The 52775-nt window shown below is 64.9% G+C and carries 47 protein-coding genes and 1 tRNA gene (1 of these 48 running past the window's edge); 26 read left to right on the top strand and 22 right to left on the bottom strand.

Features of this window, described 5'->3' with window-relative positions:
* Window positions 1-303: 303 nt before the first annotated feature.
* Window positions 304-4176 carry a hydantoinase B/oxoprolinase family protein gene (locus PCJ21_RS20530; protein ID WP_269933298.1) on the bottom strand — a complete coding sequence of 1291 codons (3873 nt, stop codon included), beginning with the start codon at window positions 4174-4176 and terminating at the stop codon, window positions 304-306.
* Window positions 4177-4326: 150 nt separating this feature from the next.
* Between PCJ21_RS20530 and PCJ21_RS20525 the strand changes: the two genes are divergently transcribed.
* The gene (locus PCJ21_RS20525) at window positions 4327-5883 is read left to right on the top strand and encodes a VOC family protein (RefSeq protein ID WP_269933297.1); all 1557 of its coding nucleotides are present in this window, start codon (window positions 4327-4329) and stop codon (window positions 5881-5883) included.
* 63 nt (window positions 5884-5946) lie between these two features.
* Here PCJ21_RS20525 and PCJ21_RS20520 read toward each other — a convergent pair whose 3' ends face one another.
* The 3 genes from PCJ21_RS20520 to PCJ21_RS20510 form a co-directional block, all read right to left on the bottom strand.
* Window positions 5947-6900: a ring-cleaving dioxygenase gene (locus PCJ21_RS20520; RefSeq protein WP_269933296.1), complete on the bottom strand. Its 954-nt coding sequence runs from the start codon at window positions 6898-6900 to the stop codon at window positions 5947-5949.
* 60 nt (window positions 6901-6960) lie between these two features.
* Window positions 6961-7281, bottom strand: coding sequence for a 2Fe-2S iron-sulfur cluster-binding protein (locus PCJ21_RS20515; protein WP_269933295.1), 321 nt, complete (start codon window positions 7279-7281; stop codon window positions 6961-6963).
* A 67-nt stretch (window positions 7282-7348) separates the two neighbouring features.
* Window positions 7349-8605 carry a cytochrome P450 gene (locus PCJ21_RS20510; protein WP_269933294.1) on the bottom strand — a complete coding sequence of 419 codons (1257 nt, stop codon included), beginning with the start codon at window positions 8603-8605 and terminating at the stop codon, window positions 7349-7351.
* A gap of 173 nt (window positions 8606-8778) precedes the next feature.
* On the opposite strand from PCJ21_RS20510, the gene PCJ21_RS20505 reads away from it, so the two are divergent.
* From PCJ21_RS20505 to msrA, 3 genes are all read left to right on the top strand, one after another.
* The gene (locus PCJ21_RS20505) at window positions 8779-9609 is read left to right on the top strand and encodes an AraC family transcriptional regulator (RefSeq protein ID WP_269933293.1); all 831 of its coding nucleotides are present in this window, start codon (window positions 8779-8781) and stop codon (window positions 9607-9609) included.
* Window positions 9610-9722: 113 nt separating this feature from the next.
* Window positions 9723-10526: an arginine deiminase family protein gene (locus tag PCJ21_RS20500; protein ID WP_269933292.1), complete on the top strand. Its 804-nt coding sequence runs from the start codon at window positions 9723-9725 to the stop codon at window positions 10524-10526.
* Between the two features lie 182 nt (window positions 10527-10708).
* Window positions 10709-11440 (top strand): peptide-methionine (S)-S-oxide reductase MsrA, encoded by a 732-nt coding sequence (msrA, locus tag PCJ21_RS20495; RefSeq protein ID WP_269933291.1) that lies wholly within the window; start codon window positions 10709-10711, stop codon window positions 11438-11440.
* 23 nt (window positions 11441-11463) lie between these two features.
* Here the strand turns inward: msrA and PCJ21_RS20490 are convergent, their stop codons facing one another.
* Window positions 11464-12195: a phosphoribosyltransferase gene (locus PCJ21_RS20490; RefSeq protein WP_269933290.1), complete on the bottom strand. Its 732-nt coding sequence runs from the start codon at window positions 12193-12195 to the stop codon at window positions 11464-11466.
* Window positions 12196-12255: 60 nt separating this feature from the next.
* Between PCJ21_RS20490 and PCJ21_RS20485 the strand changes: the two genes are divergently transcribed.
* On the top strand, window positions 12256-13437 hold the full coding sequence (locus tag PCJ21_RS20485; protein WP_269933289.1) for a M20 aminoacylase family protein: 1182 nt from the start codon (window positions 12256-12258) through the stop codon (window positions 13435-13437).
* A gap of 395 nt (window positions 13438-13832) precedes the next feature.
* Here the strand turns inward: PCJ21_RS20485 and PCJ21_RS20480 are convergent, their stop codons facing one another.
* Window positions 13833-14756 (bottom strand): nucleoside hydrolase, encoded by a 924-nt coding sequence (locus tag PCJ21_RS20480; protein ID WP_269933288.1) that lies wholly within the window; start codon window positions 14754-14756, stop codon window positions 13833-13835.
* A 163-nt stretch (window positions 14757-14919) separates the two neighbouring features.
* Between PCJ21_RS20480 and PCJ21_RS20475 the strand changes: the two genes are divergently transcribed.
* Complete coding sequence (locus PCJ21_RS20475; RefSeq protein ID WP_269933287.1) at window positions 14920-16794, top strand: adenine deaminase; 1875 nt, start codon at window positions 14920-14922, stop codon at window positions 16792-16794.
* A 450-nt stretch (window positions 16795-17244) separates the two neighbouring features.
* On the opposite strand, the gene PCJ21_RS20470 is transcribed toward PCJ21_RS20475, so the two are convergent.
* The 7 genes from PCJ21_RS20470 to fghA all read right to left on the bottom strand — a co-directional run bounded on the left by PCJ21_RS20470 (window position 17245) and on the right by fghA (window position 24987).
* A complete protein-coding gene (locus tag PCJ21_RS20470) occupies window positions 17245-18654 on the bottom strand; it encodes a M20/M25/M40 family metallo-hydrolase (protein ID WP_269933286.1) in 1410 nt (469 codons plus the stop codon).
* 36 nt (window positions 18655-18690) lie between these two features.
* Complete coding sequence (locus PCJ21_RS20465; RefSeq protein ID WP_269933285.1) at window positions 18691-20013, bottom strand: amidohydrolase family protein; 1323 nt, start codon at window positions 20011-20013, stop codon at window positions 18691-18693.
* A gap of 15 nt (window positions 20014-20028) precedes the next feature.
* The gene (locus PCJ21_RS20460) at window positions 20029-21090 is read right to left on the bottom strand and encodes an ABC transporter ATP-binding protein (protein ID WP_269933284.1); all 1062 of its coding nucleotides are present in this window, start codon (window positions 21088-21090) and stop codon (window positions 20029-20031) included.
* Between the two features lie 6 nt (window positions 21091-21096).
* Window positions 21097-21885 (bottom strand): ABC transporter permease, encoded by a 789-nt coding sequence (locus PCJ21_RS20455; RefSeq protein WP_442866054.1) that lies wholly within the window; start codon window positions 21883-21885, stop codon window positions 21097-21099.
* On the bottom strand, window positions 21885-22709 hold the full coding sequence (locus PCJ21_RS20450; protein WP_269933303.1) for an ABC transporter permease: 825 nt from the start codon (window positions 22707-22709) through the stop codon (window positions 21885-21887). The genes PCJ21_RS20455 and PCJ21_RS20450 overlap by 1 nt, the downstream gene beginning before the upstream one ends.
* 203 nt (window positions 22710-22912) lie before the next feature.
* On the bottom strand, window positions 22913-23953 hold the full coding sequence (locus PCJ21_RS20445; RefSeq protein WP_269933282.1) for an ABC transporter substrate-binding protein: 1041 nt from the start codon (window positions 23951-23953) through the stop codon (window positions 22913-22915).
* Between the two features lie 200 nt (window positions 23954-24153).
* Window positions 24154-24987, bottom strand: a complete 834-nt coding sequence (gene fghA, locus PCJ21_RS20440; RefSeq protein ID WP_269933281.1) for an S-formylglutathione hydrolase — start codon at window positions 24985-24987, stop codon at window positions 24154-24156.
* Between the two features lie 192 nt (window positions 24988-25179).
* Between fghA and PCJ21_RS20435 the strand changes: the two genes are divergently transcribed.
* The 3 genes from PCJ21_RS20435 to PCJ21_RS20425 all read left to right on the top strand — a co-directional run bounded on the left by PCJ21_RS20435 (window position 25180) and on the right by PCJ21_RS20425 (window position 28785).
* Window positions 25180-27282 (top strand): glycosyltransferase, encoded by a 2103-nt coding sequence (locus PCJ21_RS20435; RefSeq protein ID WP_269933280.1) that lies wholly within the window; start codon window positions 25180-25182, stop codon window positions 27280-27282.
* Entirely contained in the window at window positions 27279-27629 is a 351-nt protein-coding gene (locus PCJ21_RS20430; RefSeq protein ID WP_269933279.1) for a hypothetical protein, read from the top strand. The genes PCJ21_RS20435 and PCJ21_RS20430 overlap by 4 nt, the downstream gene beginning before the upstream one ends.
* Window positions 27630-27765: 136 nt before the next feature.
* A complete protein-coding gene (locus PCJ21_RS20425; RefSeq protein WP_269933278.1) occupies window positions 27766-28785 on the top strand; it encodes a hypothetical protein in 1020 nt (339 codons plus the stop codon).
* Window positions 28786-28819: 34 nt separating this feature from the next.
* Here the strand turns inward: PCJ21_RS20425 and PCJ21_RS20420 are convergent, their stop codons facing one another.
* The 5 genes from PCJ21_RS20420 to PCJ21_RS20400 form a co-directional block, all read right to left on the bottom strand.
* Window positions 28820-29728: an energy transducer TonB family protein gene (locus tag PCJ21_RS20420; RefSeq protein WP_269933277.1), complete on the bottom strand. Its 909-nt coding sequence runs from the start codon at window positions 29726-29728 to the stop codon at window positions 28820-28822.
* Window positions 29725-30180: a TonB system transport protein ExbD gene (gene exbD, locus PCJ21_RS20415; protein WP_269933276.1), complete on the bottom strand. Its 456-nt coding sequence runs from the start codon at window positions 30178-30180 to the stop codon at window positions 29725-29727. The genes PCJ21_RS20420 and exbD overlap by 4 nt, the downstream gene beginning before the upstream one ends.
* An 11-nt stretch (window positions 30181-30191) precedes the next feature.
* Window positions 30192-31262, bottom strand: a complete 1071-nt coding sequence (exbB, locus tag PCJ21_RS20410; RefSeq protein WP_269933275.1) for a tonB-system energizer ExbB — start codon at window positions 31260-31262, stop codon at window positions 30192-30194.
* A 323-nt stretch (window positions 31263-31585) separates the two neighbouring features.
* Window positions 31586-31661, bottom strand: a tRNA-Ala gene (locus PCJ21_RS20405).
* A gap of 147 nt (window positions 31662-31808) precedes the next feature.
* Window positions 31809-32195 carry a TIGR02300 family protein gene (locus PCJ21_RS20400; RefSeq protein WP_269933274.1) on the bottom strand — a complete coding sequence of 129 codons (387 nt, stop codon included), beginning with the start codon at window positions 32193-32195 and terminating at the stop codon, window positions 31809-31811.
* Between the two features lie 199 nt (window positions 32196-32394).
* Between PCJ21_RS20400 and aroA the strand changes: the two genes are divergently transcribed.
* The 5 genes from aroA (at window position 32395) to PCJ21_RS20375 (ending at window position 38363) form a co-directional block, all read left to right on the top strand.
* Complete coding sequence (aroA, locus tag PCJ21_RS20395; RefSeq protein WP_269933273.1) at window positions 32395-33753, top strand: 3-phosphoshikimate 1-carboxyvinyltransferase; 1359 nt, start codon at window positions 32395-32397, stop codon at window positions 33751-33753.
* A gap of 19 nt (window positions 33754-33772) precedes the next feature.
* The gene (locus tag PCJ21_RS20390) at window positions 33773-34477 is read left to right on the top strand and encodes an SDR family oxidoreductase (protein WP_269933272.1); all 705 of its coding nucleotides are present in this window, start codon (window positions 33773-33775) and stop codon (window positions 34475-34477) included.
* A 17-nt stretch (window positions 34478-34494) separates the two neighbouring features.
* On the top strand, window positions 34495-35133 hold the full coding sequence (cmk, locus tag PCJ21_RS20385) for a (d)CMP kinase (protein ID WP_269933271.1): 639 nt from the start codon (window positions 34495-34497) through the stop codon (window positions 35131-35133).
* 172 nt (window positions 35134-35305) lie between these two features.
* Window positions 35306-37003: a 30S ribosomal protein S1 gene (gene rpsA / locus PCJ21_RS20380; protein ID WP_269933270.1), complete on the top strand. Its 1698-nt coding sequence runs from the start codon at window positions 35306-35308 to the stop codon at window positions 37001-37003.
* A 220-nt stretch (window positions 37004-37223) separates the two neighbouring features.
* Complete coding sequence (locus PCJ21_RS20375) at window positions 37224-38363, top strand: alpha/beta hydrolase (RefSeq protein WP_269933269.1); 1140 nt, start codon at window positions 37224-37226, stop codon at window positions 38361-38363.
* Between the two features lie 33 nt (window positions 38364-38396).
* Here the strand turns inward: PCJ21_RS20375 and PCJ21_RS20370 are convergent, their stop codons facing one another.
* On the bottom strand, window positions 38397-39974 hold the full coding sequence (locus tag PCJ21_RS20370) for a 5-guanidino-2-oxopentanoate decarboxylase (RefSeq protein ID WP_269933268.1): 1578 nt from the start codon (window positions 39972-39974) through the stop codon (window positions 38397-38399).
* Window positions 39971-40645: a TetR family transcriptional regulator C-terminal domain-containing protein gene (locus tag PCJ21_RS20365; protein ID WP_269933267.1), complete on the bottom strand. Its 675-nt coding sequence runs from the start codon at window positions 40643-40645 to the stop codon at window positions 39971-39973. The genes PCJ21_RS20370 and PCJ21_RS20365 overlap by 4 nt, the downstream gene beginning before the upstream one ends.
* Window positions 40646-40883: 238 nt before the next feature.
* Here PCJ21_RS20365 and PCJ21_RS20360 point away from each other — a divergent pair, with 238 nt between their 5' ends.
* The 6 genes from PCJ21_RS20360 (at window position 40884) to PCJ21_RS20335 (ending at window position 45928) form a co-directional block, all read left to right on the top strand.
* Complete coding sequence (locus PCJ21_RS20360; protein ID WP_269933266.1) at window positions 40884-41696, top strand: ABC transporter ATP-binding protein; 813 nt, start codon at window positions 40884-40886, stop codon at window positions 41694-41696.
* Window positions 41697-41787: 91 nt separating this feature from the next.
* Window positions 41788-42567 carry a transporter substrate-binding domain-containing protein gene (locus PCJ21_RS20355; RefSeq protein ID WP_269933265.1) on the top strand — a complete coding sequence of 260 codons (780 nt, stop codon included), beginning with the start codon at window positions 41788-41790 and terminating at the stop codon, window positions 42565-42567.
* Between the two features lie 195 nt (window positions 42568-42762).
* On the top strand, window positions 42763-43476 hold the full coding sequence (locus PCJ21_RS20350; RefSeq protein WP_269933264.1) for an ABC transporter permease: 714 nt from the start codon (window positions 42763-42765) through the stop codon (window positions 43474-43476).
* Window positions 43473-44282, top strand: a complete 810-nt coding sequence (locus PCJ21_RS20345) for an ABC transporter permease (protein WP_269933263.1) — start codon at window positions 43473-43475, stop codon at window positions 44280-44282. Before PCJ21_RS20350 ends, PCJ21_RS20345 begins: the two co-directional genes overlap by 4 nt.
* A gap of 4 nt (window positions 44283-44286) precedes the next feature.
* Window positions 44287-45312 carry an Ldh family oxidoreductase gene (locus PCJ21_RS20340; protein ID WP_269933262.1) on the top strand — a complete coding sequence of 342 codons (1026 nt, stop codon included), beginning with the start codon at window positions 44287-44289 and terminating at the stop codon, window positions 45310-45312.
* 232 nt (window positions 45313-45544) lie between these two features.
* Window positions 45545-45928 carry a hypothetical protein gene (locus PCJ21_RS20335; RefSeq protein ID WP_269933261.1) on the top strand — a complete coding sequence of 128 codons (384 nt, stop codon included), beginning with the start codon at window positions 45545-45547 and terminating at the stop codon, window positions 45926-45928.
* A gap of 214 nt (window positions 45929-46142) precedes the next feature.
* On the opposite strand, the gene PCJ21_RS20330 is transcribed toward PCJ21_RS20335, so the two are convergent.
* Window positions 46143-46340, bottom strand: coding sequence for a CsbD family protein (locus PCJ21_RS20330; RefSeq protein ID WP_269933260.1), 198 nt, complete (start codon window positions 46338-46340; stop codon window positions 46143-46145).
* A gap of 242 nt (window positions 46341-46582) precedes the next feature.
* On the opposite strand from PCJ21_RS20330, the gene PCJ21_RS20325 reads away from it, so the two are divergent.
* Together PCJ21_RS20325 and PCJ21_RS20320 are read left to right on the top strand one after the other, a co-directional pair.
* Entirely contained in the window at window positions 46583-47029 is a 447-nt protein-coding gene (locus PCJ21_RS20325; protein ID WP_269933302.1) for a DoxX family protein, read from the top strand.
* 149 nt (window positions 47030-47178) lie between these two features.
* Window positions 47179-48150: a complex I NDUFA9 subunit family protein gene (locus tag PCJ21_RS20320; protein WP_269933259.1), complete on the top strand. Its 972-nt coding sequence runs from the start codon at window positions 47179-47181 to the stop codon at window positions 48148-48150.
* Window positions 48151-48185: 35 nt separating this feature from the next.
* Here PCJ21_RS20320 and PCJ21_RS20315 read toward each other — a convergent pair whose 3' ends face one another.
* Window positions 48186-48992 carry an undecaprenyl-diphosphate phosphatase gene (locus tag PCJ21_RS20315; RefSeq protein WP_269933258.1) on the bottom strand — a complete coding sequence of 269 codons (807 nt, stop codon included), beginning with the start codon at window positions 48990-48992 and terminating at the stop codon, window positions 48186-48188.
* A 159-nt stretch (window positions 48993-49151) separates the two neighbouring features.
* On the opposite strand from PCJ21_RS20315, the gene PCJ21_RS20310 reads away from it, so the two are divergent.
* The 4 genes from PCJ21_RS20310 to mepA form a co-directional block, all read left to right on the top strand.
* Complete coding sequence (locus tag PCJ21_RS20310) at window positions 49152-49844, top strand: glutathione S-transferase family protein (protein ID WP_269933257.1); 693 nt, start codon at window positions 49152-49154, stop codon at window positions 49842-49844.
* Window positions 49825-50988, top strand: a complete 1164-nt coding sequence (gene queG / locus PCJ21_RS20305; protein WP_269933256.1) for a tRNA epoxyqueuosine(34) reductase QueG — start codon at window positions 49825-49827, stop codon at window positions 50986-50988. Before PCJ21_RS20310 ends, queG begins: the two co-directional genes overlap by 20 nt.
* A complete protein-coding gene (locus PCJ21_RS20300) occupies window positions 50985-51899 on the top strand; it encodes an SDR family oxidoreductase (protein ID WP_269933255.1) in 915 nt (304 codons plus the stop codon). Before queG ends, PCJ21_RS20300 begins: the two co-directional genes overlap by 4 nt.
* 96 nt (window positions 51900-51995) lie before the next feature.
* Window positions 51996-52775 carry the 5' portion of a penicillin-insensitive murein endopeptidase gene (gene mepA / locus PCJ21_RS20295; protein WP_269933254.1) on the top strand. It continues 315 nt past the right edge of the window, so only the first 780 of its 1095 coding nucleotides appear in the window; the start codon lies at window positions 51996-51998; its stop codon lies off the right edge, out of view.

Here is a 52775-nt window from a genome sequence, read left to right as displayed (position 1 = left end):
CGAACTCCGGGGCCGCCAGCGGCGCGCCGCCCTCGTTGTTGAGGCGTATATAGTCGCCACCCCTTCAAACTGTCAACGACCTAATTCCATCTTTTGCGAAATTTTTGCGACAAAATCCCCAAACCCTGCAAAACCCTGCGGAAGCTCACCCAGAGCCCAGGCCACACCTCACAAAATCCCGGCAACCCATTCAATCAAAACGCGAAACACCAAAACAACATACCGCCACCCACGCGAAACATCCCCCACCCCAGGGAATCGCACCACCCCAACAAACGCAAAAACTGCGGTCCAGAACCCAAGTCACGCAGGACCAAACCCGCCAGACGTCGGCGTCGTCACAACAACCGCCTCACCAGCGGCCAACACAGTCTGGGCACAGGCCGCAAGGGGCTCCAGCGATCCGTCCTTGCGGCGCACCACGGTCGAACCGACTTGTCCGTCGCCGCCGCCGTCGAGGCCTAGAGGCGGACGGTCGCGATGCGACGACAGGATGGCGCAATCCATCCGCTCGAGGAAGCGGATGGTGCGGCGCGTGCCGTCGCCGGCGCTCCATTTGCCCTTGCCGCCCGAATCCTCGCGAATGTGGAAGTCCTCGAGCAGCACCGGAAAGCGCAGCTCGAGGATCTCGGGATCGGTGAGGCGCGAATTGGTCATGTGGGTGTGGACGCCGGACGTGCCGGCAAAGCCGCTGCCGTCATTGAAGCGTCCGGCCGGCGATCCCGAGCAGATCGTCTCATAATATTGATAGGTGGCGTTGCCGAAGGTGAGGTTGTTCATCGTGCCTTGCGCATTGGCGAGCGCTCCCATGGCGCCGAAGATCGCATTGGTGACGTGCTGCGAGGTCTCGACGTTTCCGGCGACAACTGCGGCCGGATAGGACGGTTTGAGCATCGATCCCTCAGGGATGATGATGTCGATCGGCCGGAGGCAGCCGGCATTCATCGGGATCTGGTTCTCGACCATGACGCGGAAGGCATAAAGCACGGCGGCGCGGGCGACCGGCTCGGGCGCGTTGAAGTTGTTCTTCATCACCGGCGAGGTGCCGCTGAAATCGACCGTCGCCTTGCGCTCGGCGCGGTCGACCGAGATCTGCACCTTGATTACCTGGCCGGTGTCGGTCGGGTACTCGTATTCGGAACGATCGGGCAGACGGTCGAGCACGCGGCGCACGCTCTCGGCGGCGTTGTCCTGGACGTGGCCCATATAGGCTTCGACGACGGCGAGGCCGAAATGGGCGACCATTTTCCTCAGTTCCGCGACGCCCTTTTCATTGGCGGCGATCTGGGCCTTGAGGTCGGCGATGTTCTGCTGCGGGTTGCGCGCCGGATAGGGATGGTCGCTCAGCATGCGGTGCAGTTCCTTCTCGCGGAAGGCGCCGCGCTCGACGAGGCGGAAATTGTCGAACAGCACGCCCTCCTCGTCGACGGTCGTCGCCAAAGGGGTCATCGAGCCCGGTGCGGTGCCGCCGACATCGGCATGATGGCCACGGGCCGCGACCCAGAACAGGATGCGGGGCTCTTTTTCCTTCTCCCCGTTCACGGGGAGAAGGTGGCCCGAAGGGCCGGATGAGGGGCCAGCTCGATCACTCGCCACGCCAGCACTGCCCCTCACCTGGCTGCCGCCATCCTCTCCCCGTGAACGGGGAGAGGAATCCAACTCCGCAAACACCGGCGTGACGACGGTGATGTCGGGCAGGTGCGTGCCGCCATTGTAAGGAGCATTGAGCGCAAAGACGTCGCCCGGCGCGATGTCACCCTCGTTCAGCCGGATGATGGTCTCGACCGAGCGATCCATCGAGCCGAGATGCACCGGCATGTGCGGGGCGTTGGCGACGAGCGCACCTGACCGGTCAAAGACGGCGCAGGAGAAATCGAGCCGCTCCTTGATGTTGACCGAATAGGCGGTGTTCTGGAGCGTCACCCCCATCTGCTCGGCGATCGACATGAACAGGTTGTTGAAGACCTCGAGCATGACCGGGTCGGCGGCAGTGCCGATGGCGGCGCGGCGCAACTTCTTTTCCATGCGCCGCATCAGCACGTGGTTGCGGGCGGTGATCTCGGCCGTCCAGCCCGGTTCGACCACTGTTGTCTGGTGGCTCTCTATGATGAGAGCAGGCCCCGAAACCTTGTGGCCCGGCTTCATGCCGGCACGGTGGAAGATGCCGGCGTCGTGCCAGGCGCCCTCGGCGTAGATCCGTCGCTGTTCCGTCGAGGCGGGAAGGCGCGGGTCAAGCGCTGCCTCGCCCTCGCTCAATCCCCGCTCGGCGCCATCGCGTCCTTCCACCGCCACCGCTTCGACGACGATCGGCTTGTTGTCGTAGACAAAGCCGAACTGCGCCTTGTGCGCGGCTTCGAAGTCCTGCCGCGCCGCCTCGATCGCGCCATGTCCGTAGGCGACCGGCAGGGTGGTGTCGGTGCCGTCGTAGCGGATGTGGAGGACAGTGCGGGTGATGACGTCGGCTTCGGCGATCGCCTGGCTTGCCAGCTCGGCCAGTACCTGGTCGCGCAACGCGACGGTCAGCACGTCGATATCGATGCGCGAGGCCTGGCTCAGCGGCTTGAGCAATGCCTGCTGGCGCGAGGCAAAGACCGAGGACAGGCCGATGCCATAGGCCGAAAGCAGGCCCGAGAACGGGTGGATCAGCACAGCCTCGATGCCGAGCGCATCCGCCACCAGGCAGGCATGCTGGCCGCCGGCGCCGCCGAAGCAGTTGAGCAGGTATCGGGTGACGTCGTAGCCGCGCTGGACCGAGATCTTCTTGATGGCGTTGGCCATGTTCTCGACGGCGATGGTGATGAAGCCCTCGGCCACCGCCTCCGGCGAGCGGGCGTCGCCGATCACTTCGGCCATGGCGGCGAACTTCTCACGCACGACGCCGGCATCGAGCGGCTGATCCTGGCCCGCGCCGAAGATGGCCGGGAAGAGATCGGGATGCAGCTTGCCGAGCATGACATTTGCGTCGGTAACAGTAAGCGGCCCGCCGCGGCGGTAGCAGGCGGGGCCGGGATTGGCGCCGGCGGAATCAGGCCCGGCGCGGAAGCGGCCAGCCTCGAAATGCAGCACCGAGCCGCCGCCGGCGGCGACCGTGTGGATGCGCATCATCGGCGCGCGGACGCGCACGCCGGCGACCTCGGTGTCGAAGCTGCGCTCGTATTCGCCGTCATAATGAGCGACGTCGGTCGACGTGCCGCCCATGTCGAAGCCGATGACCTTGTCGAAGCCGGCGAGCCTGGCGGTCTCGACCATGCCGACGACGCCGCCGGCGGGGCCGGACAACAGCGCGTCCTTGCCCTGGAACAGCTCGGCGGCGGTGAGACCACCGGAGGACATCATGAACATCAGGCGAGGGGATTCACCTTCCCCCTTGTGGGGAAGGTCGGCACGCAGTGCCGGGGTGGGGGCAGATCCCGCCGCACTGTCGTCACCCCCACCCCGTCCGGCTTCGCCGTCCGCCCCTCCCCACAAGGGGGAGGGTGAAGCGCCCAACTCCTCCGCCACCTGCCGGACATATCGCGACAGGATCGGCGACAGATAGGCATCGACAACCGTCGTATCGCCGCGGCCGACGAGCTTGATCAGCGGTGAGACTTCGTGGCTGACCGAGACCTGGGAGAACCCGCACTTGCGGCAGACGGCGGCTATGGCGCGCTCATGCTCCGGATATTTCCAGGCGTGCATGAAGACGATGGCGACCGCGTCGATACCGTCGGCCCTGGCCTGCATCAGGAGCGGCTTGACCTCGGCGATATCGAGCAGCCGCTCGACACAGCCGTCGGCGCGGACACGCTCGTCAACCTCGACGACGCGCTCATAGAGCTGCTCGGGCAGGATGATCTGTTTGGCGAAGATATCCGGCCGGGCCTGGTAGGCGATGCGCAGGGCGTCGCGGAACCCCTTGGTGATGAGAAGGAGGACGCGGTCGCCCTTGCGCTCGAGCAGCGCGTTGGTGGCGACGGTCGTGCCCATGCGGATGTCGCCGACCGTGCCGGGCGGAACTGGCGCGCCGGGCGCGAGGCCAAGCAGGTCGCGAATGCCCTGGACGGCCGCGTCGCGATAGGCCTCTGGGTTTTCGGACAACAGCTTGCGCGGATGCAGGTTTCCCTCCGGGTCGCGTCCGATGACATCGGTGAAGGTGCCGCCGCGATCGACCCAGAAATCCCATTTGCCGATCATCAGCGTTCTCCCCATTCATGCGGCCAACGCAGACGGTGTGGCCCATGCGGCGAGGAAGCGGCAGACCGGCTGTCGCGTCAAGTGAGACTTCGGTTGCGCCGCACGGTGCCGTGGTGGATTGTCGGGCTTGGACATCGCCAGGAGCAACGCATGGGCGCAGGCATCCACCACATCACGCTCATCACCCGCAAGGTGCAGGCCAATGTCGACTTCTATGTCGGCTTCCTTGGGCTGCGGCTGGTCAAGCAGACCGGCGGCTATGAGGACGCGACCCAGCTTCACCTGTTCTATGGCGACGGCGCGGCCAATCCCGGCACGCTTATCACCTTTCTTGTCTGGGAGGACGGCGCGCCGGGCCGCATCGGCCATGGCCAGCCGAGCGAGATTTCGCTCGCCATCGATCCCGCCAGCATCGGCTTCTGGCTGACGCGGGCGCTCTCCCACCATGTCGAGATTACCGGTCCGACGGAAGAGATGGGCGAACCGACGCTCCGGCTGAAGGACCCCGACGGGGTGATCGTCAAGCTGGCCGGCTTTGCAGGCTTTCCGGCGCCAGCGGACTGGGACCGCGCCACCGTTCCGCAACAGCACGCCATCCGGCGCGTCCGCGGCGCCACCATCATGACCGAAGTGCCCGAGTTGACGGAGCGTTTCGTCACCAGGCATTTCGGCTATCGGCCGGAAAAAAGCACCGAGTTCATCCGCCGGCTGGTTTCTGATACCGGCGACATCATCGATATCAGGGACGCCAAAGGATTCTGGTCGAGCGCGCCGGGCACCGGCACCATCGACCACATCGCCTTCCGTGCCCAAGATGTCGCCGAGGTCGAGCGGGTGCATGGCGAACTCGCGTCCAGCAATTCGACCATCACCAACGTGCACGACCGCAAGTATTTCTACTCGCTCTATGTGCGCGAACCGGGCGGAACGCTGATCGAACTGGCGACGGATCGGCCGGGCATGGCGGTGGACGAGGCTCCGTCGGAACTCGGCACGCACCTGTTCGTGCCGCCCGACCGCGCCGACAAGATCGATGAACTGAAGGTCATGCTGCCGCAATTCGCCTGGCCGGGAGAAGAGCGCGTCATCTATCGCGAGCTGCCCTTCGTCCACCGCTTCCATACGCCCGAAAACCCTGACGGCACGACGATCGTGCTGCTGCACGGCTCCGGCGGCAACGAGACCAGTCTGCTGCCCTTCGCCGCCAAGGCCGCACCGCACGCGACGCTGCTTGCGCTGCGCGGCCGCGCCACCGACGAGGGCACGCCACGCTGGTTCCGCCGTTTCTCGGCCAACAGATTCGACCAGGCCGATATTGCGTCGGAAGCCGAGGCGCTTGCGGCCTTCATCGACGGCGCTATCGAGGCCTACCGGCTCGATCCGGCCAAGCTTGTCTTCCTCGGCCATTCCAACGGCGCCAACATGCTGGCGGCGACCATGCTGTTGCACCCGCATGTCATCCGCCGCGCGGCGCTCCTGCGGGCGGCGATGGTGCTGGAGCAGCCGCCTGATGCCGACCTGTCGGACGCCGAAGCGCTGTTGATCGCAGGCGCCGTCGATGTGTTCAGCAGCTTCGGTCCCGAGCTAGCCGGCCTGCTGCGGAGTGCAGGTGCCACTGTCGATGCCCGAACCATTTCCTCCGGCCACGCCTTCGAGGCAGCCGACATCGAGATCGTGAGGGAGTGGCTCGCCTCCAGCGCTCTGTAGTTGCGCAAGTCTTGCCTCCAGGCCGATTGGCACTGTCCGCTGCTGCGGACCTGCGATTCGGGATCATGCCAACGGCTTGAGCCGGGCCTCGATCGAGGCCCGCTTACCCTCAAGGAAAGGCGGCAGCGACAGGCGTTGGCCGAGCGTCTCCATCGGCTCGTCGACGGCAAAGCCGGGACCGTCGGTGGCGATCTCGAACAGAACGCCGGCGGGCTCGCGGAAATAGAGCGAGCGGAAATAATAGCGCTCGACCTCGCCGCTCGACGGCAGGCGGAACTCCTGCAACCGCGCCGTCCATTCGTGGATCTGCTCGACATCGGGCGTGCGGAAGGCGACGTGGTGGACACCGCCGGCGCCCTGCATGGCCGGGGTGAGCTTCGGCTGCACCGCGACATGCAGCTCGGCCGCAGGCCCGCCCGCGCCCATCTCGAAGGCATGGACACGGCCCTCGCCGTCGGGCGAGGGGAAATCGCGCACCTGGCGCAGGTTCATGACCTTGGTCAACACCAGCTCGGTGTTGGCGAGGTCGGGCACGCTGATGGTGATCGGCCCGAGGCCCCTGATCTGGTGTTCGGCCGGGATGCTGCTGGCCGACCACTCGTTGGCCGGCCCCTTGCCGCCGTCGTCGACCAGCCGCAATCGCTGTCCCTCGGGGTCTTCGAAGTCGACAGTCCGGTGGCCGCCGATATCCCTGATCTCGGAGGTCTCGATGCCCTTGGCGGCAAGGTGCTCGCGCCACCAGGTCAGCGATGCCTCGCTGGCAACGCGCAAGCCGGTTCGGCAAATGCTGTTGCTGCCGCGCTTCTCGCGGCCCACCGGCCAGTCAAAGAAGGTCAGGTCCGAACCGGGGCTGGCTTTGCCATCGGCGTAGAACAGGTGATAGGCGCTGGTGTCGTCCTGGTTGACCGTCTTCTTGACCAGGCGCATGCCGAGCACCTGCGTGTAGAAGCGCAGGTTGCCGGGCGCATCGGCGGTGATCGCGGTGAGATGGTGAATGCCCGTCAGTTGCAGCGTCATCAGAGCCTCCTGTTGCCGGGAAGCCCTAGAGATAGCGCCTTTAGGCTGATGCGGCCACGCTCAATATTGCTCGCGCGGCAAATGCACGACGAGGCCGTCGAGGGCAGCCGACATCTTGAGCTGGCAGGTCAACCGGCTCCGCTCCGTCGGGTTCATCAGGCATTCGATCATGCCCTGCTCGGAATCGTCAGGCGCGGGCAGCTTCTCCGTCCAGGTCTCGTCGACGTAGCAGTGGCAGGTGCCGCAGGCGCAAGAGCCGCCGCATTCGGCGAGGATCTGGTCGATGCCGTTGGCGACAGCCACCGACATGACGCTCTGGCCGTCGCTTGCGGTGAGTTCCCTGGCCTGGCCGTCGGCGTTGACGAAGGTTACGCGGTACATGAAAGTCTCCTGGAGCAATTCAGCAGAAGTGCGCAAGCCGGTCTGCCACGCACTTGCACAACGAGGATCAGGCCGGGGTCAGCGTCAGGCGCAGCGCCCTGGGGCCGCGTACGGACAGGCCGGGCTTGTATTGCGGTTCGGCTTCCGCCAACGAAATCGACTTCAGCCGCCTGATCAGCGTGGTGAAGATCACCTCCATGTCGAGGCGCGCCAGATGGTTGCCGAGGCAGAAATGGGCGCCGCCGCCAAAGGCGAGGTGACGGTTGGGGTTGCGGCCGACATCGAAACTACCGGCGTCGTCGCCGAAGGCCGCGGGATCGCGGTTGGCGGCGCCATAGAGCAGGCCGAACTTGGTGCCGCGCGGAAACGCCTTGCCGCCGACCACGCAGTCGGTGGTCGAGTAGCGGTGGAAGAAAGGCAGCGGCGACTCGAAGCGGAACATCTCCTGGATCGCCGTGTGGATCAGGCCGGGATCCTGCCGCAGCCGCTCCATCTGGTCGGGAAAGCGCAGCAGCGCGTGCATGCCCGAGCCGAGCACGTCGATGGTCGAGCCGTGGCCGGCCATCAGGATCAGCATGCAGGTCGAGACCAGCTCGTCTTCATTGAGGTGGCCGGCATCCTGTGCTGCGATCAGCCGGGTGACAAGGTCCTCCTGCGGGGCGGCACGGCGCTCGGCCATCAGCTTCTGCAGGTAGCGGTAAAATTCGGTCGTCGCCTGCTCGGCCAATGCCTTGCGCTCGTCATTGCGGTCGATGTCGAAGAACTTGACCACGTTCTCCGACCAGACGCGCAACTGCGGACAATCCTCGTCAGGCACGCCGAGCACGCGGCCGATGATGTGGCCCGGCACCTGGGCGGCGAGGTCCTCGACGAAGTCGATCTCGCCCTTGTCGATCAGGCCATCGACCAGCTTGTCGACGAAGCTCTGGATCATGCCGCGCTGGCGGGCGATGAAAACAGGCGTGAACTCACGGAACACCTGCTTGCGCAGCCGGTCGTGCACCTCGCCGTCGCTGTCCAGCATGGAGAACTGCACGAAGCGCTGGTGGTGTGGCATGTCGTGCCAGTTCTGGGCGCGTTTCTCGGCCTCGATCTCCTCATGCGACATGAAGAATTCGGGCGAGCGCACCATGGAATTGTCGCGGGCGATGCCGGCGACGTCGTCGAAGCGGGCGACCAGCCACATGCCGAAATCGGAGAAGAATTGCGGCTCGCCCCTGTCGCGCAGCGCCGCGTAGGCGGGATAGGGGTTCTGGGCAAAGGCGGTCGACAGAGGCTCGAATGCCGTGCCTGATACGCTTGCCTTTGGGGTAGCGGTCGCCATCTGGTCGCTCCAAAATATGGGATTGCCGCCACAATATGGCAGCCCGCCCTAGGCTAGCGCCTGTGGCGCCGATATGAATGCACCGAACTCGCGCCTTGATGGATAAAACTCGCATCGTCACAGACAAGCCGTTACAACGCTGGCAACGGACTACATAGCCGGCCTGCGCAAAAATGACCGAAGACCACCGCGACGAGATCCTGTTCCATACGCCGGGCCGGCATGCGGAGGCCTATCCCTACAAGGTCCTGGTCGCCGGGCGCACGCGCTTCACCGAAGACGACGGACTGGTGACGCGCCGCTTCCACCACCACACGCTGATCCTGACCATGTCCGGCCGCGGCCTGATCGAAATCGCCGGTCAGCGCTTTTCAGCCCATGCGGGCAGCGTCGTCTGGCTCGACACGGCAATGCAATATGCCCATGGCTGTCACCCCGAAGCCGACCATTGGCACTATCTCTGGATGAGCATCGACGGCCATGGTCTCGACACCGTGTTCGCCTTCCTGCGTGTCGGCCAGTCGCCGGTCTTTTCGGGATCGAGCGCGGCTGAGCCGTTGTTCGAGCAGGCGCTCGCCACGCTCGCCCATCGCAGCCAGACCACCGACGCGCTGTCCAGCGCCGTCGTCGGCCAACTGGTTGCATTGCTGGTTGCAGAGCGCGGCGAGCAGGAGGAAGACAGCGGCGAGCGCATCCAGCGGCTGATGCGGGCGCTCAGGGCCGACGTCGCCCGCAACTGGCAGATCGAGGACATGGCCGATCTCTCCAGCCTCAGCGCCTCGCAGTTGCACCGGCAGTTCCGCCAGAAGACCGGCACCACGCCGATGGACTGGATGCGCCATGAGCGCATGAACCTCGCCAAGCGGCTGCTGATCTCCTCCGATGCCAAGATCTCGGCGGTGGCGCTGAGCTCCGGCTATGCCGATCCCTATCATTTCAGCCGCGATTTTCGGCGCATATCGGGCCAATCGCCGAGCGAGTTTCGACGCGCACGGGGTCAGTGAAGCTCTCAAGGTTCACGCCCTTCACTGGACCACGCCCTGCCCGTCGACAGGCTGCGCCAATTCGGGCAGCTTGGAGCAAATCTGCTGGAAACCCCGAGCACGAGCACGCCGACATGACATCACGCCCTGCGGTCTACCAGTTCAACGCGGCGATCGTGCGCGAGCCGGCGCGTTCGGTCGTCAACGGCCTGCGCGCCGACGACCGCGGCAACCCGACCTATGAGGGCGTCAAGGCAGAGCATGCGGCCTACATCGCAGCCATGCGGGCGGCGGGCGTCGAGGTCACCGTGTTGCCGGCGCTGGAAAACTTCCCGGATTCGATCTTCGTCGAGGACCCTGCGCTTGTCTTCCCCGAGGGTGCGATCCTGCTTCGGCCAGGCGCCGAGACGCGAGTGAAGGAAACCGTCGAGATCGCGCCTGTGCTGAAATCAATGTTCGGCACCGTGCTCGACCTGCCGACGCCCGGCTTCGCCGACGGCGGCGACGTGCTGACGACGCCCAAAAGCGTGATGATCGGCCTGTCGGCCCGCACCGACCGCGCCGGCGCCGAGGGGCTGATATCAAGCCTCGACCGGCTCGGGCGCAAGGGCGAGATGGTGCAGACACCCGAGGGCGTGCTGCATTTCAAAAGCGATTGTTCGCTGCTTGATAGCGAGACCGTGCTGTCGACGAAACGGCTTGCGCGCTCGGGCGTGTTCAAGGGATTTCGCGAAATGCTCATCCCCGAAGGCGAGGAGGCGGCGGCCAACGCACTGCGCGTCAACGAGGTGGTGATGGTCGGGGCGGACTATCCGCGCACCATCGAGATGCTCGACAAGGCTGGCTACGAGGTGGTGCCGCTGAAGACCACCGAGATCTGCAAGATCGACGCCGGCCTGTCCTGCATGTCGTTGCGCTGGCATCGCCAGGCTGACTAAGGACGCTTGGAATTCGGGCTCCCAGAGCCATCGCCCGGCAACCCGGTGCAGTCACTTGCGCGTGAGCCGGCGCAATCGGCGCAACAATAGCCGCCGTTCCTGCGTATCCTTCCTGTGTGTTTGCTGCCCGGGGCAGCGCCAGCCGCCGAACCGCTCATCGGCGGCAGACCAGGGAGTTTCCGATGTTCAAGCCCTTTGCGACCAGGCCAAGACTTGTCGCCGCCCGCGCAGCCTTGCTGGCTGCCGCCAGCGGCCTGTCGTTTGTGCTGGTCAGCCCCCTCGCCATGGCACAGGAGGGCATTTCCATTCCTGCCCCTGCACTCGATCAGCCGGCAAACGGCAGTTCCGAGACGGCGGTGCTCGCCGGCGGCTGCTTCTGGGGCGTGCAGGGCGTGTTCCAGCACGTGACCGGCGTCAGCAACGCGGTTTCAGGCTATGCCGGCGGCGACAGCCAGACGGCGCAATATGAGACTGTCGGCACCGGCTCGACCGGCCATGCCGAGTCAGTGAAGATCACCTTCGACCCGCGCAAGATCAGCTACGGCCAGATCCTGCAGATCTATTTCTCGGTGGCGCATGATCCGACCCAACTGAACCGCCAGGGGCCTGACAGCGGCACGCAATACCGCTCGGCGATCTTCCCTCAGGACGCGGAGCAAGCGAAGGTCGCCAAGGCCTATATCGCCCAGCTGGACGAGGCGAAGACCTTCGACAGTGCGATCGCCACCAGGATCGAGCCGGGCCACGCCTTCTATCCCGCCGAAGGGTACCACCAGGACTTCCTCGCCCTGAACCCCGGATACCCCTACATCGTCTACAACGACCTGCCGAAGATCGAGAACCTCAAGCGGCTGTTCCCCGGCAGCTACCGCAGCGACCCGGTCCTGGTTTCGGAAGCCAAGGCCTCGAACTGAACTTGCAGGAGCAAAGGCGATCGTCAGCTGGCGATGGACCGCCAGCCGCCATCGCTTCCAAGGGTCAGCCGCGGCGAGGCGATGGCGCCGTGGACATGAGCGGCGAAAGCAGGGTCGAATTCGGCGAGCGCCTGCCGCCAGACATCGCCCTGCAGCATGCCGAAAACGGCCGCGACCGGCCGGATGCCGGCCTTGGCCAGCAGTTTCAGCACCGCCAGCATCGAGGTGCCAGAGCTTACGACGTCGTCGACGACCAGCACCCGCCTGCCCTCGAGCAGCGGCAGCATGCGCGGATCGAGATAGAGCCGCTTGGCGTGTTCGGGGCTGGTGATCGAGCTCATCGGCTCAGACAGCTCCTCGCTGTACCAGAACTTTCTCGACGTCCCGAGCGCCACCATGCGCTCATGGCCGAGACGCCGCGCCACGCCATTGGCCAGCGGCAGGCCGAGCGTCGGCACGCCGATGACGATTTCGGGCGCATAGGCCCGGGCATATGCGGCCATGGCGTCCGACAGCGCATCCTCGACGGCGAAACTCGCCTGGTTGACGATCATCGAGGCGACCGCCCGGCTGCCGTCCCCCGGAAGCACCCGGACAGGCAGCGCGATCTGGCGCCCGTCGGGCAGCGATGCCGGATAGAGGTCGCGGAAGCCATCCGCGGGTGCGACGTCGAACGTGCCCACGGGGTAGAATGTCTGCCAGAATTGATGCGGAGCGAGTGGCACAACGGGCCTTTCTGTTGCAGAAGGGGACATGCGGCGCCGATGGCCCTGGGCGCTAAGGATTGTTGAGACGGGCCGAACGGAGTTTGCGTGATGACATCGACTGCCGGGCACGACAAGGGCGAAATCGAGATGCTGACGGCGCTGCGCCGCGACATCCACGCCCATCCCGAGCTGGGATTCGAGGAGGTGCGGACGTCGGGCATCGTTCGGAAGATGCTGGCCGAGGCCGGCATCGCCGTGCAGGCAGGGCTCGGCAAGACAGGCGTCGTCGGCACGCTCAAGCTCGGCGAGGGCTCGCGACGCATTGCGCTGCGCGCCGACATGGATGCGCTCGCGATGCCGGAAATGGCCGAGGACCGGGCCTACAAGTCGACCGTATCAGGCAAGATGCACGCCTGCGGCCATGACGGCCATACCGTGATGCTTTTGGGTGCCGCGCGCGAGCTCGCCCGCAGCCGCAACTTCTCGGGTACGGTGCATTTCATCTTCCAGCCGGCCGAAGAAGGCCGCGGCGGTGCCAAAGCGATGATCGAAGACGGCTTCTTCAGGCAGTTCCCGGTCGACGCCGTCTACGGCCTGCACAACATGCCGGGAATCGCCTCCGACAGCATGGCGGTGGTTCCGGGGCCGCAGCTCGCCTCCTCCGACCGCTGGACCGTCACCTTCAAGGGCATCGGCACCCATGGCGCCAAGCCGCATCTCGGCCGCGACGCGATGACGGCAGCCGGCCAGTTCCTGACAGCGCTTCACACCATTGTCGCGCGCCGGGTCGACCCGCTGCAGCCGGCGGTGGTCAGCGCCTGCGCCATGGAGGCCGGCAGCTTCGAAGCTCTCAACGTCATCCCCGACCTGGTCAAGATCGGCGGCACGTCACGCGCCTATTCCGCCGCCGTGCGCGACCAGCTGGAAGAAGAGATCGGCGCGCTGGCCGAAGGCTCGGCCAAGCTCTACGGCATCGAGGCGGAGTATCGCTATTTCAGGCAGATGCCGCCTGTCGTGAACGACCGTGACGCGACGCGCCGGGCACTTGCGGCAGCACAGGCGGCACTCGGCGTCGACAAGGTGATGACCGAGTTCCCGCCCTCGACAGCCGGCGACGACTTCGCCATGTTTTCCCAGGAGGTGCCGGGCGCCTATGTCTGGCTCGGCAACGGCCCCGCCGTCGACGGCGCGCTGCACCACAACAGCCGCTATGACTTCAACGACGATGCGCTGGCGAGCGGGGTGAAGTTCTGGACGACGCTGGTGGAGCAGGAGCTGGCGGCGGCCTAAAGGCGGGGGCCGCAAGGCATTCATCTCAAGACGGCCACTGAGCGCTATCGACCCCCACTCCGGTTTGCTGCGCAAACCACCTCTCCCCCGTTCGACGGGGGAGAGGAAAGCGGCCGCGAGCTCAGCCCTCTTTTATACTCCTCAGAAGTTTGGCTTCCTCGCAAGATTGGAGCGCAAGGAACACAGGTCCGCGACGTGAACACAGGTTCCGCGAGATCTGCGACCTGCGAGATTAGCGCTTCCTCTCCCTCACGTAGTGGGGGAGAGGTGGCACGGCGAAGCCGTGACGGAGTGGGGGCTCTTTCCCCTATAGATGGGGGACGAAATGCGTCTCGCCTCCCCACATCTGGATCCCGAAAACCTGCGCTTCGCTCCGCCTCCGCGACGGCGGTACCCTACTCCGCCTTCAGCCTGTCATAGAGCAGCGTCAGCACCGCAGCGCTCTCGACCTTCAGCGCCACCGAAATGGCAGCACCATCCTCCGAAACCGTCAGCGCCCCCGCATCCCGCGTCGCGCCGGTGTCGACGACCAGCTTCAGCGTCTCGCAGCCGAACAGCGCCTCGTCGAGCGCCAGAAGCATGACGCAAGGGTCGTGCAGCGGCCGGCTCTCGCCGCCTGACGTCGACTGGAAATAAGCGTCGATCAGCGCGCCCGAGGCGACGGCTGCCGGCACGCCAGATGCCTGCAGCATCGCCGTGTCGTCGCGCGTGGCGCGGACCTTGCGGGTGACGTCGAGCGGGATCAGCGTTGTGTCGAGGCCGGCGGCGAAGACGATTTCGGCCGCTTCCGGATCTGCGGCGATGTTGAACTCGGCGCGTGGTCCGATGTTGCCCGGCTCGTAGACCGCGCCACCCATGGCGATGACGCGGCCGATGCGGCCGGCCGTTTCCGGGTGCTCGGTGACAAGGCGGGCGATGTTGGTGAGTGGGCCAAGTGCCAGGATGTCGACGGTGCCGGCTTCCGCAGCCTGGAGCGTCTCGCGCAACCAGGTGACGGCGTCGCCGGCCACGGGCAGGGTCAGCGCATCGGGGAAGGCGACGCCACCAAGGCCGTCATTGCCGTGAATGTCGGCGGTGTCAAAACCCTTGCGCGACAGCGGGCCGGCAGCGCCGGCGATGACGGGCACGTCGACGCGGCCTTCGAGCGCCAGGATGCGGCCGGCATTTCGCGTCGTGGTGGCGATGCCGATGTTACCGGCAACCGTGGTGATGCCGATGACGTCGAACTCTGCCGACTTCAGCGCCAGAAGGATCGCCACCGCATCGTCGATGCCGGGATCGGTGTCGATGATCACCTTGCGGGTGGGCTTCAGCTGCATGGCGCGACCTTTCATTCCAAATCAGGTCCGACTGGCTTCACATCATCGCATCGCGTGAATCAAGCCGAAATGCTTGTCCCAGCGCCCCTCGATCAAACCTGCTGTATGCTGGCACAGCGGAAACGGGTTCCGATTTCGAGGACGATGCAGTAGAGGCGAGGCCATGACCAAGACATCTCCCCTGCCCGCCGACCTGCTGATCGAACCCGCCGACGAAATCCGGATACGGCAGGACCTCGTGCTCACCGCGCTCGGCAAGCGCGAGGCCGACCGCCTCGTCCAGCTCGGCCGGGTGCTCGACGTGCACACCGGCACCTGGATGGACGATTGCGAAGTGGCGATCCGCGGCCGGCGCATCGCCTATGTCGGCCCCGCCGGCAGCTTCCCGGGCACGGCGCGCGAAACCATCGACCGCACGCATCTGGCGGCGGTGCCGGGCTTCGGCGAGGTACACAAGCACATCGAAAGCTCGCACCTGACGCCGGAGCACGAGGCGGCGCTGGTTATGCCGCGCGGCAACACCTGGACCTGCGAGGCGAGCCACGAATTCTCCAACGTCAATGGTCCCAACAACCTCGAATTCTGGCTGACCGCGCGCCGCGCCGGCTCACCGATGAAGATTTTTCCATTGCCCGGCTCGGCCGTGCCGCCGACGGCCTACGAGGGCGGCGGCGGCCATTTCGGCTATGCCGAGCAGATCGGCTTCCTCGGCGAAAGCGCCATGGTTGCCGGCCTGGACGAGGTGATGGATTGGCCGGCCGTGTGGAATCCCGAGAACCCGTCCTACGGCCGTCTGTGGGGCATGATCCAGGCGACGTTCGAAAAGCGCGGCGTGGTCGAGGGCCATGGCGCCGGCCTGCGCGACCTGCCCTCGATCAACGCCTTCGCCGCTGCCGGCCTGTCTTCCGACCACGAGGCGTGGACGCCGGAGGAAGCGTGGGACAAGCTCAGGCGCGGCATTTTCATCGAAATCCGGCCGCATTCGATGCCGGACATCATCAAGGGCCTCTTGGAACGCGGCCTGCGCGACTGGAGCCAGGTGGCCTTCGCCACCGACGACCGCAGCGCCTCGGACACGCTGAAGATGGGCGCGACCGACCACAATGTCCGCCTCGCCATCGAAAGCGGGCTTTCGCCCGAGATCGCCTACCAGTGCGTATCGATCAACCCGGCGCGGCATATGCGGCTGACGCCCTTCGTCGGCTCCATCGCGCCCGGCCGCTTCGCCGACATGGTGCTGCTCGACAAGACGGCGACCGTGTCGATCGCGGAAGTCTGGGCCGACGGCCGGCAGGTCTCCGAGGGCAAGCGCTTTACCGGCCATTTGCCAGATATCGACTGGCCCGACTGGGCAACGAGGACAGTCAATGTCGGCCGCAAGCTGACAGCCGCTGACTTCGCCATCACGGCGGAGGCTGGCCGCGAGACAATGCTGGCGGCGCTGCTGCGCCCGTTCCATTGGGACGACAACTTCATCACCACGGAACTACAGGTGGCGGATGGCGAGGTGCAGCGCGACACGGCACGCAACATCACCAAGTTCGCCGTCGTCGACCGCTATTCGGGCAAGGGCCGCGTCGCAAAAATGTTCTGGCTCGGCTGTGGCCCGAAGACTCCTGATACCGCGGTGGGCTGCACGGTGGCGCACGACCAGCACAACATCTGGGTCGTCGGCTCATCCGACGCCGCCATGGCCGAAGTGGTCAACCGCATCTCGGAAAACCAGGGCGGCTGGGCGCTGGTGACGGGCGGCAAGGTGGTCGCCGACGTGCACTACGAGGTCGGCGGGCTGATGACGAATCGTCCCGCCGAGGCACTCGATGCCGAGATGGAAGCGCTCTACGCCGAGGCCAACAAGATCGACTGGCTCTACGAGCCGACGTTTTCGCCGCGCTGGTTCCCCGGCTTCCCCGAGCGGCTGCAATTCGCCACGCTGACCTGCGCCCCCTGGCGCTGGGTGCTGGTGGCGCCGACGGATGCGGTGCCCGAGGGGTTTGTGAACGTGCAGACGGGCGCGAGCCACAAGGTGGTTTGGTAGAGCTTCACGACGCCCTCGTGGTTCGACAAGCTCACCATGAGGGCGACTGAAGCGCGGTCGACCCCACTCCGGTTTGCTTCGCAAACCACCTCTCCCCCGTTCGACGGGGGAGAGGAAAGCGGCCGCAAGCTTAGCGCCCTTCCTCTGCCTCACGAAGTTGGGAAGAGGCCCCCTGGGCAGAGAGGCCACGGCTTATTGGATTATCGAGACATCACGAGATTTAGCCCTTCCTCTCCCTCACGAAGTGGGGGAGAGGTGGCACGGCGAAGCCGTGACGGAGTGGGGGTAGTTCGTCGAGCTGGCGAACATTCAAGCTGGCGAGACACACCGGACCCGCGAGATCGGCCAGCGCCAACGCCCCCTCATCCTGAGGTGCGAGCCCGCAAAACTCTCATCCAGTCACAATAACCATCGGCGGGCGAGCCTCGAAGGACGCACCCGGCAGCAACCTCAGCCCTTGTCTTCCGCAAACGCCGCCAGGATGCGGGCCCAGGAGCGGATGCCCTTCCGGAAGCTGGAGAGGTCGTACTTTTCGTTCGGGCTGTGGATGCGGTTGTCGAAGCGGGCGAAGCCGATCAGCAGCGAATCCATGCCGAGCTTTTCCTTGAAGGCGGAAACGATCGGGATCGAGCCGCCGCTGCCGGCAACCGCCGCTTCGCGCTCCCATTCCTCGGTCAACGCGCCGAGCGCCTTGGTGAGAAAATCGCCGTCGATCGGCATGACGGTCGCGGCACTCGCGCCATGGTCGATGAACTCGACCGAGCAATCGGCGGGGATGCGGGCGCGGACATGGGCGCGGAAGGCCCCGCGGATCTTTTCCGGGTCCTGGCCGGCGACGAGGCGGAAGGAGATCTTGGACTGCGCCTTGGCCGGGATGACGGTCTTGAAGCCCTCTTCGGTGTAACCGCCGATGATGCCGTGGATTTCGCAGCTCGGGCGCGCCCAGACCTGCTCGAGCACGGTGCGGCCGTTTTCGCCGGCGGGTATCGAGAGGCCGATGTCGCCCAAAAAGCCCTTGTCGTCGAAGGGCAGGCGCTGCCACTGCGCCTTGATGGCGTCGGGCAGTTCGGTGACGCCGTCATAGAAGCCTTCGACGGCCACTCCGCCGTCTGATGCGCGCAGGCTGGAGACGATGTCGGACAGCACCTGCAGCGGGTTGCGCGCGGCGTTGCCGTAGATGCCAGAATGCAGGTCGCGGTTGGAGCAGGAGATGACGATCTCCTCCTTCAGCACGCCGCGCAGCATCGTTGTCACCGCCGGCGTCTCGGCGTCCCACATGTCGGTGTCGCAGACGAGAACGACGTCGGCCTTGAGCTCGGCGCCTGTCGTATCGAGGAAGGGCGGCAGGCTCGGGCTGGAGATCTCTTCCTCGCCCTCGAACAGCACCGAGACCTGGATCGGCAGGCTGCCGGTAACGGCCTTCCAGGCACGGCACGCCTCGACGAAGGTCAAAAGCTGGCCCTTGTCGTCGGAAGCGCCGCGGGCAACGATGTGGGTCTCGCCATCGGGCTGCGGCACCAGCTTGGGCTCGAACGGATCGGAGTGCCACAGGTCAAGCGGATCGACCGGCTGCACGTCGTAGTGGCCGTAGAACAGCACATGCGGCCCCTGCCCGGTGCGGTCATGGCCGACCACCATGGGATGCCGCGCGGTCGCGCGCACGGAGGCGTCGAAACCGAGTTCGCCAAGCTCCTTGGTCAGCCATTCGGCGGCGCGCCTGCAGTCGGCGGCGTGTGTCGGATCGGTCGAGACGGAGGGGATGCGGATCAGGTCGAACAGGCGCTCCAGGCTGCCGTCGATGTTGGAGTCGACTTTGGCAAGCACCTCGTCAAGGCGCGCCGAGGCTTCGGTTCTGTTCATGGCTTTTCCTTCCTGCTGTTCTATCGGTGTGCTTGTTCACCCGGCAGCGTCGATGCGGGCCATCTCGGCCTTGAAGCTCTGCGCCACCTGCAGCGCGTCGCGCAGCACCTTCTTGCGTTCGAGGCTCAACACCTCGCGGCCGCGCATCAGCCAGTCACCGCCGACCATGACGTCGCGCACGTCGGTCGGCATCGTGGCAAAGACGAGCGTCGAATAGACGTCGTAAACCGGCTGCTGGCGTGGCGACGACAGGCTGACGCGGATGAGGTCGGCCTGCTTGCCCGGCTCGAGCGAGCCGACCTTCGCATCCAGTCCGAGCACCTTCGCGCCATCGCGGGTCGCCATGCGCACCACGTCGACGGATGCCATCGGCTTGCGGCTGTGGCCGAGCAGCTTGGCGAACATCGACACCGGCGCGAACTGCGAGAACAGGTCGAGCGTGTTGCCGCTCATCGCGCCATCGGTCGAGATGCCAACCGGTATGCCGGCCTTGCGCATCGCCTCGACGGGCGCGATGCCGCGCCCGGCCTTGCCGTTGGAACGGGCATTGTGGGCGACGCAGACCTCAGCATGGGCCATGCGCTCGATGTCTGTCTCATCGACATGCAGGCAGTGGGCGCAGATCAGGCCCTTGCGCAGCAGCCCCGCTTTCTCGACCACCTCGACCGGGCGCATGCCGTGGGTCTTTTCAGCCCACTCCATCTCGGCATCGCTCTCGGCGAGATGCATCTGCACGGGGACGTCAGGATGGTCGTCCGCCCAGCGGGCGATGCGTTCCATCGTTGCCATGCCGGTCGAGTAGGGCGCGTGCGGGGCAATCGACGGGATGACCCGGCCATGGCCGGCGAACTCGGCGACGAGCGCCTCGGTCAGCGCAAAACCTTCGTCGACGTTTTTGTGATCCGGCGGATCGAAGTCGGCGATGGTCTGGCCGAGCACGCCGCGAATGCCGGCCTGGGCAACCACGCGAGCAACTTCGGTCTCGAAGTAATACATGTCGGCGACCGAAGTGACGCCGCCCTCGATCAGCTCAAGTGCTGCAAGCGCTGTGCCGGCACGCACCGCCTCGGGCCGCACGAACTTGCGTTCCAGCGGCAGGATGTAGCGGTAGAGCCGGTCGTCGACGTCCTCGCCGAGGCCACGGAACAGCGTCATCGCCATGTGGCAATGCGGATTGACCATGCCCGGCATGACGAGGTCGCCATCGACATCGATTACTTCCGCGCCGGCGATTGCTGGCGCTTCGCCCGCGCCGACCGCCTTGATGACCTCGCCCTCGACATGGACCCAGCCCTTGTCGATGACGGGCATGTCCTCCGTGCAGGGCAGGACGGTGGCGTTGGCGATGAGGATGGACAATCTACAGTCCTCAGTTCATTCCGGCTTCAGCACGCAGCACTGGTCGGGCACCGGCACGAGCTTCGCCTGCGCACCCGGCTCCAGCGGTGCTGACAGCGAGCCGTTGGCGATCAGCTGGCCGGCCGCCGTTTCGGACTGGTACTGGTAGGCGCGGCCGAGATAGGTGCGCAGGCCGAGCGTCGCCGGGATGCCTTCGGCCTTGGCGTCGGTCGAGACGGACAGGCCGTCCGCGCGAGCTGCCAGCACAAACGCATCGGGGATCGCGCCGAAGCGGTCCTGCGACAGCCTGAGCTGCGAACCATCCTCGGTCACGGCCGTCACGGTTGCGCCATCGCGCGCCGAAACCTTCATTGGTACCAGGTTCTCGAAGCCGACGAAGCGGGCGACGAAGGCGTTGGCCGGACGCTGGTACAGCGTCTCGGGCGTGTCGAACTGCATGATGCGGCCGGCGTTCATGATGGCGACGCGGTCGGAGATCGAGAACGCCTCTTCCTGGTCGTGGGTGACGTAGACCGAAGTCGTGCCGTTGGCGCGCTGCAGCTGGCGGATCTCGACGCGCATGTCGACGCGCAGCTTGGCGTCGAGGTTGGACAGCGGCTCGTCGAACATCAAGAGCGGCGGCTCGATGACCAGCGCACGGGCAAGCGCGACGCGCTGCTTCTGGCCGCCCGACAGGGCGCCCGGCAGGCGGTCGGCGAGCTGCGCCAGGCCGACGCGTTCGAGCATCGCCCTGGCGCGCTTGTCACGCTCGGCTGGAGCCACGCCGCGCTGCTTGAGGCCGAAGGCGACATTGTCGAGCACCGAAAGATGCGGGAACAGCGCATAGTTCTGGAACACCAGGCCGATGTCGCGCTTGTAGGCCGGCAGCCGGGTCAGGTCCTTGTCGCCGAGGCGGATCGAGCCCGACGTCGGCTCGAGGAAGCCGGCGATGAGGCGCAGCGTCGTTGTCTTGCCGCAGCCCGAGGCGCCGAGCAGCGAGACGAGCTCGCCTTTGCCGACCGACAGCGACAGGTCCTCCAGCACCTTGGTGGCGCCGTAGTGGGCGGTGAGATTCTGGACTGTAAGTGCCTGGGTCATATGGGTCTACTTCGCAAGGAAGGTGAGGCCGAGCGTGCGCTCGACGATGGCCATGACTGCGACGGTCAGCAGCATCAGCAGCACCGACACCGACGCGATCGTCGGGTCGAAGAACTGCTCGACATGGGCGAGAATCTGAATGGGCAGCGTCGAGATGCCGGGGCCGGTGAGGAACAGCGACGTCGACACGTCGTTGATCGAGGTGATGAAGGCCAGGATGAAGGCCGCGATCACGCCGGAACGGACGTTGGGCAAGACGATGGTGAAGAAGGTTTTCACCGGCGGGCTACCAAGGCTGACGGCGGCTTCCTCGATCGAGAAGTCGAACGAGGCAAGGCTCGCCGAGACGACACGCACGCAATAGGGCAGCACCAGCAGCATGTGGCCGACCAGCAGCGTCAAGAAGATCGGCGTCTGCATGCCGACAGCGACCGACTTCAGCAGCGAGAAGCCGAGCACGATCTCGGGCACCAGGATCGGCAGCACGAAGACAGTCGACAGCCAGGACGGCAGCTTGATGCGGTAGCGGTTGAGCGCATAGGCGGCAGGAATGCCGATCAGGAGCGCCAGCCCGGTCGCCAGGAAAGCAAGCTGCAGGCTGGTGACGATGGTGCGGCGGAAGGCGCTGATTTCGAAAATGTTCTCGAACCAGCGCAGCGAGAAGCCCTGCGGCGGGAAGGTCAGGTAGGTGGTGTCGCTGACCGATGCGCCGAGCACGATGATCAGCGGCCCCATCAGGAAGATGTAGACCAGGACGGCGAACAGGATCAGCAGGGGATTGATACGGCCGGTCATCATGTCGCCATCGGGTTGAGACGCCGCGCGATGCGGCTCATGGCGAGCACGACGGTGATCGTAATCACCACCATGATCGCTGCAATGGTGGAGGCGCCGACCCAGTCGAAGGACACCATGGCGCGCTGGTACATCAGCGTGCCCATGACCATCTGGCGTTCGCCACCGAGAAGCTGGGGCGTGGCGTAGGCGGTGAACGAGCCGGTAAAGACGAGCACCGCACCGACGATCAATCCGGGCACGGCCAGTGGCAGGATCACCTGCCGGAAGGTCGCCGCGGGCGTGGCGCCAAGCGAGGCGGAAGCCTGGACGACGTCGTCGGGGATGTTTTCGAGCACACCGACAAGCGTCAGGATCATCAGCGGGACGAACAGGTAGACCATGGCGACGATGACCGACCCTTGCGTGTAGAGCATCGACAGCGGCTCCGAGATCGCGCCGATGCCGACCAGGAAGTTGTTGAGGATGCCGTTCTTGCCAAGGATGATCAGCCAGGCGAAGGAGCGGACGACGACGCCGGTCAGCAGCGGGAACACGGCGGCGATGATCAAAAGGCTCTTCAGCCTGCCCGGCGACTTCGACACGACATAGGCGGTCAGGAAGCCGACGACGAGCGAAATCGCGGTGGTCGCCAGCGAAATCTCAATGGTGCGCCAGAGCACGGTGCGGCGGAAGCCGCTGTTGAAGAAGGCCGCGTAGGGCGCGAAGAAGCCCTTGGGCTCGGCGAAGGTGGTGGCGATGGTCGCGGCTACAGGCAGCACGAGGAATATCAGCACCGCCAGGGTGGCCGGCGCCGCGAGCCACCATCCGGCATATCGTTTCAACATGAAAGTTCGATCTCTTCCAGTTTGTCCCCGGGCGTTGCCGCCGCGGGCGCGTCGTCGCAGGCTTGCTAGCCTTCATTGGCCGGCGGCGAAAGGCGCAGAATGCCGCAAAGGCCGAAATGGCAGTTCAAATGACGTTCAGCGTTGCGCCAAACACACAAGGCAGAGGGGAAAGGCGCATGCCCCTCCCCTCCCTTTCGGTCTTACATGCCGAAAACTTCGTTCCAGCGATCGACCCAGTCGTTCTTGGCTTCGTTCAGCTTTTCGTAGTCGACCTGCTTCAGCGAGGCGATCATGTCGGCGCCGTAGGTCCAGAGCTTGGCCTGTTCCGGCGTCAGCGTGACAGCCTTGACGACGGGCGCATCGACGCCATTCTCGGCGGTCTTCTGCTGCACTTCCTGCGACAGCACGAAGTTGATGAATTCATGGGCCAGCTCGACATTGGCAGCACCCTTGGGGATGTTGATGGTGTTGAGCGTGGCGATGGCGCCATCCGACAGATCCGCCCATGCGGCGGTCGGCACGGCAGCCTGGATCTGGGCCAGCGTGAAGTCCTGGGCAACCGAGGCCGAAATCTCGCCGGTCGAAAACAGGTTCACCAACTCGGAGCCGGTGTTGTAGTTCTTGACGACGTTCGGCTTCAGGTCTTCGATCGCCTTGAAGGCACCGTCGGTATCGGTGAAGGGATCGACGCCGGCATGGGTGCCGGCGATCATCACGGCCATCGGGCCGGCGGTGGTGGTGATGCCCGGCAGCGACAGCGACGCCTTGAAGTCTTCCTTCCACAGGTCGTTCCACGAGGTGATCGGGGCCTTGACCTTGGCGGTGTCGTAGATCACGCCGACGCGGCCGATGGTATAAGCCGGACCGAATTCACCCTGCGGTGCCTTGGCGAGATCGTAGAGACCTTCGAGGTTCGGCACCTTCGACTTGTCGATCGGCTGGAACAGGCCTTCCTTGATGCCGATCTGCGAATAGGCGTCGGTGAAGTAGGCGACGTCGACGCCCTCGCCGTTGCGGATCTTGATCTTGTTGAGACGGTCGGCGTTGTTGCCTGTCTCGAAGACGATCTCGCAGCCGCACTTCTCCTTGAACGGCTTGATGATGTATTCGTCGAGCTTGTCGCCGTTGAAGCCCCACCAGGAGATGGTCAGAGTCTTGCCCTGGGCGAGCGCCGGCGCTGCGACGAGCGTCGTCGCGAGGCCAGCAACGCCAGCCGCGAGAAGGGTGTGAAGTCGTGTCATGAAAGCCTCTGTTGTTTGACGCCCTGCCGCCAACAGGCGCGCTCAAGGGACGAGCGAACCTATTTTCACGACAGCTAACGTGCAACTCCAAATGTTGTGCAGCTCACATCAATCATTGCCGCATCTTGAGGCGAAGCGCCAGGCAGGGCCGCAAAACCCGGAAGAAGGGCATCAAGCGGCGCCGGCGCCGTGACGCCAGCTCATCCAAGACGCTGCGCATGCCACCTCAGGTGGTCGTCCATGAAGGTGGAGATGAAGTTGTAGGAGTGGTCGTAGCCGTCCTGCATGCGCAAGGTGAGCCCGATGCCGGCCTTGCCGCACGCCTCTTCGAGCAGCCACGGACGCAGGCCCTCCTGCAGGAAGCCGTCAGCCGTGCCCTGGTCGACCAGGAACTCCGGGAAGCGCCTGCCGTCGCCAATCAGCAGCGTCGTGTCATAGGCGCGCCACGACGCTTCATCGGTCCCAAGGTATTTTTCCAGCGCCGGCTTCGACCAGCCCGCCGTCGACGGCTGGGCGATGGGGGCGAAGGCCGAGCAGCTCTTGAAGCGCCCGGGGTGCTTCAGCGCAATGGTCAGCGCGCCGTGGCCGCCCATCGAGTGGCCAAAGATCGCCTGGCGCGACATGTCGGCCGGGAAGTTTGCCGCGATCAATGCCGGCAGCTCCTCGGTGATGTAGGAATACATGCGGTAGTTCTTGGCGAACGGCTCCTGCGTCGCGTCGACATAGAAGCCGGCACCCGAGCCGAACTGCCAGTTGTCGTTCTCGTCGGGAATGCCTTCGCCGCGCGGGCTGGTGTCGGGGCAAACGACGATCAGCCCGAGTTCCGCGGCGAGCCGGCGATACTCGCCCTTGTCCATGACATTGGCGTGCGTGCAGGTGAGGCCCGAGAGGTACCACAGCACCGGCACCGGACCGTCCTTGGCCTGCGGCGGCACGAACACCGCGAAGGTCATGTCGCAGGCGCACGCGTCCGACGCATGCGCATGGACGCCCTGGATGCCGCCATGCGACTTCGACGTGGATATGGTCTTCATCTGCTCTGCCTTCTCGTCTGCGCCGTCCGTCAGGGCATAGCCGCGTCACACACCCGCCGCAACCTTGCAGCATGCAATTGGGCCGTCCAGCGGGAGGCCTCGGAAGAGGCCACCAGACAGCGCGACCTATTGCACCATGCACTCCAACATTGTTATGCCGACCGCCAAAGAAACCGCCAGAGCACTCAATTCATGCAACTCGACATATCGGTCGTGCTGAACATACATCGCGAGAAGGAGCTTCTGGCAAAGACGTTGCTCTCGATCCGCGACGCTGCGGACTTCGCAGCCGCAGCAGGCATTGCCGTCGAGCTTGTAATGGTTCTGGACAGCGCGTGCGATACGACCGCCCGCATCGCCCGTGGGTTTCAGTCCCAGTCGTTTCTTCGGCTGAAGATCGTCGAGGTCGCCAATCGCTCTCTGGCGCACAGCCGCAACGACGGCATTGCCGCTGCAGACGGCGAGTACATCTGCATTACAGACGGCGACGATCTGTTCTCCTACAACAGGCTGGTAGAAAGCCTTCTCCTCGCCCGCAAGCTCGGCACAGACTACATCATTCTCCCGGAGTACCTGATTTCGTTTGGCAGCAGGCAGGGCCTGTCCGTCTTGACAGGCTCCGGCGCCCTGACGCCTCTGATCTTCCCTGTCGATCACCCATATATCTCGTCGATTTTCGGCCATCGTTCGGCATTTGAAAAACACAAATACGTCCATCCCCGCGGCGATCGCGGCCACGCCTATGAAGATTGGCACATGAACGCCGAACTGTTGGCGGATGGATACCGGTACGCCGTGGCTCGCAACGTCGCGCTCTACTACAGGAACCACTCGGCCAGCATCATGGCCAAGGCCAGAGAGGCAACCTATCCGCTAACACTAGCGCCAACGCGATTGCTCGAGCCGGAGAACTACTTGCGCATCGGTCGGGCGGATGTGGAAGCATACGAAATTGGCACGAAAAGGCCTTTGGACAGCGTCGATGACAATGCCCATTTGCGCGATGCGTTTTTGCGAAATTCGTCAACGTTGGAAATGATGGCAGCTGCAGGCCGCATTGAGCCAATGATCTCGCCGGCCAATGTAGGTGGACAAGTCCATAGCCAACGATTTGCATTCCTCGACGCCGGACTCGCCTACTACCGACTGTGCGAAGTGGTCGCTGGCAAACGCTTTACCGACGTATTCGTCGTTCCCTATTTCGTCCATGGCGGAGCCGAAAAGTACGTTCGCCAGATTATCGAGTCACTCCTTCGCACAGACCCCTCAAGGCAGATCCTGGCCATCGCGATGGAATATGCCGACGAGCATATCGCGGTGTATGACCTGCCAGCAAATGTATGCTTTCTGGACGCCTATCACGTCGCTGGGCACTTGCTTCCCCAGCAGTTCTCAGAGATCACGCTGAAACTCATCGAAAACACCGCCCCGGGTGCCAGAGTGCATTTCCGCGCGGGCGCCGGAAGCCACCGCGTGCTCGAAATTGCGCTCAATCGTCTAGGCCCAGACCAGATCGTCTACTATCACTTTCTCAACCACCGTTCGACGAATGTTGACCTAGATCAGCCTCTCAAGCTGGTTGACCAAATTACCACGATGGGCGGACATGTCGTCAGCGACAACACAGCCTCCACGAAGTCTGCCCAAGGTCTGGTTTCCCCTCGGATAAGCTACATTCCCGCATCATGCATGAGTGCCTCCCGCATTGCTGACCAGAGCATGCGCAAGCGCATCTTGTGGGGGTCGCGCGTCGATCGGGAGAAGCGATGCGACTTGCTGCCGCGGATCGCGCAGCTACTTGTCGCGGCCGACCCCGCGATTTGCATCGAAATGTATGGCGGTGTCATCGAAAGGACCCAGCATCTGCTGCCGCCCAAGAACACGCCTGGCCTCAGCTACTGCGGGCCGTTCGACAGCTTTGCTGATCTTGCCCGCCTGGGCCACGAGATTTTTCTGTACACCTCCTGGTATGACGGCATGCCAAACGTCGTTCTCGAGGCGATGGCTCACGGCAAGACCGTCATTGCCCCGGACATCGGCGGTATCGATGACGCGGTCATGGACGGCAAGACCGGGGTCCTGCTCCCGTCTGACAGGAACGATGCGCGCATGGCGAAAGCCTACGCCGATGCGGTGCTTGCCCTGCTGTCCGATCCCGATCGGTCGGCAATGCTGGGCAAGAACGCTCAGGCATACATCAACGAGGTCAGGACCCCGGAGCGCATGGATTCCGCGCTGCGCAAGCTGTTCGACATCGAACCCGTGACCGGCACCGAGGCAGAGGCCAGAAGATGACACCAAGCAAGGCACCGCAGCCGGCCGACGCTCTCACAGCCGAGATCGAAGCGCTAAGGCGCGAATTGGCGATCACCCGTCACCACCTCCAACACCTGCTTGAAGGACCGGCGCGCCCGGGAACGCGCGGACCGGACAGCGACACCGTCGGCCATGGCGGCGGCACGGTCGGCGACACATCCAACTACCGGCTCCTGTTTTCCATGAATGGCCCGGGCGGCAAGCCGGTGCAGTACTACACCGTCCTGGAAACCCGCCCCTGGTGGAAGGTAGCCCTTGCCAATCCGCTCAAGATCGAGCGCTGGATGATATTGCGCCGCGTTCAGCGGCGGCGGCGGCGCGGCTAGACGCCGGAAAGCACCATCTGTTCCGCGCCATCGCACTGGTGCAAATCAGACCGCCGCACTGGACAAGCGCTCCCCTCGCGCTAGCTCCCGTTCGATGACCTCCGGCACCCACCGCGTGCCGGGACGGGGGACCGGGATGGACACCTTACTGCGCGTCGTGCTTGTGATTGTCGGCCTCATCGGGCTTTTCGTCTATTTCCGCTCCGTGGTCAGGGTGACCTTGCTCAACCGGCGCGAACGCGACGCGCTGTCGCGTGCGGCATGCTTCCTGGCAGTCAGCTCCATCCAGCGCTTTACCGCCGACAGACGCGACTATGTCGACATCCAGCGCAGCCAGGCCTGGATACTGCCGCTCTTCATCCTGCTGTCGATCGTCAGCTGGTTCCTTCTGGTGCAGATCTCATTCGGCTTCATCCTGTGGGGCCTCAAGGCAGAGGCGAGCCTGCCCTACGCGCTGAGCGCCAGCGGCTCGGCGCTGAGCACGCTCGGCTTCAAGACGCCGCCGACGTTGCTGGGCGAATTTCTCGCCATCTTCGAAGCCGCCATCGGGCTCGTCATCGTTGTGCTGCTGTTCAGCTTTGCGCCCGGCTACCTCGCCGCGGTGCGGACACGCGAGCGCAAGGTCGGCTGGCTCTACGCCCGGACCGGCCACAACCCAACCTGCGCCAGCCTGGTCACCGCCCTCGAACAGGCCGACAAGGTGGCGGACACAGCCGTCTGGGAAGACTGGGAAGCGTGGTTCCGCGGCATCCTTGAGACCCACTCCATCTCGCCCATTCTGGCATATGCGCCGTCGATCTATCGTGGCACCAACTGGGTCGGCGCCGCGGCGGCAGTGCTCGATTCTGCGTCGCTGGTGATCGCGACGCTCGACCTCCGGCAGGTGAACGCCGCGCACATCTGCCGCCACACCGGGATAGCCGCGCTAAACCTGATCTCGAACGAGCTTCCGGTCATTCTTCCCAAGGCGAAAAGCGAACAGGGCGGGCAAGCGGCGATCGATTTCGACAAGCTCTACGAGACGCTGGCCGCAAGCGGGCTGCCTGTCGACAGCGACAAGGAAAAGTGCCGCCAGGCCTTCGCCTCGCTCCGGGCCGAATACGAACCCAGCCTGCTGCGCATCTCGGCGTCGACGCGCATGCCTATCCACCGTTGAACGCGGGACGCGCCCGGCTGGATATCGGTTCATTTCACCGGAAGGTGATCGGCAGGACCAGATAGGCCGGCACGGCCGGCGGCGGCGCAGGGATCGGCGAGGCGCGCCGGACAGTGCGCAACGCGGCCTCGTCCAGCTCCGGAATGCCCGACGAGCTCAGGATGTTGGCCGTCAGAACATCGCCGCTCTGGCTGAACGTGAAGCGCACGGTGACCGATCCGTTCTTGCGAACTCTCGGCTGCTGCCTTGCCATGCGCGCATAGACACGTGCTTTCCACTGCGCCGGCGACATCGACTTGCCCGCGCCTTGGCCCGCCGCGGGCGCTCGCGTGGTGTCGGAGACCTGGGCCGACTTCCTGGCATCCATCGTGCTGGGCTGCGGCTTCTTCATCTCGGCCTGCTTGACCGGCTTTTCGACGGGCTTCTTTTCACCCGGCTTCTTGTCGCGAACCGGCTTGACCACGGGCCTGGGTTTCTCGACCGCCGGCCGTGGCTGGGGAACCGCCATCGCGACTTCGGGCAATGGCAGCTCGACAAGGTCGGGGACCACTTCGTCGGCCGGCTCGACCTCGGCAACCTCTTCCGCCGGTTCGGGCTCGGGCTGCGCAACCTCGTTGACCGGCTCGGCCACCGGTTCGGCGGCATCCGCCTCGACAGGTTCGACCGGCTCGGTGACTTCCTCGACGGGCTCGGACGCAGCACTGTCGACCAGATCGGCGGTGTCTTGCGGCACTGCCTCGGGTGCCAGCGCCATCGGGGCGAGGTCGATCATCACGGCCGACTGGGCCTGTTCCAGCGGAAAGGTCTCCGCCGGCATGCGCTGGACGTACCAGGCGGCCGCGACATGCACGGAGACGATTACCGCCGCCGCCGTCGACCACAGCCCAAGTTCGCGCGGGTTGAAGCCGCCGAACTCGTAGCCCTGGTGCGCCAGCACGCTCATTGCGCCGCTCGCGGGGCAGCGGGCGCATCCGAGATGGTTTCGAGGCCGACCAGCGCGATCTTGAGATAGCCGGCGCCGCGCATCAGGTTCATCACTTCCATCAGGTCGCCGTAGTCGACACCGCGATCGGCGCGCAGGAAAATGCGCTGCGCCTTGTCGCCCTTGGCCTCAACGTCGAGACTCTGCTGGAATGACGCCCTGTCGACCGTCTCCGAGCCGACGGCCAGGCTGAGATCGTCCCTGAGCGTCACGTAGAGCGGCTCTTCCGGGCGCGGCGAAGGCGTCGCCGTCGAGGCGGGCAGATCGACATTGATGTCGACGGTTGCGAGCGGGGCAGCCACCATGAAGATGATCAGCAAAACCAGCATGACGTCGATGAACGGCGTCACGTTGATCTCGTGGTTCTCCTGCATGTCGTCGTCGTCGGACGATTCTCTGATGCCACCGGCCACGGCGCCGCCTCCTAGACGTTTGCTGCGTTGCTGAGCCGATTGCCGGCTGGCATTGCGACAGGTGCCGGATGGGAGCGCGCCGGTTGCCGATCCAGATCACGGCTGACCAGGCGCTGCACACCGGCCGCGGCGTCGGCCAGACCCTGGCGATAGCCGGTCACCGAGCGGGCAAAGACGTTGTAGATCACAACGGCCGGAATGGCGGCGACGAGACCTACGGCGGTTGCCAGCAGCGCCTCAGCGATACCGGGCGCAACGACGGCCAGATTGGTGGTCTGCGCCTCCGAAATGCCGATGAACGAATTCATGATGCCCCAGACGGTGCCGAAAAGGCCGACGAACGGCGCCGTCGAGCCGATGGTGGCGAGAACGCCGGTGCCACGGCTCAGCCGCCGGCCGGCCTGCGCCTGGATCCGCAACAGCCGCGACTCGACGCGCTCCTTGATGCCGCTGGCATCGACCGGGCCATGGCCGTGGCCCGACATCTCCATTTCCTCGACGGCGGCGCGCACCAAGATGCCGCCGATGCCGGAATGATCGCCCAGCGCCGCCGCGGCGTCGCTCAGCCGGCGCGCGCCAAGGATGCCGCGCAGGGCCTTCTTGAGGCGCGCCTTGCTCGCCGCGATCTCCAGCGATTTGGCAAGCCACACCGTCCACGTCACCAGCGAGGCGAAGGCGAGGCCGATCATCACCGCCTTGACGACCCAGTCGGCGGCCATGAACATGCCCCAGGGCGACAAATCATGCGGCAGCGTGCCTTGGGGCAGTCCCGGTTGGGCGGGAACCTGCGTGGGAGCGGCTCCGAAAGCGTCGTCGGAAGCGATCGGCGCGGCAGGGGCGAGTTGAGCGGCTGGCACCGAGGCAGGCTGCATCCCTAAAGTCGGCGCGATCACAGGCCGGGCTGGGGCAGGGGAAACGGAAGGGGCGACCGGCGCGAACGGATTGGCCGGAGCCATTTCCTGCGCATGGAGCGCTGGAGCTGCCAGCAAAAGGCAGGACGCGACGGCGACCGTTCGCAGCGCCTTGGTCGCAACGTGCCGTCGGACCTTCGATGCGGCTTCGATGCGACTGCTGGCGTCCATGCTCGGATCTCCCGTGGCGGCGTTTGGCGAGGCCGACGGCATGGCGGCCAGACCACCATACTCGCAAGCCGTGGCCGCCGTCTAACATTCCTGATAAAAACAATCAACAAATGTGCGAACGCGAATCACGCCAATTCACCTCTACGATGATCGGCCATGACGTGTTCGGGAGCAGGTTCCCCGCAACATGCCCTACTGCGGGCGCGGAGCCGAAAGTGTCGAAATATCAGTCAGGCAAAGACAATGTGCCCTGCGCAGGCCCAATAGCAAAAACGCCAGCCGGGTGGCTGGCGGTACCAAATGCAGGTTCATCTGGAAAGATTTGGTGGAGCCAATCGGAATCGAACCGACGACCTCTTGAATGCCATTCAAGCGCTCTCCCAACTGAGCTATGGCCCCACACCCGGCGATGCCGGCACCGTTTCCGGTGAAGAGGACGGCGCGAATATTTCGTCCGCGCCGTGTTTGATGGGCGGCTTCTAGCGCCGCATTTTGCCCTTGGCAAGCCTTGTTCGAAACCTTTTTTCGGTTTCTCCCAAAGCGGCGTCAGATCTCGTCTTCGTCGTCGCCAACGCCGATCATGTCGGAGACGTCGTCGTCTTCCTCTTCCTCGTCGGCAAGGAACGTATCGTCGTCATCGTCGCCCAGATCGACATCGTCGTCGTCGAGATCCGGCAGGTCGTCGCCGCCCTTCGCCTCGTCGTCGGCGTCCTCGAGGGACACGACTTCCGCGCCTTCCTCTTCCGAATCGAGCTCCTTGGCTTCCACTTCTTCGTCTTCCTCGAGCAGGGCGGATACCTTGCCGTCGTCGAAGTAGGAACGCGGATAAGTCTTGCCCGTGTAAGGGGAGACGATCGGGTCCTTGTTCAGGTCGTAGAACTTGCGGCCCGTCTCAGGGTCGATACGCTTTGTACCAAGCTCGGATTTTGCCACGTCAGGCCTCGTCTTGTTCGCTTTTCGGACCCCTTAGCGGCAGTTTGCTGCGCTGTCAAAGCCAAATCCCGGCGATTGAGCCCCGGCCCGAAACCACTCCGGCAAATGGGGATGACCACATTGGCAATCAATGCTAGGACACCGCCGCAATCATTGGGAATGCCGGGTTTCGCAAGGCAATCCCGTACGAGGACCCAACATGTCGCATAACGTCGCGCCGCAGCCGGCCGTCGCCCGCAAATCGCAATCCCTGTCCGGAACCGCCCGCGTGCCCGGCGACAAATCGATTTCGCATCGCTCCTTCATGTTCGGCGGCCTGGCCTCAGGCGAGACCCGCATCACCGGCCTGCTCGAAGGCGAAGACGTGATGCGCACCGGCGATGCGATGAAGGCGATGGGCGCGCATATCGAAAAGCACGCCGACGAATGGGTCATCAAGGGCACCGGCAACGGCGCGCTGCTGCAGGCCGAAGCGCCGCTCGACTTCGGCAATGCCGGCACCGGCTCGCGCCTGACCATGGGCCTGGTCGGCACCTACGACATGGAAACCACCTTCATCGGCGACGCCTCGCTTTCGGGTCGACCGATGGGCCGCGTGCTCGATCCGCTGCGCCAGATGGGCGTGCAGGTCATCGACGCCGCCCCGGGCGACCGGATGCCGCTCAAGCTGCGCGGACCGCGACAGGCAGCCCCGATCAGCTATCGCGTGCCGATGGCCTCCGCCCAGGTCAAGTCGGCGGTGCTGCTCGCAGGCCTCAACACGCCCGGCATCACCACCGTCATCGAACCTGTGATGACGCGCGACCACACCGAAAAGATGCTCAAGGGCTTCGGCGCCAACATCGAGGTCCAGACCGACGAGCAGGGCGTGCGCCACATCTTCATCGAAGGCCAGGGCAAGCTCACCGGCCAGACCATCGCCGTTCCCGGCGATCCGTCCTCAGCCGGCTTCCCGCTGGTCGCAGCGCTCATCGTGCCCGGCTCGGACGTCACCATCGAAAACGTGCTGATGAACCCGACCCGCACCGGCCTGATCACCACGCTGACCGAGATGGGCGGTTCGATCGAAATCCTCAACCGCCGCAACGCCGGTGGCGAGGACGTCGCCGACCTGCGCGTGCGCGGCTCCGAGCTCAAGGGCGTCAAGGTTCCGGCCGAGCGCGCGCCGTCGATGATCGACGAGTACCCGGTGCTGGCCGTCGCTGCCTGCTTCGCCGAGGGCGAAACGCTGATGCAGGGGCTCGAAGAGCTGCGCGTCAAGGAATCCGACCGGCTGGCCGCCGTTGCTCGCGGGCTCGAAGCCAACGGCGTCGACTGCACCGAAGGCGAAACGACGCTTTCGGTCCGCGGCGTGCCCGGCGGCAAGGGCCTCGGCGGCGGCGTGGTCAAGACCCACCTCGACCACCGCATCGCCATGAGCTTCCTGGTCATGGGTCTGGCTTCGGAAAAACCCGTCACAGTCGACGACCAGGCGATGATCGCCACGAGCTTCCCGGAATTCATGGGCCTGATGGCCGATCTGGGTGCGGAGATCGACCAGGCGCCAATACAGAACTAGAGAGAAATCACGGGGGAGCATGATGACCAACAAAGTTGCGATGATCGTCGGCGGCGGCAGCGGCATGGGAGCTGCGGCGGCAAAGAAGCTGGCAGCCGACGGCTACAGCGTCGCCATCCTGTCGTCGTCCGGCAAGGGCGAGGCCTTGGCCAAGGATCTCGGCGGGCTCGGCTTCACCGGCTCCAACCAGTCGAACGACGACCTCAAGCGCTTCGTCGACCTGGCCATGGACAAGTGGGGCCGCATCGACGCACTGGTCAACGGCGCAGGGCATGGCCCGCGCGCACCGCTGCTGGAGATCACCGACGAGCAGTGGCACACCGGCATCGATGTCTATTTCATGAATGTCGTGCGCGCCGTGCGGCTTGTCGCGCCGATCATGGTCGCCCAGAAGGGCGGCGCCATCGTCAACATCTCGACCGCATGGGTCAGGGAACCGGCGTCGATGTTCCCGACCTCGGCGGTCGCACGCGCCGGACTTTCCGCCTACACCAAGCTCTTCGCCGACCAATATGCCCAGCACAACGTGCGCATGAACAACGTGCTGCCGGGCTGGATCGACAGCCTGCCGCAGACCGACGAGCGCCGCGCCGGCGTGCCGATGCAGCGCTACGGCACATCGGCAGAGATCGCCGCGACCATCGCGTTCCTCGCTTCGGAAGGTGCTGGCTACATTACCGGCCAGAGCCTGCGGGTCGACGGCGGCCTGATGCGCAGCGTCTGAGACAAGACCGCGCGAACATGCCCAAAGCCATCACCATCGCCATCGACGGTCCGGCGGGCGCCGGCAAGGGCACGCTCGCCCGCCGGCTCGCCGACTACTACCATCTGGCGCTGCTCGACACCGGGCTGACCTATCGTGCTGTTGCGCACGCGCTGGTCAGCTTCGGACTGCCGCTCGACAATGTCTCGGCCGCGGAAACGGCGGCCCGGCAGGTCGACCTGACAAAGCTCGACCGCACTGTCCTGTCTGCCCATCAGGTCGGCGAAGCCGCTTCCAGGATCGCCGTATTCCCCGAAGTGCGGAAGATCCTGGTCGAAAAGCAGCGCGAATTCGCGCGTTCGCCGCAAGGGGCAGTGCTTGACGGCCGCGACATCGGCACGGTGGTCTGCCCCGACGCCGATGTAAAACTCTATGTCACCGCCAGCGCGGAAGTCCGCGCCCGCCGTCGCCTCGCCGAGATCGAGGCCAATGGCGGCACTGCCGATTTCGCCGGCATCCTCGCCGATATCGAGCGCCGCGACGAGCGCGATGCCGGCCGCGCCGACTCGCCGCTCAGGCCAGCGCAAGACGCGCACTTGCTCGATACGTCGGAAATGGATATAGAAGCCGCGTTTTCCGCAGCCAGGGATATCGTCGATCGGATCCTCAAAAGCTGAGAACAGGCGGAGGTCCTCGGATCTCGCCACCTAACCGACCTGTTTTGCATTCTTCTCGCGCCGATTTGCCGCTTAAGGGCGGCCAAGGGCTTTTTGCCCGGAGTGCAGGCAGGCCAACGCAACACTAACCCACGGCGCCGCTCCCGCAAGGCGGGACGCACCAGGAGATCCAATGTCACAAGCTAATCCCTCCCGCGACGATTTCGCGAGCCTGCTCGAAGAGTCCTTCTCGGACGGTCATTCGGGCGAAGGCCAGGTCGTCAAGGGCATCGTCACGGCCATCGAAAAAGACATGGCCATCATCGACGTCGGCCTGAAGGTCGAAGGTCGCGTTCCGCTGAAGGAATTCGGCGCCAAGGCCAAGGACGGCTCGCTCAAGGTCGGCGACACCGTCGAGGTCTATGTCGAGCGCATCGAAAACGCGCTTGGCGAAGCCATGCTGTCGCGCGACAAGGCTCGCCGCGAAGAGAGCTGGGTCAAGCTGGAAGAGAAGTTCACCAAGGGTGAGCGCGTCGAAGGCGTCATCTTCAACCAGGTCAAGGGTGGCTTCACCGTCGATCTCGACGGCGCCGTTGCCTTCCTGCCGCGTTCGCAGGTCGACATCCGTCCGATCCGCGACGTCACGCCGCTCATGCACAACCCGCAGCCCTTCGAGATCCTCAAGATGGATCGCCGTCGCGGCAACATCGTCGTTTCGCGCCGCACCGTTCTCGAAGAGAGCCGTGCAGAGCAGCGCTCCGAGATCGTCCAGAACCTCGAAGAGGGTCAGGTTGTCGAGGGCGTGGTCAAGAACATCACCGACTACGGTGCGTTCGTTGACCTCGGCGGCATCGACGGCCTGCTGCACGTCACCGACATGGCATGGCGCCGCGTCAACCATCCGACCGAAATCCTCAACATCGGTCAGACGGTCAAGGTGCAGATCATCCGCATCAACCAGGAAACCCACCGCATCTCGCTCGGCATGAAGCAGCTCGAGTCGGATCCGTGGTCGGACATCGGCACCAAGTTCCCGATCGGCAAGAAGATCACCGGCACCGTCACGAACATCACCGACTACGGTGCGTTCGTCGAGCTCGAGCCGGGCATCGAAGGCCTCATCCACGTTTCGGAAATGTCGTGGACCAAGAAGAACGTGCACCCCGGCAAGATCCTGTCGACCACCCAGCAGGTCGACGTGGTCGTGCTCGAAGTGGATCCGGCAAAGCGCCGCATCTCGCTCGGCCTCAAGCAGACGCTTGAGAACCCGTGGGAAGCATTCGCCCGCAACCACCCGGTTGGTTCGCAGGTCGAAGGCGAAGTCAAGAACAAGACCGAATTCGGCCTGTTCATCGGTCTCGACGGCGACGTCGACGGCATGGTGCACCTGTCCGACCTCGACTGGAACCGTCCGGGCGAGCAGGTCATCGAAGAGTACAACCGTGGCGACATGGTCAAGGCTCAGGTTCTCGACGTCGACATCGACAAGGAACGCATCTCGCTCGGCATCAAGCAGCTCGGCCGTGACACCGTCACCGAAGCCGCGACCTCGGGCGAACTGCGCAAGAACGCCGTCGTCACCTGCGAAGTCACCGGCATCAAGGATGGCGGCCTGGAAGTTCGTCTCGTCGACCACGGCATGGAAAGCTTCATCAAGCGCAACGACCTGTCGCGCGACCGTGATGAGCAGCGTCCTGAGCGCTTCGTCGTCGGCCAGAAGGTAGACGCCCGCGTCATCGCCTTCGACAAGAAGACCCGCAAGATCCAGGTCTCGATCAAGGCTCTGGAAATCGCGGAAGAGAAGGAAGCAGTCGCCCAGTACGGCTCGACCGACTCGGGTGCTTCGCTCGGCGACATCCTCGGCGCGGCCCTGAAGAACCGCACCAACTAAGTTTGGCTGTCACAGCCTGACGACAAGAACCCCGCCGGAGCGATCCGGCGGGGTTTTTCTTTGCCACTCCATCCGCGCCGCGAGCCAAAAGTGATGCCGGAATGTTTCAGGGTGCTGGCAGAATTCACCAGCCGGCGACCGGTCAGGCGTCTCAACCGTTGCCGACCTGCACAATTGCTGCTCTTAAATCTCGACCAGTTGCCGCAGCGCGAGCCCAAGCATGCCGAATATTCGCCATCTGACCGTCCTTGTGGTGCTGCTGGTCCTGTCGGGATGCGGCGGACGGGCCGTGCTTGGATTGGCCGGCGGCAAGCCGGAAGCATCGGCAAACATCGTCCAGATATTCGTCTCGACGATGCGGGCGCGCTCGGACGACCTGTCGCTGCCCTATTCCGCAGCACGCGCGAAGAGCCTGAACTTTGCGATATTCGACATCGGCATTCCCAAGAACCACGTCATAGGGCGGGTCGAAAAATCCAGCCGCAGACCCGACCCGGCCCGGCATTTTGTCGCCGTGACCTATCAGCCGGTCGACACCAAGCAGAAATTCATCGACGACCTGAACGCTGCCCTGGCCAGGCGTCCGGCATCCGAGCAGGAGATCTTCATCTTCGTGCACGGCTACAACAACAATTTCGCCGACAGCATTTTCCGCAACGCCCAGATCATCAACGACTACCACGTCAAGGCGGTGGCGCTGCACTACGCGTGGCCGTCGGGCGGCTCGCTGCCGCTCTATGTCTACGACCGCGACAGCGCCGCCTACAGCCGCGACGGTCTCGCCGAGACGATCGAGATTGCCGCGCGCACCAACGCCAAGCGCATCACCCTGGTCGGACATTCGATGGGCAGCTACGTGGTGATGGAAGCGTTCCGCAGCCTGGCGCTCAGCAACCGGGCTCAATACCTCAAGCGCCTCAGCGGCGTCATCCTGGCCGCCCCTGATGTCGATATCGACGTCTTCCAGAGCCAGGTGCGCGACATCAAGGACCTGCCGACGCCTTTCACCATCCTGGTTTCCAGGCGCGACCGCGCGCTCGACGTCTCCGGCAGGCTGACCGGCGGCCATCCGCGGGTCGGCAGCGGCGCCGACATTGCCTCGCTTCAGGAAGAAGACATCGTCGTTCTCGACACCTCCGATGTCGACGGTGGCAGTCACGACGTGTTCGCCAGTTCGCCAACCCTGATGGCGCTGGCGTCAAAGGGCGCGCTGACGAGCAATATCGGCGAACGCGGCGAAGGTGCGGCAGGTGAAACGCTGGTTGCCGACGGCACCTCGGTGATCACGGGCGCTGCGTCGCTGGTCATATACCTGCCGGCACGGCTGCTTGGCGTGACCAATGCACCGCTGATCCATTAGCGGGACGGCACCAACGCCTCTCAAGATCAGCGGCTACGCGACGACGATCTCGATCAGGAACGGACGTCCGGTGGCCCTGGCCCCAAGCAGGGCCGGACCAAGCTTCGCTGCTCCGTGGATGCGCTCGGCGGCAATGCCATAGGCTGAAGCGATAGCGATGAAATCCGGCGGCACCGGCGAAACACCGACGGGTTCCACGCCCGCGTCCAGCATCGACGTTTCGATCTCGCGATAGCCGCGGTTGTTCCACACGACGAAGATGACCGGTGCCGGCCCATCCAGCGCCGCGCCAAGTTCCGGCAAGGTGAACTGGAAGCCGCCGTCGCCGCTGAGGCAGACCACGGGCGCATCAGGCACTGCCAGGGCCGCGCCGATGGCCGCCGGCGGACCGTAGCCAAGCGCGCCGTAGCCGGTCGCCGCGTTGAACCAGCCTCCGGGGCGGTCGTGGTCGTAATAGAGATTGGCGGCATAGACCGGCTGGGTCGAATCGCCAACGATCAGCGCACCCGGCAAGGCGTTGCGGATTGTCTCGACCACAGCCACTTGCGCCTGCATGTCAGGACCGATCTCCTGCCAAGCGCCTTCGCGCGCTGATCTTGCCCGATCGGCGCCGTCCGCCGCGCGAGATCGGCTATCAACCACAGCGGCCAGCGCGACCAACGCCGCGCCGGCCTCCGCCTGGACGGAAACCGTCGCCGGTCGGCGTTGCATCTGGGCTGCATCGATGTCGATGCGGATCAGCCGCCTCGGCAGCACAAAGCCGCCATCGCCATACATGTCGTAGTCGGTCGGACCAAATTCGGTGCCGACGGCGATCACCAGGTCAGAATCGGCCATCAGCGCGCGCACCGCCTTGAGGCTCGGGCTCGCCGGCACGTTGAGCTGGTGACCGTGCATCAGCCCGCGTCCGTTGGTGGTGGTGATAACCGGCGCGTCGATCTTGCCGGCAAGTGCGACAAGTGCCGCCTCGGTACGCTTCGCCCCACCGCCCGCCAGAATGAGCGGCCTTTGTGATGCCGCGATCAGGCGCGTCGCAGCCATGATAGAGACGATGTCGGGCACCTGGGTCGCCAAGGTTCGCGATAGCGGCCGCAGCCCTTCCGCCGGCAGTGGCATGACGTCGAGCGGGATCTCGATATGCACCGGCCCCGGACGCCGGGTCGCAAAGATCTCGAACGCTTCGGCGATCGCGCCGGGCAGCTCCGCCGCTTGCACTACCTGCCGCGACGACAGCGCCACTTTTGCCATCATGCCCAACTGGTCCGGCAGTTCGTGCAGGTAGCCGAGCCCCCTGCCGAGTGTCGCGCTGGAGTTGACGCCCGAGATAACCAGCATCGGCACCGAATCCGCGCGCGCCTGCGCCATCGCCGTGATGGTGTTGGTAAGCCCCGGCCCGGTGATGACGAAGGCCACGCCCGGCCGCCCCGAGGCCCGCGCGTAGCCATCGGCCATGAAGCCCGCGCCCTGCTCGTGGCGTGGCGTGACATGGCGGATGCCGGAGCGCGCCAGTCCGCGGTAGAGTTCGATGGTGTGGACACCCGGAATGCCGAACACGGCGTCGACGCCATGCGCCTCCAGCAGCCGGATGAGGGCCTCGCCAATCGTTGTCATGCTACCTCGGCTGCCGGTTCGTTGCGCAGTTTCATGCCAAGCATCGCCTCGACGGAAGCGATGCCGATTGCGGCGAGCTCACCGGTTGCGAACATGTCCTCGGCGAGGCAGCCCTCAATCCACAAACCGTCGATGATGGCGTTGATGGCGATGGCGTGCCGGCGAAGATCATCGTCGCCTGCCCGTCGTCCCGCGGCCTGGAACACTTCGGCCACCAGCGCCTCGACCTCGTCGCGAAATCCGAGATAGCCGGCACGATGGGCCACCCCCAGCGTCGCGTCGGAAGCGGCGCGCCCGATGAAGCTGGCCCAGATCGAAATCGCCCTCAGGTCGACAACCGGCGGCACCAGGCTCGCCTCCACGAAAGCCGCCAACCTCAGCTTTGGCTCCTGCCCGATGCCGGCCAGGGCGGCCTTGGCCATCTCCGTCATGTGCGCCATCGTTGCCGCGTAGGCCGCCTGCAGCAGTTCTTCCTTGCCCGGAAAGTAATGCCGGATCAGCCCGGCGGTGACGCCGGCGCGCAAGGCTATCGCCCGAACCGTCGCTCCCTGCAGGCCCGATTCGGCGACGCAATCCAGCGTCGCCTCGATCAGGTCCTGGCGCCGACGCTCTTCGCCTTCACGGCGGAATTTTCGACGGCTGGCGACCGCCGCTGCCGCTGTTTCGGGCATGTCGAAAGGCCTTCGCTTTTGCTGACACATTCGCCGAATGTCATGTCCGGGATATTTATACACTTGCATAACAACGCAGCAAGTGCCGTAATGGCCGCCATAAGAAGCGGGACGTGGAGCCGTTGACGCCGCAAGGCCGAAGGGTCCATCCTCACCGCCCAGGGGAACATTGCGACGCGACCATGAGCTGCCGGATGCATGCTGACGGGATGACGTATTCGCGCCGGGGCCATCGCTGATGGCTGCCGTGGACGCAGCCCAGCGCCCTGCCCCCGTCGACGGCGTCGCCGCCGAAGCCATTCATGTCGAGAACCTGCACAAGAAGTTCGGCGAACTGCATGTGCTGAAGGGCGTGTCGCTTTCGGCCCGCGATGGCGAGGTGGTGGCGATCATCGGCGGCTCAGGCTCGGGCAAGTCGACGCTGCTGCGCTGCATCAACTGCCTCGAGAACCCGACCAGCGGCATCATCAGGGTCAATGGCGAGCAGATCCGCCTCAAGCCGAACGGCCGCGGCGATAGCATTCCCGCCGACCGGCGCCAGATCGAACGCATCCGCTCGCGGCTCGGCATGGTGTTCCAGAGCTTCAATCTGTGGAGCCACATGACGCTTGTGGAAAACGTCATCGAGGTGCCGGTCCATGTTCTCGGCGTCAGGCGCGCTGACGCGGTCGCGGAAGCCGAACGGCTTCTGGCGCGGGTCGGCCTGGCCGAGAAGCGCGACGTCTATCCGGCCTACCTCTCCGGCGGCCAGCAGCAGCGCGCGGCAATCGCCCGCGCGCTCGCCGTGCATCCGCGCGTCATGCTGTTCGATGAGCCGACCTCGGCGCTCGACCCCGAACTTGTCGGCGAGGTGCTGAAGGTCATCGGCGATCTCGCCCGCGAAGGCCGCACCATGGTGCTGGTGACGCACGAGATGAAGTTCGCCCGCGAGGTGGCAACGCATGTGATCTACCTCTGGAACGGCCAGGTCGAGGAGGAAGGCCCGCCCGAACAGATTTTCGGCGCTCCGAAATCCGAGCGCCTCAAGCAGTTCATCCGCAGCATCGGCTAGCGCGGGCCAGGCCCCAGGAAGGATCACGCGTTATCCGGACGAGCGGACGAAATCACGGGAACGACAAAACAACGAAAGCGGGAGAAACAGCATGAAAGCATTGCTTGCAACAGCGGCCCTGGCGCTTGTCCTTGGCTTGAGCGCCGGCAGCGCCAGCGCACAGGCGATCAAGGTCGGCATGGCGCCCGAGCCCTATCCGCCCTTTGCCTCGCCAGACGCTTCCGGCAAATGGACCGGCTGGGAAATGGACATGATCGAGGCGCTCTGCGCCGAGGCGAAGCTTCAGTGCGAGGTGACGATGACCTCGTGGGACGGCCTGATCCCGGCGCTCAACTCGAAGAAGATCGACGCCATCATCAATTCGATGTCGATCACCGACGAGCGCAAGAAGTCGATCGACTTTTCCGACAAGTACTACAACACCCCGACCGGCATCATCGGCGCGAAGGATTCGAAGTTCGACGCCACGCCGGAAGGGCTGAAAGGCAAGATTCTCGGCGTGCAGGTGTCGACAGTGCATGAGGCCTACGCCAAGAAGCATTTCGGCGACACCGCCGCCGAGATCAAGATCTACCAGACTCAGGACGAGGCCCAGGCCGACCTCGCCGCCGGGCGCATCGACGCCGTGCAGGCCGACTCTTTGTCGCTCAACACCTACCTCGCCACCGATGCGGGCAAGGCCTGCTGCGACATGAAGGGCGACGTCGCCGAAGATCTCGAAGTGCTCGGGCCGGGCGTCGGCGTCGGCCTGCGCCAGGGTGATGCCGAGCTCAAGGACAAGTTCAACGCCGCGATCAAGGGCATCCGCGACAACGGCAAATATGCCGAGATCACCAAGAAGTATTTCGACTTCGACATCTACGGCAAGTGAGGGCGGCGGTGGCCTCCCTCCCCCTTGTGGGGAGGGATAAAGGGTGGGGGTCCTTCGGGCACACCGGGTGCGCGGCAATGCCCCCATCCCTGACCTCTCCCCACAAAGGGGAGAGGAAATGCCCGACCACCTGCAGCTCTCCAAAGGACCACTGACATCGAGCATCTGCTGAGCCCGCTGCTACAGTCCGCGACTGTGGAACTGCTGTCGATCTCCCCGCCCGGCTGGGGCGCGAACCTTTTGCGCGGCCTGGCGAAGTCCGTCCAGATCGCCATCGGCGCATTCAGTCTCGGCATCGTCATCGGCATCAGCGGTGCCTGGGGCAAGCTCTATGGCGGACCGATGGTTCGCGACCTGCTCGGGCTCTACACCACCATCGTTCGCGCCGTGCCCGAACTCGTTCTGATCCTGCTGCTCTACTATGCCGGCACCGACCTCATCAACCGCGCGCTCGGCGGCCTTGGCTACCCGCCGATCGACATCAGCGGCCTGGTCGCCGGCGTCGTCGTGCTCGGCGTCGTCCAGGGCGCCTACGCCACCGAGGTCATCCGCGGCGCCATCCTGTCGATCCCGCAGGGCCAGATCGAGGCGGCGCGCGCCTATGGCATGGCGCCGGGCAAGCTGCTGCGGCGCATCACCCTTCCCGCGATGCTGCCGTTCGCGATACCGGGCCTTGCCAACCTGTGGCTCATCGCCACCAAGGACACCGCTCTTCTCGCCGTCGTCGGCTTCAGCGAACTGACGCAGGAGACGCGGCAGGCGGGTGCGGCGACCAAGGCCTATTTCACCTTCTTTGTCGCCGCCGGGGCGCTCTACCTGCTGCTGACGCTGTTTTCCAATGTCATAATCGGCGCTGTCGAACGCCGGGCGCGGCGCGGCCTGCCGCCCGTGGTGGAGGCCGGGCGATGACCGCTGCCGCTTCCGCCGAGGCAAGAGACGCGATCCGTTCGGAATGGCTGCAGCCGCACCGAATCGTGCTGATGGCGATCGGCGCTGCGCTGGTGCTCTGCGCCATCGTCTTCATGCGCTGGGACTGGCTGCCCAACTATTACGATCTGGCACTGCTCGGCATCTGGCGAACCATCTGGATTCTCGTCGTCACCTGCGTGCTCGGCTTCATGCTGGCGGTTCCGCTCGGCCTTGCCCAGGCAGCCGGACCGTTCTGGCTGGCCTGGCCGGCCAGGGCGTTCTGCACCGTTATCAGGGGAACGCCGCTGCTTCTGCAGCTGTGGCTGCTCTACTACGGGCTGGGCTCGCTGTTTCCGCAGTTCCCGTGGATCAGGCAATCCGAGCTCTGGCCGATTCTGAGGCAGGCATGGCCCTATGCCGTGGTCGCCTTGACGCTGTCCTACGCCGCCTATGAGGGCGAAGTGATGCGCGGCGCGTTTGCCGGCGTCCCGAGAGGTCAACTCGAAGCCGCGCACGCATTCGGCATGAGCCCATGGAAGCGCTTCCGCCGCATCTGGTTGCCCCAGGCCATCCACCGCGCGCTGCCGACACTGGCCGGTGAAACGGTGCTGCAGCTGAAAGCCACGCCGCTGGTCGCCACCATCACTGTCATCGACATCTATGCGGTGGCGTCGCGCGTCAGGCAGGACACGTTCATCGTCTACGAGCCGCTCTTGCTGCTGGCGCTCATCTATCTGATCATCACCGGCATCCTGGTCTTCGGCTTCCGCAAGCTGGAGGCGAAGATTCCGGCCAGACTGGGGTAGGCTCATGACCGCAACCAGGTCCCAAACCGTCACGCTCGGCATCGACGAGGCCAGGGCGCTTTGCATCGCCGCCGCAATTGGCGCGGGCGCCGGCGACGAAACGGCAAGGTCGATTGCCCTTGCCGCGGTTGCCGCCGAGTCCGAGGGACAGGCAAGTGTCGGGCTTTCCCACTATGTAGACTACCTAGAGGCGCTGGAGGCCGGACGCATCGACGGCAAGGCGGAACCTGAGATCAGCCGTCCGGCGCTGGCAATCTACCTCGCCGACGCCAAGGGTGGTGCGGCGCACACGGCCTTCGACCGCTGCTTCGACGACATTGCCAAGGCTGCCAGACTGTTCGGCGTCACCATCTTCTCGCAGAAGAACGCCTATACCTGCGGCTCGCTCGGCTACTTCACCGGCCGGCTGGCGGAAGCCGGACTGGTAGCGCTCGCGGCCACCAACGGCCCGGCTCTCGTCGCTGGCTCGGGCTCGACCAAGCCGGTGTTCTGCACCAACCCGATTTCGCTCGCCGCCCCCGCCGCCGACGGCCCGCCGCTGATCATCGACCAGTCGTCGAGCGCCACTGCCTTCGTCAACGTCCGCAGGGCCGCCGAGGCCGGCGAGGCAATCCCGGAAGGATGGGCGCTTGACGCCAAAGGCAAACCGACCACGGACGCGAAGAAGGCGATGAAGGGCGTGCTTCTGGCCTTTGGCGGCTCACGCGGCGCCAATGTCGCGCTGATGGTCGAGGTTCTGGCGGCCGGCGTTTCCGGCGCCAACTGGTCTGTCGACGCGCCGTCGATCTCGGAAGGCCATCAGACGCCGGGAACCGGCCTGTTCATAGCAGCGCTCGACCCCAAACTGTTCGACCCCGGCTTCGAAATCCGCATGCGCGTTCACCTCGACCGGCTCGCCACCAGGTATGGCGTCCACATTCCCGGTTCGGCCAAGGCAGCGGCACGGCTACGTTCGGACGCCAGCGGCATCACCATTCTAGCTGCCCTGCACGCCCGGATCGCAGAATTCGCGGCCCGGAAGCAAGCCTGAAAACCCTGCACTGACAATGACTTGAGTTCGGCTGGCGCGGCGTCGTTGCGGTCCGGCGAAAAAAATCGTGCGCCGCGATGAACCTTTCGCCGCGCCGCTGCGACCTAGCCATGTCCAGGGCGAGGTGAGCTTGCCCGATCAACCCGGGGGAACCCAAAGCGAAACAACGTTCCGACGCGGCGCCAGAGGCCCGCGCCCCCGAAACGCAACCACGACTTAGGGAAAAATGACCATGAAAACCAAGATCACCATCCTGACTGCAGTGCTTCTCCTTGCCGGCGCCATCGGCAGCGCCAATGCCGCCGGCGGCTTTTCGGCCGGCTCGGGCGGCGGCGACCGTCCTTCCGGCCCGAGCGACTTTTCCGACAAGCCGGGCAACGACAAGCCGTCAGGCCCCGGCGATTTTTCCGACAAGCCCGGCAACGACAAGCCGTCGGGCCCGAGCGGCAAGGCTTCCGCGGACAATGGCGGCGCCACCGAGGACAAGTACTGCAAGAACGGCTCGAGCAAGTTCCCGGATTGCAACGCCAAGTTCATCCAGGAGTGCAAGGCCGCAGGTGGCAACATGTCGGGCCAGCAGGGTTGGGGCGGCAAAACGTGCTGGGAACCCTCCTGACGCCGTGAGGCGACGGCCTCCTCAGCGTCGGTCGTCCGCCTTGTTGTCATCCGGAAAACCCCGCTTCACGCGGGGTTTTCTGCATTGCCGTCCGTTTCACGTGAATCGACGGTGCACTTCGGCCAAGTCCGTGCAGGTCCGGACACGAAAGAACCCCACAAAAGCGGGGCTTCTCGCATGGGGCCGATGTCAGGCCGCCGCACAGGTTCAAAAATCAGTGCCTGGACAACCAGGTGTCGATTTCCTTTTCGGCATCCTCCCGCGCCTTGCCATAACGGGCCTGGAGCTTGCCGGCGAGTTCCTTGCGCTTGCCCTTGATGACGTCGAGATCATCGTCGGTCAGCTTGCCCCACTGGGTCTGGACCTTGCCCTTGAACTGCTCCCAATTGCCTTCGATCTGGTTCCAATTCATCGCGCATCTCCTTTTCGGGTCGTTGCTCGTCTCTTGGGGTGAATCTCAGGCACGGCGGTCGGCCGCGCTGGAGGATGAACGCCGGCGGCGCGGCGGGGGTTCCGAAGCCTAAAACATGACTACTTCAATCATCTTTCGTTCAAACCTTGTTGACTTGACCGTGAGCCGCGCAGTCGGGCGTTGCTGCATTGCACGTCCACAATCGCTTCGCCCCCCTGAAACCGGAGACCTGACCCTTGACCATGACGACCGAAAAAAGCGGCCGCCGTCTTTTCATTCCCACCCTTGGGAGCGTCTACGCCGCGCTGCACGATTCCGCCGAAACGATCCTGCGCGTGGTTGCCGGCGTCGCGCTCGTCACGCACGGCCTCGGCAAGATCGGCGATCCGTTCGGCGCCAGCGGGATGGTCGAGTCGCTCGGCTTCTATCCGGGCGCATTCTGGTCCCTGCTGTTGTCCTGCACCGAGTTCTTCGGCGGCATCCTGATCGCCGTCGGCCTGTTGACCCGGCCCGCATCCTTCGCCGCCATGATCGTCCTGCTGGTCACAGTCTGGTTCCATTGGATCACCATGGGGCAGGGCTATTCGGGCGCCGAGAAGTCGATCCTGTGGGCCGCGATCTTCCTGTTCTTTGCCGTTCGCGGCGGCAATCGCCACTCGCTCGACGCGCGCTTCAGCCGCGAATTCTGACCCCTTCTGCCGATTGCCTCCCAAGGCCAGCCACCGCCCGCGCCACATCGGCGCGGGCCGCTCTTGCCGGTCGCTCAAAGATTGCCTTTTTCTCGAAACGGGCTAAGAAACGCTGACAATCAGCCCTTCAGGCGCCACCGGAGCCAGCGATGACCGAAATCCTCCAGACCCCGCCACTCGTCACCGTGTTTGGCGGCTCCGGCTTCCTTGGCCGCAGTGTCGTGCGGGCCCTGGCCAAGCGCGGCTATCTGGTGCGTGTCGCCTGCCGCCGTCCCGATCTCGCCAATTTCGTCCAGCCGCTCGGCAATGTCGGACAGGTCCAGCCGGTCCAGGCAAACCTGCGCGTACGCTGGTCCATCGACCGCGCCGTTCAGGGCGCTTCGCACGTCATCAACCTCGTCGGCATCCTGCATGAGGGCGGACGCCAGCGCTTCTCGACCGTGCACGAATTCGGTGCCCGCGCCGTGGCCGAAGCGGCACGCGCCGCCGGCGCGACGCTGACCCATGTCTCGGCGCTCGGCGCCAGCGAATCCTCGCCGTCCATCTATGCGCTGACCAAGGCGCGCGGCGAGCAGGCCGTGCTCGCGACCAAGCCCGACGCGGTGATTTTCCGCCCGTCGATCGTGTTCGGCCCCGAAGACGCGTTCTTCAATCGCTTCGCCAACATGGCCCGTTTCTCACCGGCGTTGCCACTGATCGGCGGCGGCGAAACCCGCTTCCAGCCGATCTATGTCGGCGACGTCGCCGAAGCGATCGCGCGGGCCGTCGACGGCAAGGTTGCTTTCGGCAAGATCTACGAGATCGGCGGGCCTCAGGTGCTGACCTTCAAGCAGTGCCTTGAAGAAATGCTCGAGGTCATCGAGCGCAAGCGAATCCTGATGCCGGTGCCGTGGTGGGCCGCCGAACTTCAGGCATCGGTGCTTGGCCTGCTGCCCAACCCGCAGTTGACCAAGGATCAGGTGACGCTCTTGCGTTCCGACAATGTCGTGTCGAAGCAGGCGCAGGACGAAGGCCGCACCATTGCCGCTTTGGGCATCGCACCGAAGTCGACGGCAACGATCCTGCCGAGCTATCTGTGGCGCTACCGCGCCGCCGGCCAGTTCTCCAAGTCGGAAGCCTGAGCACCCCACCCCTGCCCAAGGGGAGGGGAACCTGCTCAGCCCCAGACCATCAGTGCGATCAGGCCAACGCCACCGACCAGCAACCGCCACCAGCCGAACAGCGCATAGCCGTTGCGCGAGACGTAATCGAGCAGGTGGCGGACGACGAACAGTGCAGTGACGAAGGCAGCGATGAAGCCGACGGAAATCACCGGCAGGTCGGCTGCCGACAGGATGCCGCGGTTCTTGTAGAGGTCGTAGGCGAACGCGCCGGCCATTGTCGGCATGGCGAGGAAGAACGAGAACTCCGCCGCGGCGCGCTTTTCCACGCCCATCAGCAACGAGCCGACGATGGTGGCGCCGGAGCGCGAGGTGCCCGGGATCATCGCCAGGCACTGGAACAGGCCGATCTTCAGATAGACCGACAGTGGGAACTTGGTAACGTCGCCATAGCGCGGCTTGAGGTCGAGCCTGTCGAGGAACAGCAGCACGATGCCGCCCAGGATCAGCATGATGCAGATCAGCCTTGGCGATTCGAACAGCACAGTCTTGATGAAGTCGTGCGCCAGCGCGCCGATCAGCGCCGCCGGCAGGAAGGCGATGAGAATGCCAGCGACGAAGCGCTGGGTGGTCGGGTCACGCGGCAGGTCGATCAGCATTTTCCAGAGCCGGGCCCAATAGACCGACAGGATCGCCAGGATGGCGCCGAGCTGGATCAGGATCTCGAAGGTCTTGCCGGTCGAATTGAAGCCGAGGAAATGGCCGGCGAGCAGGATATGGCCGGTCGACGACACCGGAATGAATTCGGTCAGCCCCTCGAGCAAGCCAAGCAGCAGCGCATCGAATATTGACTGGCTATCCATCAGGTCCCCGCGATAACGTTCATTCGCGATTGCTTGTCACGGGGCGGAAGTCACCCTATAGGTCGGGTCGCCCGAGAGCCCGGCGTACCGGGCCCAGAAGCTCTAGCGGCGCGGCAGGCGATTCGCCAGAGCACCAACGATCACGAATTTCGCAGGACCATGCTGACGCTTTTCCACCACCCCATGTTCGCGACATGCCGTTTCGTCCGTCTGGCGTTCGGCGAGTATGGCGAGGAGTTGGCCCTGATCGAAGAAAAGCCGTGGACGCGGCGCAAGGAGTTCCTGGCGCTCAATCCGGCGGGAACGCTACCGGTCCTGCTGGCCGAGGGTGATGTGCCGATCGTCGGCGCCATGATCATTTCCGAGTACATCGACGAAACACGCGGCGTGCTGAAACGCGAGCGCCGCCTGTTCGCCGAGGACCCGATGGAACGGGCCGAAATCCGACGCCTGACCGATTGGTACCTGACCAAGACCGAGAGCGAAGTGACGCGGCACCTGGTGCGCGAGCGCGTGCTGAAGCCGCACATGCCCGAGGCCGCCGGCGGCGGTTCGCCCGATTCGGGCGCCATTCGCGCCGCCCGCGCCAATATTCGCCAGCACATGAAATACACCAACTGGCTGGCCGGCACGCGCCACTGGCTGGCAGGCCCGCGCATCACCTATGCCGACCTGGCCGCCGCCGGCGCACTTTCGGTGCTGGATTACCTCGGCGAGATCGACTGGCGCGAATATTCCTCGGCGCGCGAATGGTACACCCGCGTCAAGTCGCGCCCTTCATTCAGGCCCCTGCTCGCCGACCGGGTACGCGGGCTAACCCCGGCATCGCATTATGCGGACCTCGACTTCTGAGACGGCGCTACGCCGGCTGATCGAACACGAGGCCAAACGCGCCGGCTTCGCCGCCGTCGCCGTGACGCGCCCCGACGCGATCCCGCTCGCCCCGGCCCGCCTTGCGCAGTTCGTCGAAGAAGGGCTTCACGGCTCGATGGACTGGATGGCCGAAACGCTCGAACGACGCTCGGCGCCATCGGCGCTGTGGCCAGACGTGCGCTCGATCATCGTGTTCGCCATGAACTACGGACCAGACACCGACCCGCGCGCATTGCAGGCTCAAACCGATCGCGCCGCAATCTCGGTCTACGCCCGCAACCGCGACTATCACGACGTGATGAAAGGCCGGCTCAAGGAGATCGCCGGCAAGATCGTTGCGCGCGCCGGCGGCGACGTGAAGGTGTTCGTCGACACCGCACCAATCATGGAAAAGCCGCTGGCCGAATCCGCAGGGCTCGGCTGGCAGGGCAAGCACACCAACCTCGTCAGCCGCGAATTCGGCTCGTGGCTGTTCCTCGGCACCATCTTCACCACCGCCGAGCTCGAACCGGACGAAGCAGAAATCGACCGTTGCGGTTCCTGCCGGGCCTGTCTCGACGCCTGCCCGACCGGGGCATTCCCGGCGCCCTACCGGATCGACGCGCGGCGCTGCATCTCCTACCTGACCATCGAGAACAAGGGTCCGGTCCCGGTCGAATTCCGCGAGAAGATCGGCAACCGCATCTACGGATGCGACGACTGCCTGGCCGCCTGCCCGTGGAACAAGTTCGCCCAGGCCGCCTCGGAGGCGAAGCTGGCCGCCCGCGACGACCTGCGCGAGCCACGCCTCGCCGAACTGATCCTGCTCGACGACGCTTCGTTCCGCAGCTTCTTTTCCGGTTCCCCGGTCAAGCGCATCGGTCGCGACCGCTTCATCCGCAACGTGCTCATCGCTGCCGGAAACTCCGGCGAAAGCGGATTGATCGCCCCGTGCAGGGCGTTGGTTGCCGATGCCTCGCCGCTGGTTCGCGGCGCTGCTGTCTGGGCATTGTCGCGGCTGACCGGCGCGGCAACGCTGAAGGCTCTTGCACAAGACGCCCTGAAAGCGGAAACCGAAGAATACGTCGTCGCGGAATGGAATGCGGCGCTGACCCTAGCTGAACCGCAACGGACGCAGGCATGACCGGGCAGAACATCTTCATCTTCGGCGCCGGCTATTCCGGCAAGGCGTTCGGCAAGGCCGCGCCGAACGGCGTGCACGTCGCCGGCACGACACGGTCGCGCGACAAGTTCGCCGCGCTGCAGGCCGCCGCCATCGAGCCGCTGCTGTTCGACGGCCACATGACGCCAGAGATCCGGGCAAGGCTTGCCGAAACCACCCAGCTCGTCGTCTCCGCCGCTCCCGGCGATGCCGGCGATCCGGTGCTCGACGCCGCCCGGGACGCCATCGTCCATCACATGCCGCGCCTGCGCTGGATCGGCTATCTGTCGACCGTTGGCGTCTATGGCGACCATGGCGGCAAGTGGATCGACGAGACGGCCGACTGCCACCCGAAATCGGGCCGCTCGCGGGCACGGCTCGAAGCGGAGCAGCAGTGGCATGAACTCGGCGAAGAGGCTGGCCGCCCGGTAGCGATCCTGCGCCTGTCAGGCATCTACGGACCCGGCCGCAATGCCTTCGTCAATCTCGAAAACGGCACCGCCAAGCGACTGGTGAAGCAGAACCAGGTGTTCAACCGCATCCATGTCGAAGACATATCGGGCGCACTCTGGCATCTGATCGACGCCGACCGCGGCGGCATCTTCAACGTCACGGACGACGAACCGGCGCCACCGCAGGACGTGGTCGCCTATGCCGCACAACTGATGGGCGTCGACGCGCCGCCGGAAATTCCGTTCGAGACCGCCCAACTTTCGCCCATGGCGCGGTCCTTCTATGGCGAGAACAAGCGAGTCGCCAACACCGAGATCAGGGCCACGGGCTATGATTTCCGCTATCCGAACTATCGCGCCGCATTCGACCGGATGTGGGCCGAGGGCAGCTGGCGCGGCGAAGGCGAAAGCGACAAACGCAGCCCGATGCGGCAGGGATAGGCCGCATCGGAGCGGACAATTGATAGGGGTGGACCGCGCCGATTTTACCTTTCGGTAACCACGGCGACGCAAGGTCTTCGGAGAGGATTGGACCCCATGACGACATTTTTCAGCGGATTTCTGGGCAAGGCGGCACGGCTTGCCATGGCGGCGGCCACGTTCGGCCTGATTGGGCTCGACATGCAGGTGGCCAGCGCCTCGGAACTGGCGAAGGACCTGTTCGGCGCGAAGAAATTGCCGGCGGCGATCACTGCCCGCTCCTATGGCTTCTATTCCAAGGGCTGCTTCTCCGGCGGCGTGGCGATCGCCACCGACGGCCCGACCTGGCAGGCGATGCGGCTGTCGCGCAACCGCCGCTGGGGCCATCCGACGATGATCGCGCTGATCGAAAAGCTGTCGCGCGACGCCACCGCCGATGGCTGGCCGGGCCTGTTGCTTGGCGACATCTCGCAGCCGCGCGGCGGGCCGATGCTGACCGGCCACGCCTCGCACCAGATCGGCCTCGACGCCGACATATGGTTCACGCCGATGCCCGACCGCAGGCTGTCGCCGACCGAGCGCGAGAACATGAGCGCGGTGTCGATGGTCAACGAGAAGACCCATCTCGTCATCGAAAAGCGCTGGACGCCGGCACATGCGCGCCTGCTCGAACGCGCGGCCAGCTATCCGGAAGTCGAGCGCATCCTGGTCAATCCCGGCATCAAGAAGAAACTCTGCGAGACGGTCACCGGCGACCGCTCCTGGCTGCGCAAGGTTCGCCCGTTCTGGGGCCACGATTATCATTTCCACGTCCGCATCGGCTGCCAGCCGGGCTCGAAGGGGTGCAAGGAGCAGGACGCGACGCCACGTGGCGACGGCTGCGACAAGTCGCTGGCG

Source organism: Aminobacter sp. HY435 (genome assembly GCF_027568395.1).
Taxonomy (GTDB): domain Bacteria; phylum Pseudomonadota; class Alphaproteobacteria; order Rhizobiales; family Rhizobiaceae; genus Aminobacter.
The sequence above is the reverse complement of the archived record's forward strand: the minus strand, read 5'-3'. Positions and strand labels throughout refer to the sequence as shown.

What these genes read in the sequence shown, in the direction of transcription:
- PCJ21_RS20530 (WP_269933298.1), bottom strand. Translation starts at nt 4,176, where the DNA reads ATGATCGGCAAATGGGATTTCTGGGTCGATCGCGGCGGCACCTTCACC.
- PCJ21_RS20525 (WP_269933297.1), top strand. Translation starts at nt 4,327, where the DNA reads ATGGGCGCAGGCATCCACCACATCACGCTCATCACCCGCAAGGTGCAG.
- PCJ21_RS20520 (WP_269933296.1), bottom strand. Translation starts at nt 6,900, where the DNA reads ATGACGCTGCAACTGACGGGCATTCACCATCTCACCGCGATCACCGCC.
- PCJ21_RS20515 (WP_269933295.1), bottom strand. Translation starts at nt 7,281, where the DNA reads ATGTACCGCGTAACCTTCGTCAACGCCGACGGCCAGGCCAGGGAACTC.
- PCJ21_RS20510 (WP_269933294.1), bottom strand. Translation starts at nt 8,605, where the DNA reads ATGGCGACCGCTACCCCAAAGGCAAGCGTATCAGGCACGGCATTCGAG.
- PCJ21_RS20505 (WP_269933293.1), top strand. Translation starts at nt 8,779, where the DNA reads ATGACCGAAGACCACCGCGACGAGATCCTGTTCCATACGCCGGGCCGG.
- PCJ21_RS20500 (WP_269933292.1), top strand. Translation starts at nt 9,723, where the DNA reads ATGACATCACGCCCTGCGGTCTACCAGTTCAACGCGGCGATCGTGCGC.
- msrA (WP_269933291.1), top strand. Translation starts at nt 10,709, where the DNA reads ATGTTCAAGCCCTTTGCGACCAGGCCAAGACTTGTCGCCGCCCGCGCA.
- PCJ21_RS20490 (WP_269933290.1), bottom strand. Translation starts at nt 12,195, where the DNA reads ATGTCCCCTTCTGCAACAGAAAGGCCCGTTGTGCCACTCGCTCCGCAT.
- PCJ21_RS20485 (WP_269933289.1), top strand. Translation starts at nt 12,256, where the DNA reads ATGACATCGACTGCCGGGCACGACAAGGGCGAAATCGAGATGCTGACG.
- PCJ21_RS20480 (WP_269933288.1), bottom strand. Translation starts at nt 14,756, where the DNA reads ATGCAGCTGAAGCCCACCCGCAAGGTGATCATCGACACCGATCCCGGC.
- PCJ21_RS20475 (WP_269933287.1), top strand. Translation starts at nt 14,920, where the DNA reads ATGACCAAGACATCTCCCCTGCCCGCCGACCTGCTGATCGAACCCGCC.
- PCJ21_RS20470 (WP_269933286.1), bottom strand. Translation starts at nt 18,654, where the DNA reads ATGAACAGAACCGAAGCCTCGGCGCGCCTTGACGAGGTGCTTGCCAAA.
- PCJ21_RS20460 (WP_269933284.1), bottom strand. Translation starts at nt 21,090, where the DNA reads ATGACCCAGGCACTTACAGTCCAGAATCTCACCGCCCACTACGGCGCC.
- PCJ21_RS20455 (WP_442866054.1), bottom strand. Translation starts at nt 21,885, where the DNA reads ATGACCGGCCGTATCAATCCCCTGCTGATCCTGTTCGCCGTCCTGGTC.
- PCJ21_RS20445 (WP_269933282.1), bottom strand. Translation starts at nt 23,953, where the DNA reads ATGACACGACTTCACACCCTTCTCGCGGCTGGCGTTGCTGGCCTCGCG.
- fghA (WP_269933281.1), bottom strand. Translation starts at nt 24,987, where the DNA reads ATGAAGACCATATCCACGTCGAAGTCGCATGGCGGCATCCAGGGCGTC.
- PCJ21_RS20435 (WP_269933280.1), top strand. Translation starts at nt 25,180, where the DNA reads ATGCAACTCGACATATCGGTCGTGCTGAACATACATCGCGAGAAGGAG.
- PCJ21_RS20430 (WP_269933279.1), top strand. Translation starts at nt 27,279, where the DNA reads ATGACACCAAGCAAGGCACCGCAGCCGGCCGACGCTCTCACAGCCGAG.
- PCJ21_RS20425 (WP_269933278.1), top strand. Translation starts at nt 27,766, where the DNA reads ATGGACACCTTACTGCGCGTCGTGCTTGTGATTGTCGGCCTCATCGGG.
- PCJ21_RS20420 (WP_269933277.1), bottom strand. Translation starts at nt 29,728, where the DNA reads ATGAGCGTGCTGGCGCACCAGGGCTACGAGTTCGGCGGCTTCAACCCG.
- exbB (WP_269933275.1), bottom strand. Translation starts at nt 31,262, where the DNA reads ATGGACGCCAGCAGTCGCATCGAAGCCGCATCGAAGGTCCGACGGCAC.
- aroA (WP_269933273.1), top strand. Translation starts at nt 32,395, where the DNA reads ATGTCGCATAACGTCGCGCCGCAGCCGGCCGTCGCCCGCAAATCGCAA.
- PCJ21_RS20390 (WP_269933272.1), top strand. Translation starts at nt 33,773, where the DNA reads ATGATGACCAACAAAGTTGCGATGATCGTCGGCGGCGGCAGCGGCATG.
- cmk (WP_269933271.1), top strand. Translation starts at nt 34,495, where the DNA reads ATGCCCAAAGCCATCACCATCGCCATCGACGGTCCGGCGGGCGCCGGC.
- rpsA (WP_269933270.1), top strand. Translation starts at nt 35,306, where the DNA reads ATGTCACAAGCTAATCCCTCCCGCGACGATTTCGCGAGCCTGCTCGAA.
- PCJ21_RS20375 (WP_269933269.1), top strand. Translation starts at nt 37,224, where the DNA reads ATGCCGAATATTCGCCATCTGACCGTCCTTGTGGTGCTGCTGGTCCTG.
- PCJ21_RS20370 (WP_269933268.1), bottom strand. Translation starts at nt 39,974, where the DNA reads ATGACAACGATTGGCGAGGCCCTCATCCGGCTGCTGGAGGCGCATGGC.
- PCJ21_RS20365 (WP_269933267.1), bottom strand. Translation starts at nt 40,645, where the DNA reads ATGCCCGAAACAGCGGCAGCGGCGGTCGCCAGCCGTCGAAAATTCCGC.
- PCJ21_RS20360 (WP_269933266.1), top strand. Translation starts at nt 40,884, where the DNA reads ATGGCTGCCGTGGACGCAGCCCAGCGCCCTGCCCCCGTCGACGGCGTC.
- PCJ21_RS20355 (WP_269933265.1), top strand. Translation starts at nt 41,788, where the DNA reads ATGAAAGCATTGCTTGCAACAGCGGCCCTGGCGCTTGTCCTTGGCTTG.
- PCJ21_RS20345 (WP_269933263.1), top strand. Translation starts at nt 43,473, where the DNA reads ATGACCGCTGCCGCTTCCGCCGAGGCAAGAGACGCGATCCGTTCGGAA.
- PCJ21_RS20340 (WP_269933262.1), top strand. Translation starts at nt 44,287, where the DNA reads ATGACCGCAACCAGGTCCCAAACCGTCACGCTCGGCATCGACGAGGCC.
- PCJ21_RS20335 (WP_269933261.1), top strand. Translation starts at nt 45,545, where the DNA reads ATGAAAACCAAGATCACCATCCTGACTGCAGTGCTTCTCCTTGCCGGC.
- PCJ21_RS20330 (WP_269933260.1), bottom strand. Translation starts at nt 46,340, where the DNA reads ATGAATTGGAACCAGATCGAAGGCAATTGGGAGCAGTTCAAGGGCAAG.
- PCJ21_RS20325 (WP_269933302.1), top strand. Translation starts at nt 46,583, where the DNA reads ATGACGACCGAAAAAAGCGGCCGCCGTCTTTTCATTCCCACCCTTGGG.
- PCJ21_RS20320 (WP_269933259.1), top strand. Translation starts at nt 47,179, where the DNA reads ATGACCGAAATCCTCCAGACCCCGCCACTCGTCACCGTGTTTGGCGGC.
- PCJ21_RS20315 (WP_269933258.1), bottom strand. Translation starts at nt 48,992, where the DNA reads ATGGATAGCCAGTCAATATTCGATGCGCTGCTGCTTGGCTTGCTCGAG.
- PCJ21_RS20310 (WP_269933257.1), top strand. Translation starts at nt 49,152, where the DNA reads ATGCTGACGCTTTTCCACCACCCCATGTTCGCGACATGCCGTTTCGTC.
- queG (WP_269933256.1), top strand. Translation starts at nt 49,825, where the DNA reads ATGCGGACCTCGACTTCTGAGACGGCGCTACGCCGGCTGATCGAACAC.
- PCJ21_RS20300 (WP_269933255.1), top strand. Translation starts at nt 50,985, where the DNA reads ATGACCGGGCAGAACATCTTCATCTTCGGCGCCGGCTATTCCGGCAAG.